Origin of the sequence: Streptomyces aurantiogriseus, assembly GCF_014649375.1 — a bacterium.
GTDB lineage: Bacteria > Actinomycetota > Actinomycetes > Streptomycetales > Streptomycetaceae > Streptomyces > Streptomyces aurantiogriseus.
Genome location: NZ_BMSX01000044.1, coordinates 1 through 47,861 on the forward strand (window position 1 = coordinate 1; position 47,861 = coordinate 47,861).

A 47,861-nucleotide genomic window follows, 5' to 3' on the forward strand; every position below is an offset into this window, starting at 1 on the left:
TCTCGACCTCGACAAGGCCGGCTTCGGGGTCGTGGCGGTGACCGGCGACGGTGCGTGCAGACCCAAGGAGGCGTTCCACGAGGTCGCGCGGCGCTACGGCGACACAGCCGTGGAGGAATGACCCAGTGAGATGAGCGGGGCCCGGTCGGGCAGTGGTGGCGCCGTCGTGCCGTACGGGTGCGGGCCGCGGGCGACGAGGACGGCGTCCGACTCCGGGCCGCAGCCGCAGCAGAACGGCGGCCGACGCCGAAGGGTTGGTGGTCGGGCCGGGTGTCGGCTCGGGCGCCGTCATGATCCGGTCCCCCTGGCGTCGGACCGACGCCCCACTGTGCCGACGGGATGCGGGACGGCCGGCGGGGTCAGATCACCTTCAGCCGCACCAGCGCGCCCAGGGTCAACGCCCCCGGCAGCAGCGGCAGCCACACCGTGATGATGCGGTAGGCGAGGACCACGGCCGTGGCGACCGCGGCCGGGCCGCCCGCCGCCACCAGCGCCACGATCAGCGCCGCCTCCACCGAGCCGATCCCGCCCGGGGTGGGCACGAGTGCGACCGCGACGGTGGCCGCCAGATACGCCACCGCCATGTGCGCCGGCGGCACCGGCAGCCCCAGGGCCTGCCCGACCGCGGCGAGCCCGGCCGCCTGCAGCGCCGGGAACGCGAGGGAGCCGCCCCACAGGGCCAGTGCCCGGGCCGGACGGGTGTGCACCGAGCGTGCCTCGCCGAGCGCGGTGCGCAGGAAGGAGCACACGGCCGACCGCAGCCGTCGTACGAGGAGGAGCGCGGCCGCCGCGAGCAGCGCGGCCCCGGCGAGCACGGCCGGCAGCGGGCCGAGGGCCCCCTCGGGCAGGAGGGCGCCGAGCCGCAGCGCGCCGGGGAAGGCGAGGAGCAGCGCGGCCAGCAGACCCACGCGGGCGATGCCCTCCGCCAGCAGGTACAGCGCGAGGGCCGCAGAGGAGCGGGCCAGGGGCACCCCGCACACGGCCATGAACCGCAGGTTGACCGCGCTGGCGCCGAGGCCCGTCGGCAGCAGGTGGTTGGCGGCGCCCGCCGCGAACTGGGTGGCCAGCAGCCGCAGCCGGGGCAGCCGTTCCACGACCGCGCCCTGCCGGGTGACGGCCGCCGCGACCCAGGTCAGACAGGTCGCCCCCGCCGCGGCCAGCAGCCAGGGCCACTGGGCCGTGCGCAGATGGCCGAAGCCCTCGGCGAGGACGGACCAGTGCCGCACCGCGACGATCCCGACGAGGACGAGCGGGAGCAGACACAGCACCTGGCGGACCGGGAGCCGCCGACGGGACCGGTCCTGCGGGAGAGGACCTTGGGGAAGAGGTCCTCGGGGAGGCCCTGGGGGAGGCCCTGGGGGGAGGTGAACCGCTCTCACATCGAGAGAGGTTTTCCGCGCCACGTCAACGCGGGATGGCCGCAGCGTGGACGGCGGCGGGGGAGGAGACATCGTCATGTTGACCTCGACAATGCTTGAGGTTTTACGGTCGTTCTCATGAGCATGGAGACCACCGCCTGGACGCAGCTGTACAGCGTCATGAACGCGCGGCACGAACGCCGTCCCTTCGACCGGGTGACCCTGCGCCGCATCGGCGCGTTCGCCCGCCCGCACCGCCGCCGTATCGCCCTGTTCGTGCTGCTCGGGGTGGTGACCGCGCTGCTCGCCGTCGCCACGCCCGTCCTCGCGGGCCGGGTCGTCGACGCGATCGTGTCGCACGGAGACTCCGGCACCGTCGTCCGGCTCGCGCTGCTGATCGCGCTCATCGCGGTGCTGGAGGCGGCGCTCGGCATCCTGGGCAGGAGGCTCTCGGCGACGCTGGGCGAGGGGCTCATCCTCGATCTGCGCACGGCTGTGTTCGATCATGTGCAGCGGATGCCGGTCGCGTTCTTCACACGTACCCGTACGGGAGCGTTGGTCTCCCGACTCAACAACGACGTGATCGGCGCCCAGCGCGCCTTCAGCAACACGCTCTCCGGAGTGGTCAGCAACGTGGTCACCCTGCTGCTCACCCTGGCCGTCATGCTCACCCTGTCCTGGCAGATCACCCTGCTCGCGCTGGCCCTGCTGCCGGTGTTCGTGGTGCCCGCCCGCCGGATGGGCCGGCGGATGGCCGGCATGCAGCGGGAGGCGGCCGCGCTCAACGCGGCGATGGGCACCCGTATGACCGAGCGCTTCTCCGCGCCCGGCGCCACCCTCGTCAAGCTCTTCGGCCGCCCCGAGCAGGAGTCGGCGGAGTTCGCGGCCCGCGCCGCGCTGGTCCGGGACATCGGTGTCCGCACGGCGACGGCCCAGTCCGTGTTCATCACCTCCCTCACCCTTGTCTCCGCCCTGGCCCTCGCCCTCGTCTACGGCCTCGGCGGCCGGCTCGCCCTGAACGGCACCCTGGACCCCGGCGCCGTCGTCGCCCTCGCCCTGCTCCTGACCCGCCTGTACGCCCCGCTCACCGCCCTCGCCGGGGCCCGGGTCGAGGTGATGAGCGCCCTGGTCAGCTTCGAGCGCGTCTTCGAGGTGCTCGACCTGAAGCCGCTCATCGAGGAGACGCCGGACGCCCGTGAGGTGCCCGAGGGCCCGGTCTCCGTCGAGTTCGAGGACGTCCGCTTCGGCTACCCGTCCGCCGACAAGGTCTCCCTCGCCTCCCTGGAGGAGGTCGCCACCCTCGACACCCGCGGCGGCGCCGAGGTCCTGCACGGCGTCTCCTTCCGTGCCGAACCCGGACAGACCGTCGCCCTCGTCGGCTCCTCCGGCGCCGGCAAGTCGACGATCGCCCAGCTCCTCCCGCGCCTGTACGACGTCGACGAGGGCGCCGTCCGCATCGGCGGGGTCGACGTCCGTGACCTGAGCGCGCGGTCCCTGCGGGAGACGCTCGGCATGGTCACCCAGGACGGCCACCTCTTCCACGACACCGTCCGCGCCAACCTGCTCCTCGCCCGCCCCGAGGCCGGCGAGCACGACCTGTGGGACGCCCTGCGCAGGGCCCGCCTCGACGACCTGGTCCATTCACTGCCCGACGGTCTCGACACGGTCGTCGGTGAGCGCGGCTACCGCCTCTCCGGCGGCGAACGCCAGCGGATGACCATCGCCCGGCTGCTGCTGGCCCGCCAGCGCGTCGTCATCCTCGACGAGGCCACCGCCCACCTCGACAACACCTCCGAGGCGGCTGTCCAGGAGGCCCTCACCGAGGCCCTCACGGGCCGCACCGCGATCGTCATCGCCCATCGCCTGTCCACCGTGCGCTCCGCCGACCAGATCCTGGTCGTCGAGTCCGGCCGCATCGTGGAACGCGGCACACACGAGGACCTGCTGACGGCGGACGGGCGGTACGCGGAGCTGTACCGGACGCAGTTCACGCAGCCGGAGGCGGTCGCGGAGGTGGCGGCGTGAGGGGTTGTCGCCGGGGCGGCGCGTGAGAGGAGGCCGCCCGGTGGCCACACCGGGCGCGGCGAGCGCGCCGCCTCCGGTGTGCCGTGGCGGCGCGGGGGTGGGCCGGGGAACGGCCGTGCACCGCGCAGCGGCTGACAGCCGGCGGCGGCCGTCGGTGGCCGCGGTCGGGGGTCCCCGCGGTGGCGGCGGCCGGTCCGTCGGTGGTCACGCCGGGCGGGGCGAGCGTGCCGCTTCTGGGGCGCGTCGTCCCCGCCGTGGCGGCGAGGAGCGGGCCGCCGACCGCGGCCGGGGGTACAGGCCACGTCAGATGTCCACGGTGGCCCTGTCGGCGGCGAAGAGCGGGCCGGGGCGAGGGCGGGCACGGCGGCCCCGGGCACCCCAGCCGGCGGCGCATGCCGCACGCCGGCTGTCGGCAGCCGTGGCGCGGGCGGCTGCGCGGCGCCCGGAACCGGCTCAGGGCGTCACGGTCGCCGTCTGCCCGGAACCGGCTCAGGGCGTCACGGTCGCCGTCTCGCCCCGCCGCTCCAGACCCCGTCCGAAGCGGCGCAGCAGGAGTACGGCCGTCGTGGCGAGGCCGGTGAGGAGGCCGAGCCAGATGCCCATGGTGTCCCAGCCGGCGGCGAAGCCGAGGAGGGCCGCGGCGGGCAGGCCGACGAGCCAGTAGCCGACGAGGGTGACGCGGAAGCCTCCCTTGGTGTCGTCCAGGCCACGCAGCAGGCCCACGCCGATGTTCTGGGCGCAGTCGAAGAACTGCAGGACGGCGGCGACGAGGAGCAGTTGCGTGGCGAGGTCCGTCGCCGCCCGGTCGCCGGTGTCGAAGAAGGGCGCCAGGACCAGGCGGGGGACGCTCGCGTAGACCAGGGCGACGACGGCCATGACCGCGGCCGCGCAGGCCAGGGCGGTGTTCCGCAGACGGGTAGCGGCGGCCGGGTTGCCCAGGGCGAGTTCGCGGCTGACGCCGAGGGACGCGGCGTGCGAGAGGCCCACGGCGATCTGGAAGACGATGTAGACGAGCTGGTTGACGGCGGTGTGCGCGGCCAGCGCGGCGGTTCCGAAGCTGCCGACGAGCAGCGCGACCACGGAGAAGAACCCGGCCTCGGACCCGTAGGTGGCCGCGATCTGCGTACCGAGGCCGGCCAGGCGCCGCAGGGTGGCCGGGCGGGTCTTCCAGATGCTCAGGGACAGCAGCGGTGCCAGGTCGGCGTCACGGCGGGCGGACGCGTACAGGGCCAGGAACGACAGGGCGTACACCAGGCTCGTGGAGAGGCCGACGCCGGGCAGGCCCAGCTCCGGGAAGACCCAGGTTCCGTGGATGAACGCCCAGTTGAGGGCCGCGTTGACGGCGATCGAGGCGAGGGTGATGCGCAGCAGGGCCTGCGGGCGGCGCATGCCGACGGTGAACTGCCGCAGGGCCTGGAACCACAGGCAGGGCACCAGGCCGGGCGCCATGAGGTGGAGCACGGGCCGCGCCGCCTCGACGACGTCCGCGTCCTGGCCCAGCCAGATCACGGCGTGCCCGATCAGGACCATGAGCACCGCTCCGGCGAGGCCCGCCAGAGTGGCCAGCAACAGACTTGCGCGGACCAGGTCCCGTACGTCCTCCTGCGCGCCCGCCGTCCCCGACTCGGCGCGGGCGTCGGCCGCGGCCACCTGGTTGCCGACGGCGGTGACCAGACCGACGCCCATCGTGCGGAGCTGGTTGAAGACGACCATCGCGAGTCCGCCGGCGGCCAGCGCCTCGGTGCCGAGCAGACCCATCATCACCGTGTCGGTGGTGGTCAGGGCGACCTGCGCGAGCTGGGTGAGGGCGAGCGGGACGGCGAGGGCGCCCAGGGCGTGGCTGTCGGCCAGGAGTCGGGCGAGGGCTGGCTGCATCCGGTCCGTTCCTGGGGGGCGTTCGGCAAGGCGGGTGTACAAACGGCCGAAGAAACATAGCCAGTTCACAGACGGTAGGCAAGGCTTACCTCAGTTTGATCAAGATCACGCTGTATGCCCCCTTGTGGGTTTGCTGGAATTCAGGATAGGCAAACCTAAGAAAACGAGCCATCGGTGAAATCGAGGACCGTGCGTGTATCTGACGAGACGTCAACTCATGGGAGCCGGCGCGGCCTTCGGTGCGACCGGTGTGCTGGCCGCCTGCGGCGGCAGCGACGACGAGCCCACCGCGTCCGCCTCCGATGCCTCGGCCAAGCCCCGCAAGGGCGGCACCCTGCGCGTCGGTGCCCTCGGCCGCCCCGGCGCCATCACCCGGGACCCGCACGGCACCCAGGCCAACGAGAGCGACTACCTGGTCCTCAGTCTCGTCTACGACACCCTGACCGTGCCCGGCGACAAGCCGAACACCGAACCCCGGCTCGCCGCGAGCTGGGAGCCGTCCGCCGACCTCAGGACCTGGAAGTTCAAGCTGGCCAAGGGGGCGACGTTCCACGACGGTTCGCCCGTGACCGCCGAGGACGTCGTCTTCTCGCTGAAGCGCCTGCGCGCCACCCCCTCCGGCGCCTCCCGGCTGCCCGGCATCCAGGCCGCGGGCATCAAGGCCGAGGGCACCGACACCGTCGTCCTCGTCTCCGACTACGCCAACGCCGAACTGCCCCTGCTCACCCGCCTCACCACCTTCGTCGTCCCCGCGGGCACCACCGACAAGGACATCGAGAAGGCCCCCGGCACCGGCCCCTTCAAGCTGGAGTGGTTCCGCTCCGGCAACGCCCGCCTCGTCCGCAACGAGGACTGGTACGGCGGCGAGGTCCACCTCGACGCCATCGAGGTGAAGATCTTCGAGAGCCCGCAGGCGATGGCCAACGCCCTGCTGGCCGGGCAGATCGACGTCGCCTCCAACGTCGGCGCCGTCGCCGCCCGCACCGCCAAGGGCCGCAGCGACATCCAGACCGTCCGCCGCTCCAACGACATGGCGATGCCCATCGTCATGCGCACCGCCGACGGCCCCTTCGCCGACCCCAAGGTCCGCGAGGCCCTGCGTCTGGCCGTGGACCGCGAGGCCATGGTCGCGCAGGTCCTCTCCGGCTACGGCTCCGTCGCCAACGACATCCTCGGCACCGGCGATCCCGCCTACGACAAGAGCATCCCGCAGCGTGCCCGCGACCTCGCCCAGGCCAAGAAGCTGCTCGCGGAGGCCGGCTTCGACACCTCCAAGACGTACGAGCTGCTCACCACCGAGGACATCTCCGGCCTCGCCGAGTCGGCCACCCTCTTCGCCAACCAGGTCCGCGAGGCCGGCGTTAAGATCAAGGTCGTCAAGCAGGAGTCGGCCGTCTTCTGGGAGAAGACCTGGCTCAAGGGCTCCCTCTACACCACCTACTGGGGAACCAACGACTCCGTGGTCTTCTTCGCCAGCAAGACCATGGTCTCCGACAGCGGCCAGAACGAGGCCGGCTTCAAGGACCCCGCGTTCGACGCGGCCTACGAGAAGGCCATCGGCACCGCCGACGCGGCTCGGCGCACCCAACTCCTCAAGGAACTCCAGCAGATCGAGTACGACCGCTCCGGCTACCTCCTGTGGGGCATGGCCGACGGCATCGACCTCGCCGGCTCCGCGGTCCGCGGCCTGCCCACCCTGCCGGGCTACGGCCGGGTCCAGCTCGAACAGGCATGGCTGGCCCGTTGACGTCCCCCACCACCGCGCCGACCGCTTCCCCGCTCAGCCCGGGCAAGCGGTCGGCCCGTGTGTTCGCCCGTGCGGGCGTGCTGCTGCTGAAGTGGGCGAGCCTGCTGGCACTGCTCCTCGCACTGGTCTTCCTCACTGTCGAACTGCTCCCCGGCGACGCCGCCACCGCCACCTCCGAGCGCGGCGAGAGCGCCGCCGACCTCGCGGCGCGCCGTGAACTCCTGGGTCTGGACCGCCCGGTCCTGGAACGCTTCCTCGACTGGATGACCGGCCTGCCCACCGGCGACCTCGGCACCTCCGCCCGCGGAGAGCAGGTCACCGACCTGCTCTCCAGTGCCTTCCCCAACACCCTGCTGCTCGGCGCGATCGCCCTGCTGCTCACCGCCGTGCTGTCCCTCGCCCTGGGCTGCTGGGCCGCCCTGCGCCCCGGCGGACGGCTGGACCGCACCGTCTCGGGCGCCGCGACCGCCGTCCTCGCCCTGCCCGAGTTCGTGGTCGCCGTGGCGCTGGTCCTCGTCCTGTCGCTCTGGACCGGCTGGCTGCCCGCGGTCACCCTCACCGACGCCGACGGCTCCCCGGCCTCCTGGGACATGCTCGTCCTGCCCGCCCTCGCCCTGACCGTCCCGCAGACCGGGTGGAACACCCGGATCGTGCGCGCCGCCCTCGCCGACGAGGCCCGCACCCCGCACGTGGAGAGCGCCGTCCTCGACGGACTTCCGCCACACCGTGTCCTCACCCACCACGTCCTGCCCGGTGCCCTGCCCGCCGTCGCCGCGGGCCTCGCCACCTCCACCGGCATGCTCCTCGGCGGCGCCGTCGTCGTCGAGACGATCTTCAACTACCCCGGGATCGGCTCGGTGCTGGCCTCCGCGGTCGCCGACCGGGACAGCCCCGTCATCGCCGGGGTCACGGCCCTGTCCGGCGCCGTCATCACGGTGGTCCTGCTCCTGGCCGACCTGGTCCGGGACGTCGTCACGGGAGGCCGACGATGAGCACCACCCGACGCCGTGCGGGTCTCGCCGTACGCCTCCTGCCCGCCCTGCTGCTGACCGGCCTCGCCCTCGTCGGCCCCTGGATCACCCCGCACGCCGTCGACGCCCCGGTGACCGCGCCCTACGGGGAGGCCGGCGCCGGCGGGACCCTGCTCGGCGGTGACCAGCTCGGCCGGGACGTCCTCAGCCGCCTGCTGGCCGGCGGACGTGACCTGGTCCTGTCCTCGCTGCTCGTCGCCCTCCTCGTCACCGGCACGGCCGCGGTCCTCGGCGCGATCGGCGCCGTACGGCCGCTCGTCGGACGGGTCGTGGAGCGGATCGCCGACGTGCTGATGCTGCTGCCGGCCGTGCTGGGCATCCTGCTCGTCACCCTGTCCTGGCCCGGCGGCGGCCGCCTCGCCGTCATCGCCGCCGCCGTCGTCCTGGGTGTGCCGTACGCCGTCCGGCTCGCGGCGGGCGCGGCGGCCCCGATCGCCGGAGCGGGCTACGTGGAGGCGGCGGCCGCCGGCGGGGAACGTCTCTGGTACCTGGTCGTCCGCGAGATCCTGCCCAACCTGCGCGCGGTGCTGCTCGCCCTGTTCGGCCTGCGGTTCGTCGCCGCCGTGTACCTCGTCGCCACGGCCGGCTTCCTCCAGGTCGGACCCCAACCCCCGGCCGCCGACTGGGCGTTGATGATCCGCGAGAACTCCTCCGGCATCCTGCTCAACCCCTGGTCCGTGGTCGCCCCCGGCATCGCCATCGGCCTCCTCGCCCTGAGCGTCAACCTCGCGGCCGCCACCCTGGCCCCCCAGACCGGCCGGAAGGCGGTGACCGTCCTGTGAGCCACACCTCGGACCGACGGGAGGACGAACCCGGCGTCGCGGGTGCCGCGAGCCGCACGGTCGCGCCGAACGACACCCCCGCCGTCCGGGTCACCGGCCTCACCGTCGCCGCCCCCGACGGCCGCCTCCTCCTGAACGACGCCTCCCTCACCCTGCGCCCCGGCCGCCTGGTCGCCCTGACCGGCCCCTCCGGCGCCGGCAAGACCACCCTCCTGCGGGCCGTCACCGGACTGCTGCCGCCCGGCACGACCCGCACCGCCGGTCACGTCGACGTCCTCGGACACGACGTCTTCTCACTCGGCGAGCGCGCGTTGCGCACCCTGCGCGGCACCCGCCTCGCCCACGTCGGTCAGGATCCCGGCTCCGGACTCAACCCGCGGATGCGGGTCCGGAGCCTCGTCCGCGAACTCGCCGCGGACAAGAGCGCGGATGCCGTCGCCGCGCTGCTCGCCGAGGTGCGTCTCCCGGACGACGGCCGTCTCGCCGCCCGCCGCCCCGGCGCCCTCTCCGGCGGACAGCAGCGCCGTGTCGCCCTCGCCCGGGCCCTGGCCCGCCGCCCCGACGTCCTGCTCCTCGACGAGCCCACCGCCGGCCTCCACCCCGAACTGCGCGACGAGATCGCCGAGTTGCTGCGCCACCTGGCCCGCACCCACCACCTGGCCGTCGCCTTCTCCTGCCACGACCCGGAGGTGGTCGAGCGGTTCGCGGACGAGATCGTGCACCTCGGTGCTCACATGCCCGCACCCCGCCCGGGGGCGCCGCGTACGAGAACCGTCGACTCGTCGGCCGGCAAAGGCGGTTCACCCCTCCTCGAAGTACGGGACCTGCACGTCTCCTTCCGCGGCACCCCCGCCCTCACCGGCGTCGGCCTCACCGTCGCCCCCGGTGCCGCAGCCGGCATCGTCGGTGTCTCCGGCTCCGGCAAGACCACCCTCGTGCGGACCGTCGTAGGCCTGCAGCGCAGCACCTCCGGCACAATCCACCTGGCCGGTACGGCCCTGAGTACCGGCCTGCGCGGCCGTACCCGCGAGCAGCGGCGCGGGATGCAACTCGTCACACAGAACCCGCTCGGCGCGCTGAACCCCAGCCGCACCGTCGGCGCAGCCGTCGGCCGCCCCCTGCGCCTGCACCGCCGCTGCGCCGCCCGCGACGTCCGCGACGGGGTCGTCGATCTCCTCCAACAGGTCGGCCTGCCGGCGGAGTTCGCCGACCGGTACCCGCACGAGCTGTCCGGCGGACAGCGCCAGCGGGTCGCGATCGCGCGGGCTCTCGCCCCCGACCCCGACGTGCTGATCTGCGACGAGATCACCTCGGCGCTGGACGCCGAGACCGGTCGGGCGATCATGGACCTGCTGGCCGGCCTGCGCGAGCGGCGTGGCACCACCCTCGTCCTCATCAGCCACGACCTCCCGCTCATCGCCGGCCGTACGGACACCGTCACCGTGCTGGAGGGGGGTCGCGTCGTGGAGGCGGGGCGGACCGCCGAGGTGTTCGCCGCCCCGGAACACAGGGCGACCCGGGCGCTGCTGGGCGCGGCGACGACGGCACCGTGATCCCGGCGGCGTGACACGCCGCCGGATGGTCCATGGACCATCCGATGAACATTCCGGTCATATGGTGCGGAATATGAAGAAATGCCATATCGCGTACCTCGCGTGCACCGCAGCGGTCGTCGGAGCAGGACTGGGAGCCGCCCCGCCGGTTCCCAGCCACAAGACCCATGTGGTCCACCCGGGGCAGTCGATCCAGAAGGCGGTGGACGCCGCCAAGCCGGGCGACACCGTTCTCGTGACCGCCGGCACCTACCGCGAGAGCGTCACGGTGACCACGCCCGGGCTGACCCTGCGCGGCGTGGGCCCCAGCACGGTGATCCAGCCGAGCGCCAAGAAGCCGGCGAGCACGAAGCCGTCGAACGCCAAGAAGCCGGCGAGCACGAAGCCGTCGAACGCCAAGAAACCGTCGAACGCCGAGAAGCCGTCGAACGCCGAGAAGCCGGCCGGCTCCGCGAAGGCCGCCGACAGTTGCGCCAAGGCCGGCAACGGCATCTGCGTGGAGGGCACGAAGAACCGCCGCCTCAAGGACGTCACCATCGCCTCCCTGAAGGTGACCGGCTTCGCCAAGGCGGGCGTGTCCGCCGTGTCGACCGACCGGCTGACCGTGCGGAACGTGATCGCGTCGAAGAACGGGGTGTGGGGCATCGCCCAGGAGCGCTCCCTCCGCGGCGTGTTCCGGTGGAACACCGCCCGGGCGAACGGCGACGCGGGCCTGTTCCTCGCCAACACGATCACGGCCGAGGAAGGCGCCACGGACACCAAGGGCGCGGTGGTCGACCACAACCGGCTCGAGGACAACCGCATCGGCATCACCGTCCGCCGTCTGCGCAACCTCACCGTCGAGCGCAACCACGTCACCGGCAACTGCGCGGGCCTGTTCGTCGTCGGCGACGAGAACAAGCCCAGGGCCGGCGCCCTGACCGTGCGCGACAACCGCATCGAGCGGAACAACAAGTACTGCCCGAAGACGGCGCGGCTGCCCTTCCTGCAGGGCTCCGGCATCGTGCTCACCGGCGCCGAGGACACCCTGGTCACGCGGAACACGATCAGGAACAACGTCGGCACCTCGCCGCTGTCGGGCGGCATCGTCCTGTTCAAGAGCATGGTCGGCGCCACCAGCGAGCGGAACCGCATCAGCGGCAACACGCTGCGGGGCAACTCCCCGGCGGACCTCGTCAACACGGACACCGGCAAGGGCAACACCTTCGAGGGCAACACCTGCCGCTCGTCCAAGCCCGCCGGACTGTGCTGACCGGCCGACGCCGGCCGGTCGGCGACGACCGTCGACCGTATCCCTGTTGATCCGAGAAGGAAGGAAGGCGGCGCATGACGACCGCACAGACCGCCCCACCACCGTCCATGCGGCTGAGGGAGCTCGTGTTCGGCGCGGCGTGCGCCGCCGCTCTCCGCGCGGCCGCCCGGCTGGGGGTCGCCGACGCCCTCGGTGACAGCCCCATGACCGTGCCGGACCTGGCCGCGGCGGTGAAGACCGAACCACAGCCGCTCAGACGGCTGTTGCGGGCCCTGGCCTGCTACGGCGTGTTCGCCGAGCAGCCGGACGGGACCTTCGCGCACACCGACATGTCCCGGCTGCTGCGCGAGGACGACCCGCACAGCCTGCGCTACATCACCCTGTGGTGCACCGAGCCGTGGACCTGGGCCGCGTGGCCGCACCTGGACGAGGCGGTGCGCACCCACCACAACGTCGTCGAGGACCTGTACGGCAAGGAGTTCTTCACCTACCTCAACGAGGACGCCCCCGAGTCGGCCGAGGTCTTCAACCGGGCCATGACGACCTCCAGCCGACAGTCCGCGCAGGACGTCGCGGACTTCCTCGACCTGTCCGGGAGTTCCTCGGTCGCCGACATCGGCGGCGGCCAGGGGCATGTGGTGGCGAGCCTGCTGGAGAAGTACCCGTCCCTCCACGGCACCCTGCTCGACCTGCCGCGCGTGGTCGAGAACGCCGACCCCCGCCTGCGTTCGGGAGGCGCGCTCGCCGAGCGGGTGCGCATCGTGCCCGGCGACTGCCGTGTGGCCATCCCGTTCCAGGCCGATGTGTACGTCATCAAGAACATCCTGGAGTGGGACGACGACAGCACCGCGCGGACCCTGCGCAACGTCATCGGAGCGGGCGGACCCGGCACGCGGGTCGTCGTCATCGAGAACCTCGTCGACGACACGCCCTCGATGCGCTTCAGCACCGCCATGGATCTGCTGCTGCTCCTCAACGTCGGCGGGGCGAAGCACACCACCGAGAGCATGGTCGGCCGGCTGACCGACGCCGGTCTGGTCGTCGACGACATCCGCCCGGTCAACCCCTACCTGCACGCGTTCGACTGCCACGTGCCCGGCTGACGACCTGCTCGGCCGCGCGCACACCACCGGTCGCCGGGCCCGCGACATGTGCGGGCCCGGCGACCGGTGGGCGAGCGGGCGGTTCAGGCGCCGGTGTCCCGCTCCCAGCGGTAGAAGCAGTGCGCCATCGCGTCCTTCGGCGAACGCCACGTCTCGGGGTCGTACGCGGAGACGTGCGCCTGCAGCCGCTCACTGACGTCCCGGAACGCGGGGTGACCGGCCACCTTGGCGATGGCGGGGCCCGGGTCCCGCTCGGACTCGATGAGGTGCAGGTACACATCACCGAACTGGAAGAGGCTGCGCCGGGAGACCCCCACGAGGTGCGGCAGCTCTCCCCGGTCGGACTCCTCGAAGATCCTGGCGATGTCCGGGGCGGACCCCGGGGCCATCCGGGCGACGATCAGGGCGTGGTGCATGGAATGTCCTCCGTCCGGTTCAGTCGGTGAGGCCCGGAGCGGACCCCCGCTCGGCGGCGGCCTTCTCGATGCGGTCCCGGATCAGGGCCAGCTGGACCTTGGAGTTCCGGTTGATGTTGTCCGTCATCCAGGCGTCGTCGACCGGTGCCTCCGGCTTCATCTCGAAGTCCTGGGTCCACACCATCCGCACGCCCTGGGGCACCTCCTCGTACTGCCACCGGATGTTCATGTAGGCGAAGGGCCCGGTCTCGACGCGGCGGGCCCGCACGCTGAGTGTGTCGCGGTCCGTCTCCCGCTCCGAGACCCAGCTCCAGACGGTGCCGTTCTCGTCGGGGTGCATGGTCAGCCGGAAGGTGGTCTTGTCGCCCTCCTGGGACAGGATCTCGGCCGAGGCGTACTCGCTGAACAGCCGCGGCCAGTTCGCCACGTCGTTGGTCATGTCCCAGACCAGATCCAGCGGCGCGGCGATGGTGATCTCGTTCTGCGTGTGTCCGGCCATGTCACGCTCCTGCCGGCAGCGCGCTGTTGACGAGGTCGAGGAACTGCCGCGGGGTCTTGCAGCGTTCCGCGTCGGTCGGCATCGGCGCGCCGTAACGGTTCTCCAGCTCGCCCACGATGCCCAGCAGCCCCAGCGAGTCGATGCCGAGGCTGTCGAAACCGGTGTCGTACTGCTGCTGGAGTTCCTCCGGGGCGACGGTGATTCCGGCGGCCTTCTTCATCAGCTCGGCCAGCTCTTCCACGGTGATGCGGTCGTTCATGCGGTACCTCTCCTTGCTCCCTGGCCTCGTCACGAGGCGTCGGCGGCGCCGTGCCGCAGCACCAGCGCCGAGTTCGAGCCCATGAGCCCCCGGCCGAGGACCAGCGCCGTGCGCGGCTCGGCGGCCCGGGCACGGACGGTCACCAGATCGAGGTCATGGCAGATGTCGAAAACATTGGGGGTGGGCGGGATCAGGCCGTGCTCCATGGCGAGCACCGCCGCCGCGGCGTCCAGCACGGGCGCCGCGCAGAAGCTGCGGCCGATCCCGGTCTTCGGCGCGGTGACCGGCACCCGCCTGCCGTGCGCGCCGAGCGCGTCGGTGATCGCCAGCGCCTCGGCACGGTCCGCCTCCGGCACGCCGAGGGCGTCGGCGAAGACCACGTCGATCTCCTCCGGCGCCAGGCCCGCCTCGTCCAGGGCGCCGCGGATGGCCTGGGCGAGCCCTTCCCGGGACTCCTTCCAGCGCGAGGCGCCGGTGAACGTCGCCGCGTGTCCCACGAGGGTGGCGCGCACCCGCGCGCCCCGCTCCCGGGCCGATGCCGCCTCCTCCACCACGAACATGGCACCGCCCTCGGCGGGCACGAACCCACAGGCCCCCTCGGTGAACGGGCGGTAGGCGCGCGCCGGGTCGTCGCCGGTGCTCAGCTCGGGGTAGCCGAGCTGGCACACCACCGAGTACGGGGCGAGCGGCGCCTCGGTCGCACCGGCCACGATCACATCCGTGCCGCGCCGCACGGCCCGCGCCGCGTGCGCGAGGGCGTCCAGGCCGCCGGCCTCGTCGGCGGCGACGACCGAACAGGGGCCCTTGAAGCCGCGGCGGATGGAGATCTGGCCGGTGCTGGCCGCGTAGAACCAGGCGATCGACTGGTACGGGCCGACGAAGCGACTGCCCTTGCCCCACAGCTGCTGCAGCTCCCGCTGGCCGAACTCGCCGCCGCCGGAACCGGCCGCGGTGACCACGCCCACGGAGAACGGCGCCTCGCCGGTGTCGGCCTGGCCGAGGCGGGCGTCGTCCAGCGCCAGGTCGGCCGCGGCCATCGCGAAGTGCGTGAACCGGTCGGTCTGGACCAGATAGCGCTCCTCGATCGCCGCCGTCGGCTCGAAGTCCCGGACCTCGCCGGCCACCCGCAGCGGCAGGTGCTCACAGCCCTCGCGGGTGACCCGGTCGAGGACGCTGATGCCTTCCTGGGTGGACTTCCAAAAGGACTCGGTGCTGGTTCCGTTGGGCGCCACCACACCGATCCCGGTGACGGCCGCGCGCCGCGGATGCGGTTCGCTCATCATGTCCTCCCTCTCGGCCGGTTCAGGATCACCGCGGACTGGAAGCCGCCGAACCCGCTGCCCACGGAGAGGACGGTGTTCAGTTTCCGCTCGCGGGCGACCCGCGGGACGTAGTCCAGATCGCACTCGGGGTCCGGGGTCTCGTAGTTCGCGGTGGGCGGTACCACTTGGTGAGCCAGGGCCAGCACACAGGCGACGACCTCGATCGCCCCGATCGCGCCGAGGGAGTGGCCCACCATGGACTTGATGGAGCTCATGGGCGTGCCGTAGGCGTGCTGCCCCAGGGCCCGCTTCACCGCCGCCGTCTCGTGACGGTCGTTCTGCTGGGTGCCCGAGCCATGGGCGTTGACGTAGTCGACCGCCGTGCCGTCGAGCCGGGCGTGGTCGAGGGCGACTCCGATGGCGCGGGCCATCTCCAGGCCCTCCCTGGTCAGACCGGTCATGTGGTAGGCGTTGCCGAAGGTGGCGTAACCGCTGAGCTCGCAGTACACGTGCGCGCCTCTGGCCTTGGCGTGCTCGAGCTCCTCCAGGACGAGCACCGCACCGCCCTCGCCCATGACGAACCCGTTGCGGTCGGCGTCGAAGGGACGCGAGGCGTGGGCGGGGTCGTCGTTGTTCGGCGACGTGGCCTTGATCGCGTCGAAGCAGGCCATGGTGATCGGGGATATCGGGGAGTCCGAGGCGCCGGCTATGCACACATCGGCCCGGCCCTCCTCGATCGTGTGGAAGGCGTAGCCGACCGCGTCGAGCCCGGAGGTGCAGCCGGTGGAGACGGTCTGCACCGGGCCGCGCGCCTCGAACCGTTCCGCCACCGTCGAGGCCAGCGTGCTGGGCGCGAAGGCGCGGTGCAGGTGCGGCTCCGCCTCCTGGTGGTCCACGTCCCAGCGCTGCCCCTTGTGGCTGACCAGGACGTAGTCGTGCTCGAGGCGGGTGGTGCCGCCGACCGCGGTGCCCAGGGAGACCCCGACCCGCCACGGGTTCTCCCGGGCCAGGTCGATGCCGGCGTCCCGTACCGCCTCCTGCCCGGCGACCAGCGCGAACTGGATGTACCGGTCGGATCGGGCGGTGTCCTGCGGGTCCAGCCCGTGGGCAGCCGGATCGAAGTCGCACTCGGCGGCGATCCGGGAACGCAGCCCGGCCGGGTCGAAGAAGGTGATGCCCCGTGTCGCCGTACGCCCGTTCGACAGAAGGTCCCAGAACGCGGGGACGCCGATGCCGCCCGGGGCGACGATGCCTATGCCGGTGACCGCCACGCGCCTGGTCATGAGCCGACCTTCCCTCGTGCCGTACCCGCGCCGGCCCCCTCCGGGACGGCGCTGGTCTCCTCGGTGTCGACGTGGCCGAGCGGCGGGCTCGGGGCCAGCGGGCCGAGGTGGAAGACGATGCGGGCCTCCACGTTGCCGACGTTGCGGAACCGGTGGCGCATGTTGATGGGGATCATCAGGCCCTGCTCCGGCCGCAGCGGGTGGGGCTCGCCGTCCAGGTCGACCTCCAACTGCCCGCAGACGACGTACACGAACTCCTCGGAGTACGGGTGGTAGTGCTCACCGATGCGGTCGCCGGGCCGCACGATGGCCACGCCCATGAAGCCGCTGGTCGAGCCGACCGTGGCGGGCGTGAGCATGGCGCGCAGATCGCCGCCGCGCCGGGTGTTGGGCTCGACCTCGCTGAGATCCACGATTCTGGGACGGGATGTGATCACGACGTTGCTCCGATCGTGTGCTGTGTCGACTTGGGGGGCCGGGTGGCCGCCCCGACCCGCGTGCTGGACGGGATCAGCCGCGGGGTGAGCGGCGGTCGGTGATGAGGTCCATGCGGGCGAGCTTGAGGAGGCGCGTGAGGTCGCCGTCCGCGAACGTCGTCAGCTCCGCCGCCTTCGCGGGATCCAGGAGGCCGAGGGAGAGCGCGGGGTCGCCGGCGTCGAGGCCGTCCCGCACGTCGATCAGCCGCACCACGACGTCGTCGCGTTGGAAGATGGTGCTGCACAGGACCGGATTGCGCGGATCGTCCGCCGCCGCCTCGTCCTGCTGGGCCAGCAGCCGCGCCAGTTCCATACCGCGCCCGGGCCGCGCCGGGTAGTACAACGCGTGCCGCTCCGCGTCCGGGTCCTCCCGCTCCGCCGTCACATGGTGTACGGCGGGCAGCGCCGCCCGGGTGAAGAAGACCCGGGCGGACTCCTGGTCGTCGAGGTCCCGCTCCTGCTCCAGATACGGGTTGATGGCCTCCTCGACGGCCCGCACCTCGGGCTGCCGGGCGACGTGACGCAGCGCCGCGAGCAGGTCGCCCCGCACCTCGATGGCCCGCACCACGCGGTTGCCGTGCATGAACAGGGAGGTGCGCATCAGCCGGGTGGTGTCGTCGACCCTCGGCTCGGGCGGGGCGTAGTCGGAGAGGATCTTCGCGACGGTCTGCTCGCTGCCCGGCTTGACGGTGAAGGTGAGGGCGTGACGGATCACCCCGTCACCGATCCGGGGCGACGCCTGGAGCCGGCGCTTGCCGGACGCGGGGTCCGCCGCCGGGCCGCCGGTCTCACGGACGACGTGGAAGCGCAGCGACCTGGTGTCCCGGACGCAGCTGTGCAGCGGCTCCACCATCTGGACGTGCTCCTCGCTGTTCACCCAGGCGAGGAACGGCGGGGCGCTCTCCCACTCACTGGTGATGAGCCACTGGGAGGGGTTCTCGATCGACTGGCACAGCTGGTCGCTGACGTGCCCGGGAACGGAGGCGACCTGGTTGCAGAGCTGCTCGTACGCCTCCAGGAACTGCTGCTGGGCTCCGTCGTTGACGTCCACCAGCAGGACGACCCGGAGCCGGGAGCCGTCGAACACGGACTGGGACACGCGGTGCGACACCTGTCGCGTCAGCGGTCGGGAGGAAGGGGCGGACGTAGTGGTCATGCTGGGCACATCTCCTTCGAGGGGGAGAGCAGAGAAGCGGGCTTCACTTGCGGTGGTGCGGTGCGACGTGCCTCGATCCTGAGCCGGTCCTCACCGGTGCGCGATTCGGATGGACTACGCGAGTGACCGGTGCCGCTGACACGGGTGGTGAGGTCACCTCAGATGGGCGAAGACCACCAGGTTGGCCGTGTAGTCCTTGACCGCGCGGTCGTAGTCACCCGCGCAGGTGATGAGCCGGACCTGGGCCTGGCGCGTGTCGGCGTACACGCGCGCGCTGGGGAAGTGGTCCTTGTCGAACGTCTCCGTGTCGTCGACGACGAAGGACGCCTTGCGCCCGTCGGCTCGTGTGACGTGGAAGACGTCCCCCTTCTTGAGTTCGCTGAGTTCGGCGAAGACGGCGGCGGAGGTGGCCGTGTCGACATGCCCGGCGATGATCGAGGTGCCGGTCTCGCCGGGTGAGGGGCCCGCGGCGTGCCAGCCGACGAGGTTGGTGTCGTTGGGCGGTGGGGCCTCGAGATGCCCGGTGGAGGCGAGGTCGAGGTCCGTGAAGGGGGCGTTCACCGAGATCTTCGGGATGATCAGCCGCACCGGTCTCGACCGCGGCAGATGTTTGCCCACCGGCCGCCCGGAGAGGGGGGAGGCCACCGGGGCGGCTTGCGGGGCGTGCGGCGGGCGGGAGGCGTCGGCCGGGCGGGACGAGGTGTCGTGGCCGCCGAGGAGGCTCAGCGCCAGGAGCAGAAGAGCCGCGGCGCACAGGATGGTCGTGGTTCCACGAGACCCCTGGCCGGGCGGCACCGGTTCGTCGTCGGTGGGGGCGGAGGGGGGGACTGCCATCGGGGAACACCTCACTAGCGCATGGCAGCGGGCGGGCGGGGCGGGTGGAGGGGAACGGCCGGGCGGACAGCGGGCCGGGCCGCCACGCGGTGTGCGTCGGTGGCGGCCCCGGCTGCTATCGCGTCCGGCATGGCTCAGGCCAGGCCGTGGGCCGACTTCTTGCGACGTGCGGCGTACAGGCCGGTGCCGGCGAGGGCCAGGACGGCAATACCACCCGCGGTCACGCCGGGCGAGGCGAGCCCGCCGCCACCGGTGTGCACGCCGCCGTGGGGCTTGTGGTAGCCGCCGTGGTCCTTGTCCTTGCCGTAGTCGTCCTTCTCCTTGCCGTAGTCGTCCTTCTCCTTGCCGTACCCGTTGTCCTTGTCCTTGCCGTAGTCGTCCTTGTCGTCCTTGGACCACGAGTCCTTGCCGTGGTCGTCCTTGTAGCCGCCGTCGTCGGCCTTCTGCAGGGTCAGCGCACCGCCGCCGGTGTGCACGCCGCCGTGGGGCTTGTCGTGCTTGCTGTCCTTGTGCTCGTCCTTCTCCTTGCCGTAGTCGTCCTTCTCCTTGCCGTACCCGTTGTCCTTGTCCTTGCCGTAGTCGTCCTTCTCCTTGCCGTAGTCGTCCTTGTCCTTGCCGTACCCGTTGTCCTTGTCCTTGCCGTAGTCGTCCTTCTCCTTGTCCTTGTCCTTGCCGTAGTCCTTGTCCTTGTCCTCGTCGTAGTCGTTCGTCTGCAGGGTCAGCGCGCCGCCGCCGGTGTGCACGCCGCCGTGGGGCTTGTCGTGCTTGCTGTCCTTGTGCTCGTCCTTCTCCTTGCCGTAGTCGTCCTTCTCCTTGCCGTAGTCGTCCTTGTCCTTGCCGTAGTCGTCCTTGTCCTTGCCGTAGTCCTTGTCCTCGTCCTTGCCGTAGTCCTTGTCCTTGTCTTCGTCCTTGCCGTAGTCCTTGTCCTTGTCCTTGTCGTGCTCCTTGCTGTAGGACGAGTCGTCGTGCTCCCAGTCGTTTCCGGCCGCGAAGGCGCCGGGTCCGGAGATGGCGAGGGCGGCGGTGGCCGCCGCGGTGGCCAGGAGCAAGCGAGCAGAGCGCATAGGACAGTTCCTTCCGTCAGGGCACGGGCAGCCGGCATCTCGTCAGCTGAGGTAACCCGGCCTCGACGTGATCCACCGTCAGTCAGCTCCGCGCATCGCACCACTCGGGGCGCTCACGCGAGTGAACGCGTCGCGCGAACGGGGGTGCGGTGCGGCCGTCCGGCAGCGGGTGTCCCGTTTGCAACAGCGTGCGTCCGCACGGCAGTTGAAGCCGCCTGGAAACGCCGACGCCCAGCAGCCGAATCGGCGACTGCTGAGCGTCGTTCTCGTGGTTCAGGCGCGGCTCGCACCGTCTCCCGGGGGGTCAGGTCAGGGCCAGCACGGACGTGAGGACCTGACGCAGTGTCGCCTCGGCGTCCCGGACCGGACCCGGCGACCGCCATGCGACGAACCCGTCGGGCCGGACGAGTACGGCGCCTCCGCGGGTCGTGCCGTGGCGTTCCGCCCAGTCCGCGTCGTCCTCGGGGGCCAGCTCGGAGTCCGCACCGGTCCCCACCCGGTACGAGGCGAGCGGGAGGGACATCTGCTCGGCGAGGAGGTTCGCGGCCTTGTGCCATCCGCTCGACTCGTCCGCGTCGCTGAGCAGGACCAGGGACCGCTCGTACAGGTCGAGGGTGGAGATCCGCCTGCCCTCGTGCCGTACCCACAGGTGGGGTGCCCTGCTGCCGGGCTCTCCGGTCAGCTCGAGCCGGTCCGGGACGACCGGGGTCGCGGGATCGGCGTCGACGACGGCACCTTGCGGGTAGCGGTAGCCGAGGGTCACGTTCAGGATGCCGCGCTGAGGCGCGCCGCCGGTGCCGGGCGGCGGGGCGTAGCCGGGGTGGCTGTGCTCGACCGACCGGGCGGCCGCGCGGGCGCTGGTGGCCTCCGCCACCGGCCGGCGTTCCAGGTCGTAGGTGTCCAGCAGTCCGTCCCCCGCCCAGCCGCCGAGCACCGCCGCCAGCTTCCAGGCGAGGTTGTGGGCGTCCTGGATGCCGGTGTTGGAGCCGAAGGCCCCGGTCGGGGACATCTCGTGGGCCGAGTCGCCGGCCAGGAAGACGCGTCCGGCCCGGTAGGTCCGGGCGACCCGCTGGGCGGCGTGCCAGGGAGCCCGGCCGGTGATCTGCACATCGAGGTCCGGGACCCCGACCGCCCGGCGGACGTGCTCGATGCAGCGCTCGTCGGTGAAGTCCTCCAGCGTTTCGCCGTGCTCGGGGTGCCAGGGGGCGTGGAAGACCCACTGCTCGAGGTTGTCCACGGGCAGCAGCGCTCCGTCGGCCTGCGGGTTGGTCAGATAGCAGACGATGAAGTGACGGTCGCCCACCACCTCGGCGAGGCCGCGGGAGCGGAAGGTCATGCTGATGTTGTGGAACAGGTCGCCCGGGCCGCTCTGACCGATGCCGAGCTGTTCCCGCACGGGGCTGCGCGGGCCGTCGGCGGCCACCAGATAGGCCGCCCGGACGGTGGTGTGCTCACCCGTCTCCCGGCTCTTGACCACCGCGGTGACGCCGGTGCGATCGGTGTCGAACGACATCAGTTCGGTGGAGAAGCGCAGGTCGCCGCCGAGCCCGACGGCGTGGTCGAGCAGGACCGGCTCCAGGTCGTTCTGGCTGCACAGGCACCAGGAACTCGGGCTGAAGCGGGCCAGTCCGCCACCCGGGTCGATGTCCCGGAACAGCCACTCGCCCGCGTCGCCCACCAGGGTGGGCGTCTGCAGGATGCCGTGGTTGTCGGCCAGCGTGGCCGCGGCCTCGTGGATCGCCGGCTCGGCGCCGGCCACCCGGAACAGCTCCATCGTGCGTACGTTGTTGCCGCGGCCCCGGGGGTGGATGGAGGTACCGGAGTGGCGCTCCACCAAGGTGTGCGGCACCCCCAGCCGCCCCAGGAACACCGAGGTCGAAAGCCCCACCAGGGATCCGCCGACGATGAGGACGGGCACCTCGTGGGTCTTGTGGTCGGCTTGATCGGATCGTTCGTTCATCACTCGCCTCCGCGCGTCGTTTTCGCCGACTCGGCCGGATACGGCCGGGGTCCTCATCCATGCCCCACACGGCGGACGGCGGCCCAGGCTTCACTCACTCAGAGCCTGTCCGGCGGACCGGCCCTGACCCGCCCGGTTGCCGCGATCGAATCCTTCAGCAGGATGGGGGAGTCCGGCTGGCCCGCGCGAAAGCCGGCGCTCAATACTCCTTGCAGGAGTCATCTCCCCGCTTCGGTTCTCGCCCCCTTTTTTTCGCTTTCCGAGGGTGCGTCAGGACGCAGCCCGGCAAGGGGCAGTACCTCTGAATCGGTCGCCGCGGCGGATTCCCCTTCGCATTCCAGCCGGTCGCACCCCACGACAGGAAAGGCAACAGAATGGCACGCTTGGCGCATTGGGCGCTGCACAGATTCCGTCCGGGCACGGCAGCGGTCACCGCTGCCGTCACCGCTGTCCTCGGCGCCTGCGTCCTGCAGCCGACGCCGTCGGCCGCGGCGGCGGAGAGCCTCTCGTCCCGGACGGAGGCGGGGGCGGGTGCCCGGGCCGACGGCGCGCCGTCGGGCGTCTCCGTCCTCTCCGGCCAGTGGACGCGGCCCTGGACCATCTCCTTCCTGCCCAGCGGGAAGAAGGCGCTGGTGACGGAGCGCTTCAACGCCAAGGTATGGGTCCAGGGGAGTGACGGATCCAAGAAGCAGGTGGGCACGGTGCCGCACACGGTCGCCCCGTCCCCCACTCCAGGAGTGGCCGGCGGCGGGCTGCTGGGCGTCGCCCCCTCGCCGACCTGGAACGGCACCACGGACAAGGACGTCTTCTTCGTCCACACGGCCGCCCGGGACATCCGGGTCGTGAAGATGCGCTTCGACGGCAGCTCCCTGCGCGACTACACCGTCCTGATCGGCGGAATTCCCCGGGGCGGGGACCACAACGGCGGAAAGATCGCCTTCGGTCCCGACGGCTATCTGTACGTCACCGTCGGCGATGCACTGAAACGGAATCTCGCGCAGGACAAGAACTCGCTCAACGGGAAGATCCTGCGCATCACCAAGAGCGGTGCCGCAGCGCCCGGCAACCCGTTCGGCAACCGCGTCTACAGCCTCGGCCATCGCAATCCCCAGGGCCTCGCCTGGGACGCCCGGGGCAGACTGTGGGAGACCGAGATCGGCGAGAACGCGTGGGACGAACTCAACCTGATCACCCCGGGTGCCAATTACGGCTGGCCCGCCTGCGAGGGATCCTGCTCCAAAGCGGGAATGACCAACCCCAAGATGGTCTGGAAGCCGTCCGAGGGAGGCGTGCCCGCCCAGATCGCGGTCAAGCGCAACGTCCTGTACATCTCGACACTGCTCGGCCAGCGGCTCTGGCGGCTGCCGATCGACAGCACCGGCAAGGGCGTCGGAACCGCGACGTCGTACTACAACGGCGCCTACGGCCGACTGCGGGCGCTGGCCAAGGTCCCCGGCGCCGACGAGCTCTGGCTCGGCACGTCCGACCGCGGCGACAACAGGGACCGCATCCTCAGGATCACCATCAGGTGACGCACATCCTCCGGACTCCCCTTCTCGTGAAGGGGTGAACCCACCTCCCCCGAAAGGCAGGTACCCACCATGACCGAATCCGTCGAGCAGACCCCGCACCCGGCCGGGACCACCGCGGAGCAGACCGACCGGAGCGCCTGGCAGACGCCCGGGTACACGGTCGTCGACACCGCGCTGGAGGTCACCGCCTACTCCCTCTCCACCCGCTAGTCCGCCGCCATGCTGCTGCAGGTGCTCGGCACCGCGGCCGGCGGCGGCATCCCGCAGTGGAACTGCGCGTGCCCCGGGTGTTCCGGGGCACGCGCGTGTCCCGAGCGGCGCCGCCGCCACGCCTCGCTCGCGGTCCGTACGGGCGAGGGCCGCTGGTACCTCGTCAACGCGACCCCCGACATCGGCGACCAGATCGAGGCCCACCCGGCGCTCCACCCGGGACCCGGGCCCCGGCAGACACCGATCGCCGGAGTGGTCCTCACCGACGCCGAACTCGACCACACCCTGGGCATCGCCCGGCTGCGCGAGGCGGACGGCCTGGAGATCCTCGCCACGGCCCCGGTCCGCCGGGCGCTCGAGGAACGCCTGCGCCTCGGCGAGGTGCTGGGCCCGTACACCACCCTGACCTGGCGGGAGTTGCCATTGTCCGGTGCGCTGCCGCTGAGCGGCGACACCGCGGGCCCGTCCGGCCACGGCGTACGGATCAGCGCCGTCCCCGTGTCGGCGAAGCGCCCCCGGTACGCCGCCGACGCCCCCGAGGACGACGCCTGGGTCGTCGCGTTGCGTCTGTACGACCCCGCCACCGGCAAGAGCGCCCTGTACGCGCCCGCCGTGGCCGTCTGGTCCGAGGCCCTGCACCGGGCCGCCGCCGAAGCCGACTGCGTCCTCGTCGACGGCACCTTCTGGGACGACGAGGAGCCCCGTCGCACCGGCATCTCCTCCCGCACCGCCACCGGCATGGGCCATCTGCCCATCGACGGACCGGGCGGCACCGCCGGCATCCTCGCCACGCTGTCCGCCCGCTGCCTCTACACGCACCTCAACAACACGAACCCCCTCGTCGACCCCGCGGCGGCACAGCACAAGCAGCTCGCCCGACTGGGTGTCGAGGTGGCCGACGACAAGATGGTGATCGAGCTGTGACCACGGCACTCGCCGCCCCGACGGCGCCATGGAGCCCCACCGAGTTCGAGGCCCGCCTGCGCGCGGTGGGCCAGGAGCGGTACCACGACCGCCACCCCTTCAACGTCCGGATGCACGAAGGCGACCTGAGCCCGGTGGAGGTGCGCCGCTGGATCGCCAACCGCTTCCACTACCAGCGCCACATCCCCGTCAAGGACGCCCTGATCACCGCGAAACTCGACTCCCCGCGACTGCGGCGCATGTGGCTGCGGCGCATCGAGGACCACGACGGACGCAGGGAGGGCGAGGGCGGCATCGAACGCTGGCTGCGGCTCGGCGAGGCGGCCGGCCTGGACCGCGGGAGCCTGCTGGCGGCCGACTCCGTCCTGCCGGGCGTCCGGCTGGCGGTGGAGGGTTACGTCAACTTCTGCCGACTGCGCCCGCCGCTGGAGGCCGTTGCGGCCTCGCTCACCGAGCTGACCGCGCCCGATCTGATGCGCCGGCGCATCGACGCCTTCGAGCGCCACTACTCCTGGATCGCGCCGTCCGGGCTCGCGTACTTCCGCACCCGCGTCGACCAGGGCCGACGCGACAGCGGCGAGGCGCTCGCCCTCGTCCTCGAGTGGGCGCGCACCCGCGAGGACCAGGAGCGGGCGGTGGCCGCGCTGACCTTCAAGTGCGACGTGCTGTGGACCTTGCTGGACGCGGTGCAGCAGGCCGCGGAAGAGGACGAGGCCGGGCGGGAGAACCGGGCCGGCCGACGGGACGGGGCCGACGGACCGGAGTTGGACAGCCGTCCGTGGCGGGAGGGACGGCCGGTGGCGGGCAGCCGTCCGGAGTTGGACGGTCGGCCGGAGTTGGGCGGTCGGTCGGAGTTGGACAGTCGGCCGTGGCGGGAGGGGCGGCCGGCGCCGGGCAGTCGGCCGGCCCAGGACGGGCGGCCGTGGCGGGGCAGCCGAGTGGGGCGGGTGTGACGCCGGTGTCCGGGAGCCAGTGGCGCCCCGCCCTCGCCCCCGCCCTGATGCTGCGGCACGACAGCGTCCGTGGCACGGATCTGCTCGTCCTGCCCGAACGCGTCGTCGTCCTCGAGGGACACGCCGGCCAGGTCGTCGGTCTCTGCGACGGGACGCGCACCGTGCGCGGGATCGTCGACGAGCTGGCCGGGCGCTTCCCGGGCGCCCCGGTGGCCACCGAGGTCCCCTCCTTCCTCGACCGCCTGCACCAGGAGGGCTGGCTCAAGTGACCACCCACCAGGCCCCGGTGAACGGAGCACGCCCGTGGGCCCTGCTCGCCGAACTCACCCACGCGTGCCCGCTCCACTGCCCGTACTGCTCCAACCCGCTGGAACTGGCACGCCGGTCCACCGAGTTGAGCACCGGCCAGTGGACGGACGTACTGCGCCAGGCCGCCGCGCTGGGCGTCGTGCACACCCACCTCTCCGGCGGCGAGCCGCTGCTGCGCCCCGACCTGGAGCGGATCGTCGCCGCCGCCGAGGCCGCCGGGATCTACACCCAGCTGGTCACCAGCGGAACCGGGCTGGACGAGGCCCGGCTGGGCGCGCTGTGCGCGGCGGGGCTGCGCAGCGTCCAGCTGTCCGTCCAGCACGCCGATGCCAAGGCCAACGACCGGATCGCCGGCCGCCCGTCCTCCTTCGCCGCCAAGGAGCGGGCCGCGGCCCTCGTCCGCCGGGCCGGGCTTCCCCTCGGCCTCAACGTGGTGCTGCACCGCGACAACCTCGACGCCGTCGACGACCTCATCGAGCTGGGCGAGGCCTGGGGAGTGGACCGCATCGAGCTGGCCAACACCCAGTTCTACGGCTGGGGCCTGCTCAACCGCGCCGCGCTGCTGCCCACGCGCGACCAGCTGGCCCGGGCCCGGGAGACCGTCGAACGCCGGCGGGAGCGGCTCGCCGGCCGTATCGACCTGGTCTGGGTCGTCCCCGACTACTTCGACGGCGTCGCCAAGCCCTGCATGGGCGGGTGGGGAGCGGTCTCCCTCACCGTCGCGCCCGACGGCACCGTACTGCCCTGCCCGGCCGCAGCCTCCCTGCCGGACCTCGACGCGCCCAACGTCCGTGACCGTCCGCTCGACTGGATCTGGGAGCACTCACCGGCCTTCAACCGCTTCCGCGGCACCGGCTGGATGTCCGGCCCCTGCGGCGGCTGCCCCCGCCGTGAGGAGGACTTCGGCGGCTGCCGCTGCCAGGCGTACGCCCTCACCGGCGACGCCGCCCGTACCGATCCGGCGTGCGCGCTGTCCCCCGACCACCACCTCATCCGCAGCCTCACCGACACCGGCCCCGTCCAGGAACCACCCCCGTACGTCTACCGCCGGCCCGGAGCGGTACCGGAACCCGGTCATGGCGGGTCCCCGGAGCCCGCGGGCCGGTGAACCGCCCCGCTGCTCAGGAACCGATCTCCTTCGCCACGTCCCCCACCAGGGCGCCGCCGTCGTACCCCGCGCCCTGCTCGGCCCGGTGACCGGCCGCGAGCCGGCCGAGCTGACCGCCGGCCTGGCGGTGGCGTCGTCGGCGACGCCGATCAGCCCAGGGGAACCGATGGCACCCGGCAGGCCCTGCGCACAGAGCAGTCCCGCACCCCACTTCAGGGTCGTCGGCATCCTGTCGGGCCTTCCGGCGCCCGCACCCGGTGTCGTCATGCCGATGGTGCAGCCAGGCCCGCGGGCGACGGGCGTCGGTGAGATCACGTCGCCGCACTCGTCGGACACCCCCGGCGGGCGGCCTGGCCTCCGCCCGTCGGCGCGTCCGCCGGGGGTGTCCGACCCCTGCCCGCCGCGTTCGGCGGGCGGCCTCGCCTGGGCCCACCACCGCCCCCGGTCGCCCGCTCGCTCCGCCCCCCCGCCGTCTCCGCCTCCTCCGATCCGCCGGGACAGCGACGGTTGTGCAAAACGTTTTGGATGCCTAGCTTGTGCGCCATGAGCGAGAGAGCGCCCCTGGTGTCGGGCGTCCTGGTGGTGGCCGGATGCGATGTGCTGCGCGTTCCGGTGGAGGGCGAGTGCGAGATCCTCCGGGCGCAGGACATCGTCGTGGCGGACGGCCGTATCCAGGAGGTACGGCCGACCGGCGCCGCGGGTCCGCGGAGCGCCGCCGAGGTGATCGACGGCCGGGGCCTGCTGGCCGTACCGGGGCTGGTCAACGCGCACACGCACAGCCCGATGACGCTGATGCGGGGCGCCGCCGAGGACGTGACGGTCGAGGGCTGGTTCAACGACCGTGTCTGGCCGATGGAGAGCAACCTCACCCCCGAGGACGTACGGGTCGGCGCCCTGCTGGCCTGCGCCGAGATGATCCGCTCCGGCGTGACCACCTTCGCCGACCACTACTTCTTCCCCGAGGAGATCGCCGAGGCGGTGGCCGAGACCGGGCTGCGCGCCGACATCGCGCCCACCTACTTCAGCAGCCGGGGCACGGCCGCCCTGGAGGAGACCGTCGCGTTCGCGGAAGAGTGGCACGGCGGGGCCGGCGGCCGGGTGACGGTCTCGCTCGGGCCGCACGCCCCCTACACCGTCGACGACACGGACCTGAGAACACTGGCCGGACATGCCCGGCGGCTCGGCCTGCGTCTGCACATCCACGCCGCCGAGCACCTGGAGCAGACCGAGGCCGGCCTCGAGCGGCGTGGCATCACGCCCATCCGGGTGCTGCACGACACCGGGGTACTGGACGCCGGCGCCCTCATCGCCCACGGCTGCGGGATCGTCGAGCAGGACCTGCCGTTGCTGGCCGAGTACGCCGACCGGACCGCCGTGGCCTGCTGCCCCAAGGTGTACCTCAAGCACGCGCTGTCCCCGCTCACCCCGGTCCGGGCGCTGCTCGACGCCGGAGTGACGGTCGCGGTCGGCACGGACGGCGCCGCCGGACACAACACGCTCGACGTGTGGGAGGCGCTGCGGCTGGTCGCCCTGACCCAGAAGCAGCAGGTGCGGGACGCCACCTGGATGACCGTCTCCGACACGCTGCGCCTGGCGACGCGCGGCGGGGCCCGTGCCCTGGGTCTTCAGGACCGGATCGGGGCCCTGGAGCCGGGCTTTCGCGCCGATCTGGCCCTGGTCGACCTGTCCGGACTCCACTGCCGGCCGCTGCACGACCCGCGCGCCGCCCTGGTCTACAGCGCCCGCGCGAGCGACGTGCGCACGGTCGTGGTCGACGGCCGTGTCCTGCTGCGCGACGGCCGGCTGCTGACCGTGGACGAGCCGGCGCTGCTGGCGGAGGCCGACGCCCGGGTGGCGCGGATCCTCGACACCTCCCATGGAAGGGCGGTGCAGCACTATGACCCCTGACCCGTACGGCGTCCGCCCGGACTCGGCCGTGCGCAGGCCCGCCTCCATCAAGGACGTGGCCGCCGCCGCGGGCGTCAGCCCCACGACCGTCTCGCACGTCCTCAGCGGCAACCGGCCGGTCAACGAGCAGACCGCCGCGCGCGTACGCAGCGTCGTCAACCGGCTCGGCTACGTCCCGGCGTCCCTGGCCCGCAGCCTCCAGGCCGGTGCCACCTCCGTCATCGGGCTGCTCATCCCCGACATCAGCAACACGTTCTTCGCCGAACTCGCCAAGGGTGCCGAGGACGCCGCCCACGACCTGGGCTACGGGATGATCCTGTGCAACACCGAGTTCGACGCCGACCGCGAGGACCGCTACCTCGGCATGATCCGCAGCCGGTTCATCGACGGCATGGTGTACGCCTCCGGGTCCCCGCCGTCCCGCAGACGGCTGGAAGCCCTGATGGGGAAGTTCCCCATCGCGCTCGCCGACGAGGAGGTCGAGGGGCTGGAGGGCGCCCTCATCGCCACCGCCGACCACGAGGCCGGCGGCCGGCTCGTCGGCGAGCACCTGCGGCAGCTCGGCCACCGCCGGGCGCTGATGCTGACCGGCCCGCGCGCCCTGAAGAGCAGCGTCGCGCGCGCCCAGGGCTTCGTACGGGCCTTCCGGGGTGAGGTCGTCGAACGGGTCGGCGACTTCAAGGAGGCCTCCGGCCACCGACTGGTGGCCAGGCTCCTGGAGGAGGGCGGCCTGCCCTGCACGGCCGTGTTCGCGGCCAACGACCTGATGGCCTTCGGCGCCCTGACCGCCCTCACGGAAGCCGGACTCTCGGTCCCCGGGGACGTCTCCGTGGTCGGCTTCGACGACATCCGGGCCGCGTCCCTGGCCCACCCGCCCCTGACCACCGTCCACCAGCCCGCCTACGACGTGGGCCGCACCGCCACCGCGCAACTCCTGCAGTACGTCTCCCGGGGCGAGGTCCCACCCGCCTCCCGGCACACCCTCCCCGTCGAGCTCAAGGTGCGCGGCAGCACGGCTCCGCCCGCCCGCTGAGCCGAGCCCCTCTCCCACCCGTCTCCTCCGGCCGCCGCGGCGCGGTGCCGCCGCCCCCTGCCCGAAACCCCCTCCAGGAAAGGCGATTCGTCATGCCCAGAGTCCTCGTCGTCGGCGAGTCCTGGTTCACGTACACGGTCCACCAGAAAGGCTTCGACGCCTTCCACACCGCGGAGTACACCGAGGGCGGCGGCGTCTTCCTCGACGCGCTGCGCTCGCGCGGCCACGAGGTGACGTACGTTCCCGCGCACGAGATCCCCACCCGCGTCCCCGACACCGACGACGGCTTCGACGCCTTCGACGTCGTCGTCATCAGCGACGTCGGCGCCAACAGCTTCCAACTGCCGCCGCAGACCTTCGGCGCCTCCGTCCCCGCCCCCGACCGCTCCGAGCTGGTGCGGGCCTTCGTCGAGCGGGGCGGCGGCGTGCTGATGATCGGCGGCTATCTGACGTTCAGCGGGATCGACGCCCGTGCGCGCTGGGGGCGTACACCGTTGGCCGAGGCACTTCCCGTGGTGATGGCCGACCGGGACGACCGGGTGGAGCTTCCCTCCGGGGCCGTGCCCGAGGTGGTGGGCGAGCACCCGCTCCTACGGGGGCTGGAGCGGTCCTGGCCGGCGCTGCTCGGCCTCAACGAGGTCGCCGTACGGGCGGAGGCGTCGCTGCTGGCCGAGTGCGCCGGGCATCCGCTGCTCGTCGTCGGCGGTCACGGCGCGGGCCGGTCGGCGGCGTTCACCTCGGATGTGGCCCCGCACTGGGCACCGCCGCCGTTCCTGGCCTGGGACGGCTACCCGGAGCTGTGGGACCGGCTGGTGCGCTGGCTCGCGGGGGCGGAGCTGTGATGCCCGGACCCGGCACACCGCCCATCGCGCACGGCACACCCCGCATCACGCACGGCACGCCCCATCTCGCGGCCGCGCCGGGCGACTTCGCCCCGCTGGTGCTGATGCCGGGTGACCCGCGCCGTGCGACCCGTATCGCCGAGACGTTCCTGGACGACGCCCGGCTGGTCACCGACGTGCGCGGCATCCTCGGCTACACCGGCACCCACCTCGGCGAGCCCATGTCGGTCCTCGCCTCCGGCATGGGCGTCCCCTCGGTGTCGATCTACGCGACCGAGCTGCTGCGCCACTACGGGGTCCGCAGGATCGTCCGGGTCGGTACGGCGGGGGCGATCCCGGCCTCGGTGGCGCTGCGGGACGTGGTGATCGCCTCCGCCGCGCACACCGACTCCCAGGTCGCCCGGCTGCCGGGTGTCGGCGTCACGCTCTCCCTCGCCCCGTCCCCCCGGCTGCTGAGCGCCGCCGTACGCGCCGCGCGACAGGAGCAGCCGGACAGCGGGGGAGCGGTGCACGTCGGGCCGGTCTTCAGCACCGACCACTTCTACCTGGACCGGCCCGCCGTCTTCGACGAGCTGGAGCGCAGGGGCACCCTCGCGGTCGAGATGGAGGCCGCGGGACTGTACGCCGTCGCCGCCGCGGAGGGCGGGGAGGCCCTCGCCGTGCTGACGGCCTCCGACCATCTCCGCACCGGTGCCGAGCTCTCCGCCGCCGAACGCGAGACCTGCTTCGCGCGGGCCGTGCACATCGCGGCCGCAGCCCTGCTCGCCGACTCCGGGAAATTCGCCCAGAAGACACCGAACAGAAACATGGTGCCGTAGCCAAAACGTTTTGCACTTCTTACTGTCAATGCAACCACCCACCCCCGGTTCGGATAATGCACATGATCAGGAGCCTGAAGATGAGACATGGGAAAGGCGCCGCGGCCGCTGCTGTGGCGGGGATGCTCGTACTCTCCGCATGCGGGGGATCGGGTGGTGACGATTCCGGGTCCACCGCTGCCTCCGGCAAGCCCCGGATCGAATTGGTGATCAACGGCGGACTGGGCGACAAGTCGTTCTTCGACTCCGCCTACGAGGGACTGAAGAAGGCCCAGAAGGACCTCGGCTACGACCTCAAGGTGGTGGAACTCGGCTCCGACCGCACCAAGTGGGAGCCCGGTTTCGAGGACGCTGCCGCGGCCGGTGACTACGACATCCTCGCCGCCGGCACCTTCGACGTCACCGACTACGTCGGCGACCTCGCCCCGCAGTACCCGGACAAGAAGTTCTGGGTCTTCGACTCGGCGGTCGACTACAGCGGAAAGAACGGCACCTGTTCCAACAAGTGCGAGAACGTCTACTCCGTGACGTTCAAGCAGAACGAGGGCGGATATCTCGCCGGATTCCTCGCCGAGAAACTCGTCGCCGGGAAAGCCCTCAAGGGGGCCGAATCCCTGGACAAGGTCGGTGTCATGGGCGGTGTGAAGATCCCCGTCATCGAGGACTTCGTGGTCGGCTTCAAGGCCGGATTCAAGGCCGCCGGCGGAAAGGACTCCGACGTCCTCGTGCAGTACGTCGGCGGCGACAAGCCCTTCGGCGACCCGGCCAAGGGCAAGGAGATCTCCACCGCCCTGTACGGCCAGGGCGCGGCGCTGGTGTGGCCGGTCGCCGGGCTTTCGGGGCTCGGCACCTTCGAGTCCGCGGTCACCGCGCAGCGCTACACCTTCGGCGTGGACTCCGACCAGTACCAGACCCTCACCGACCAGGCGCAGAAGAACACCGTCGTCACCTCCCTCCTCAAGAACGTCGGCAACGCGCTCTACAAGGCGGCGCAGGACGACCGGAAGGACTCCCTGAAGTACGGCGCCGTCGCCACCGTCGGCCTCGCCGAGGACGCCGTCGGCTACGTGAACGACGCCCACTTCGCACAACTGGTGCCGGAGAAGGTCCGTACCGAACTCCAGGCCGCCGCCGACCGGGTGAAGTCCGGCTCCGTCACGGTCCCCAGCGCCTTCTAGCCCGAACGGCCCTCGCGAGATGAACGAGTCATGGAACGCGGCCGGACCGGCCGTCGCCGCCCGCGCGGTGACCAAGACCTACGGCAACGGGGTGCGCGCGGTCCGCGGCGTGGACCTCGAGGTCCCGCCGGGCGAGATCCGGGCGGTCGTGGGTGAGAACGGCGCGGGCAAGTCCACGCTGATGAAGATGTTCTACGGCCTGGAACAGCCCACCTCGGGCGAGATCCTGGTCGGCGGACGCCCCCGCGTGCTGCGCGGCCCCTCCTCGGCGATCGCGCTCGGCGTGGGCATGGTGCACCAGAACCTCATGCTGGTGCCCTCCTTCACGGTCGCCCAGAACGTCGTCCTCGGCGTCGAACCCGGTCGCCGCGGCCTCGTCGACGCCAAGGCGGCCGTCGAGACCACGGCCCGGCTCGCCGAGGAGTCCGGACTCGCCGTCGACCCCGGGGCCCGCGTCGACGAGGTGTCGGTCGGCATGCGCCAGCGCACCGAGATCCTCAAGGCGCTCCACCGGCGGGCGAAGGTGCTGATCCTGGACGAGCCGACCGCCGTCCTGACCCCGCAGGAGACCGAGGACCTCTTCGCCGCCGTACGACGGCTGCGCGAGGGCGGGATGACCGTGCTGTTCATCTCGCACAAGCTGCGCGAGGTACGGGAGATCAGCGACACGGTCAGCGTGATGCGCGCCGGTTCCCTCGTCGGCACCGTGCCCACCGCCGACGCCACCGAACGCTCCCTCGCCGCCATGATGGTCGGCCGCGACCTCTCCCTCGACGTCCACCGGGTCCCCGCTCGCCGGGGTGAAGTCACCCTGCGGGTGAGGAGGTTGGGGTACGAGGCGCCCACCGGTCAGTCCCTGCACCGCCTCTCCTTCGACGTCGCCGCCGGGGAGATCGTCGGCGTGGCCGGCATCGAGGGCAACGGACAGAGCGAACTCGCCGAGATCCTCGCGGGGTTGCGCCGCCCCACCGCCGGCACGATCCACGTCGGCGACACCGACACCGCCGGACTCGACGTCGCCGGCCACCGCAGGGCGGGCGTCGGCTACGTCCCCGAGGACCGGCTGCACAACGGCGCCGCACTGGACGAGTCGATCGCCGACAACCTCGTCGTCGACCGCCACGACCGCCCCCCGCTCGCCCGCCGCGGCGTCCTGCACCCCGGGGCGGTGCGCGCCCACGCCGAGCGGCTGATCGGCCAGTACGCGATCCGCACCCCCGACCCGTCCGTCCCCGTGCGCGCGCTGTCCGGCGGCAACCTGCAGAAGGTGATCGTCGCCCGCGAACTCTCCGCGCGACCACGGCTGTTGATCGCCTCCCAGGTCACGCGCGGGGTGGACATCGGCGCCATGCGCTTCATGTACGAGCGTCTCGTCGCCGCGCGCGACAACGGCGCCGCCGTCCTGCTGATCTCCGCCGACCTGACCGAACTGCTCGCCCTCTCCGACCGGTTGCTGGTCCTCAAGGACGGCCTCCTGGCCGGCCGGTTCGACGACACCACCGGCCTCACCGAGAAGCACGTCGGCCTCTACATGCTCGGTGTCGAGCACCACGGCCCCGAGCACCTGACGGCAGGCCTCGACACCGGCGAGGAGCCCGCCGCATGACCAGCACCCTCGTCGAGACCGAGGACCGCCGGGAGTACCGGGAGACCCGCCGGCGCGGCCTCGCCGTCGACCTCGGCACGACCCTGGCCACCGTCCTGGCCGCCCTCGTCATCGGCTTCCTCGTCATCCTCGCCACCGGCAAGGACCCCGTCCGCGCATACGAAGCGCTGCTCACCGGCCCGCTGGAACGCTCCTTCCGCGTCGGCCGCTGGCTGGAGGACGCCACCACGCTCACCCTGCTCGGACTGTCGGTGGCCATCCCCTTCCGGGCCCGCCAGATCAGCCTGGGCGCCGAGAGCCAGCTGTACGCCGGGGCGCTGGCGGCCGCCACCGTGGCGATCTTCCTGCCGCTGCCGTCGGTCGCCGCGGTCGTGGTGCCCCTCGTGGCGGCGGCCGCGGCGGGGGCCGGCATGGGCTTCGTGCCCGGCGCCATGAAGGCACGCCTCGGCGCCAACGAGATCGTGGCGACGCTGATGCTCAACGCCATCGTCGTCCGCGTCTACGACTACCTGGTCAACGGCCCGCTGAAGCAGCCCGGCAGCACCGCCGTGCACTCCGAACGCATCCAGCCGGACTCCGCCCTCACCCCGCTGACCGACTGGCTCGGCATCCCCTTCGGCCGGGCCAACATCGGACTCGGCCTGATGCTGCTCACCGCCGTCGCGCTGTGGCTGCTCCTCACCCGCACCCCGCTCGGCTACCGCATCCGCATGACCGGCGCCAACCCCGACTTCGCCGAGTACGGCGGCATCCGGGTGCCCCGCGCCATCGAGTGGAGCTTCGTCATCGGCGGCGCCGTCGCGGGCCTCGCCGGAGCCCACCTCGTGCAGGGCGTGTACGGCCGCCTCGAACCCGGACTGGCCGGGAGCCTCGCCTTCGAGGGGATCGTGGTGGCCCTGCTGGCCAGGAACAACCCGCTGGTCGTCGTGATCGCCGGGCTCTTCTACTCCTACCTGCGCGCCGGGGGCGACATCATGGAACAGCAGACCGACGTCGGCACCGAGATCGTCGTCGTCATCCAGGCGGTCATCGTGCTCCTGGTCACCGCCCAGGCCCTGCCCGACCTGCTCAAGCGGCGCATCACCCGCAGGCAGGTGGCCCGCAAGCAGGGGGCGCGGAAGCAGGTGGGCGCCCGATGAGTTCCGTGCTCGACGTCGTCCTCAGCAGCGCCTTCCTGGCGGCCGTGCTGCGGGTCGCCACCCCGTACCTCCTCGCCGCGTTCGGTGGACTGGTCGCCGAACGCGCCGGCATCAGCAACATCGCCCTGGAGGGCCAGATGCTCGCCGCCGCCTGCACCGGAGCGCTGGTCGCCGGTTACAGCGGCTCCGTCGCCCTGGGCGCCCTCGGCGGCCTCACCGTCGCGACGCTCCTCGGACTGCTGCTCGCCGCGCTGCGCCTGGAACTCGGCGCGGACGCGATCATCGCGGGCATCGGCCTCAACCTCCTCGCCTCCGGCGCCACCGCCTACGCCGTCTACACCCTCCTCGACGACAAGGGCGGCACGTCCGGCCTCAGGAGCGGCACCCTGCCGACCGTCCCCCTGCCGGGCATCGAGAGCGTCCCGGTTCTGGGCGACGCCCTCAGCGGCCAGAACCTGGTCACCTGGCTCGCCTTCCTGGCCGCGCCGTTCGTCGCCTGGCTGTTCTACCGCACCCGGTTCGGCTTCCATCTGCGGGCCGTCGGCGAGAAGCCGGACGCCGCGGCGTCCGTCGGCATCCCCGTACGACGCGTCCAGTACGCCGGTCTCGCCCTGAGCGGCGCGCTCGCCGGTCTCGCCGGGGTCTTCCTCAGCATGGGTCACGTCTCCTTCTTCGTACGGGACATGACCGCCGGCCGCGGCTTCATCGCCCTCGCCGCGGTCTTCCTCGGCGGTCTGCGCCCCTGGGGCGTCTTCCTCGCCGCTCTCGGCTTCGGCGCGGCGGAGGCCCTGGCCGTCCAGCTCGGCACGCTCGACGTGCCGCCCCAACTCGTGTCGACGATTCCCTACGCGATGACGTTGCTGGCGCTCGCGCTGTACGCGTGGCGCCGCAAGCGCCGCGGCACGGGGGAGCCCGTCCCGGCCTCCCTCTGAGCCGCCCTCCTTCCTTCCGCCTCCCGACACCACCGACCCGAAGGACACGCATGCCTCGCCACAGACCCCGGGCCCACCGCGGACGCGCGGTACTCGGCACCCTGACCGCCGCCGCCCTCGTCGGCGCTCCCGCTCTCTCCCACGCATCCGCGGCCGAATCCGAACCGGAACCGACCCCGGCCCAGCAGACCCAGCACGGCGTGACGCTGCTCGACACCCTCACCGTCCCCGCGGGGACCACGGAGTTCGGCATGCCGTTCGGCGGCCTGTCCGGCATCGACTACGACCCGGAATCCGGCGAGTACGTCGCGATCAGCGACGACCGCTCGGAGAACGGCAAGGCCCGCTTCTACACCCTCCGGCTCCCCTTGACCGGGGCGACCGGGGCGACCGGGGCCACCGGGGCCACCGGGGCAACCGGGGCGACTGGGCCGACCGGGGCCGCCTTCGCCACCGACAAGCCCGAACTCGACGGCCTGACCGTGCTGGCCGACACCACGGGCGGCCCCTTCGCGGCCAAGGCCGTCGACCCCGAGGCGATCCGCTGGAACCCCGGAGGCAAGAGCCTGCTGTGGACCAGCGAGGGCGCCTCGAACGCCGGACAGCCCGCCTTCGTCCGGGAGGCGTCCGCCTCGGGCGCGTACCTGCGCGAACTGCCGCTGCCGCAGGCGTACGCCCCGGTGAGGTCCGCCACCGGCACACTCACCGCGGGAGTCCGCAACAACCAGGCCCTGGAAGGCCTCACCCTCTCCCCGGACGGCCGCAAGGCCGTCACCGTCACCGAGAACGCCCTGGTCCAGGACGGCCCGGCCGCTAACCTGACGACCAGGAGTCCGTCCCGGCTGCTGGTGACGGACCGTCGCACCGGCGAGCCGGAGGCCGAGTACGTCTACGAGGTCGACCCCGTCTCGGACGCGCCCACCGCACCGCTGCCCCCGCCCGTCAACACCTACTCCGCCGACCGGGGCGTCTCCGAGATCCTCGCCGTCAACGAGACCGACCACCTCACCGTCGAGCGGTCCTTCGCCTCCGGCGTCGGCTTCGCCATCCGCGTGTACTGGACCAGCACGCTCGGCGCCACCGACGTCAGCGGCAAGGACGCCCTGTCCGGCACCGAGACACCCATGCGGAAGAAGCTGCTCTACGACTTCACCCTCTCCGGAACCGACGCCGACAACGTCGAGGGCATCACCTGGGGACCGACCCTGCCCGACGGCTCCCGCACCCTCGTCCTCGTCTCCGACGACAACTTCGGCTTCAACGGCGGCGTCACCAAGTTCCATCTGCTGTCCGTCCGCCCCCGCCTGCTGGCGGCCAGAACCCCGGACGTCAACGGCGACGGCACCGTCGACGCCCGGGACCTGGCGGCCGTCCCGACCTCCGGCGACGCCGGTGACCTGGACGGCAACGGCCGTACGGACGCCCGGGACATACGCCTCTGGATCACCTACACCCACACCTTCCGCACCGCACCGTAGGTCTCGTCACGCCGCCGCCCGCCGCCCGTCCTCCTCCCCGGCGCCCGTCCTCCTCCCCGGCGCCGAAGCCGAGGGTGCGGCGGCGGTGGACGATGAACTCCTCCAGCGGAGCGGGCATCCCCCGCCGGCCGTGGAGCGCGGCAGGGCCGGCCACGGACCCGCACGCGGCGGGATCGCCGGTCCAGGTGACGACGACAAGGTCCCGGGCGAGCTCCCACAGCTCCCCGTCGGGGCCGGGAACGGCCGGCTCCACCACGCACACCCGCGCCCCCGTTCCAGCCGTGCCCAGCCTGTCGTCGACCCGGTCGACGGCCCACCGCAGCTCGTACCCGGGCGTGCCGTCGAGCGCGAACTCGTACACCGGCGGCGCACCGACGAGGGGCCTGTCGGGGCGGTGAGGGGGCCGGCGCGCGGCCGCATCCGGGCCCCGGCGATGCTCAGTTGCCGCCCGCGGCCATCGCCTCCCGCAGGCTCTTCGGGCGCAGGTCCGTCCAGTGCTGCTCGACGAAGTCGAGGCACTCCTGCCGTCCGGCCTCGCCGAAGACGATCCGCCAGCCGTCGGGAACCTCCACGAACGACGGCCACAGGGAGTGCTGTTCCTCCTCATTCACCAGGACGTAGAACCGGCCGTCCGCTTCGTCGAACGGGTTGCTGCTCACAGTCGCCTCCAATTCCCGTGCTGTTGCCGATCCGACCGGTGTCCTGTCCGACAGGACATAGCGGGTCCGGTGCGTCCGGCGAACTCGTCGGGAGCGTACGGGAGGTTGTCCCGGCGACGGGACGAAAACGCCACGCCCAGGGCCACCGGAATGCCGATGGATCGTGGTCCCTTGCTCGCGTCGGACGGGGGCTCCTACGATCGGCGCGAGCAAGGGGCTGGGTGGATCCGTTCCACCTGTCCCGCCGTCCGGGAACGCCGCGTGAACGCCCTCGACTCATGCGAGATGCCACGCGAAGGTCGTCCCTCCCTTCGGCACCGCGCTCCGGTTGCGATTTCGCAGGGAAATCATCGAAGAACCGCCTTTCGCAAAGAAGAACCACCTTTTTCAAAAGACGTCGGAAGACGTTCGGGAAAATCGTCCGGGAAATCGTCCGGGAAGGTCTGGGGGAGAGGCATGGGGACGCATCCGCGGGATGGGTCGCAGGACGCGGGGCTCGTGGTGGAGAGCCCCTTCGTCTGGCGGGCGCGGCGCAAGGACTGCCGGCACCGCCTGATCTGCTTCCCCCACGCCGGCGGCGGCGCCGGCGCCTTCTCCGGGTGGGCGCACCGGCTGCCGCCCGGGATCGAACTCGTCGCCGTCCAGCTGCCGGGTCGTCAGAACCGCGTCCTGGAGGAGCCGGCGACCGAGGTCGGCCCGCTGGTCCGGGACGTGATGCGAGCCCTGCGCCCACTGCTGGCAGGCCCGTTCTCCCTCTTCGGGCACTCGTGCGGGGCCCTGCTGGCCTTCGAGGTGGCCCAGGCGCTCGGTGTGCGGGGCGGCCCGCGGCCCGCCCACCTGTTCCTGTCCGGGGAGTCCTCGCCCCGCGCGGCCCTCGGCCGGCCGCAGCTGCACCGGCTGTCCCAGGAGGAGTTCCGCGCCCGGGTGCTGAGCCTGGGCGGCTTCGACGAGGAGGTCACCGAGGACGAGGACGCGCTGGAGATCCTGCTGCCGCTCGTGATGGCGGATTTCCGGCTCTGGGAACGCCACCGGATCGTGCCCGCCCCGCGACTCGACGTACCCGTCACGGTGCTGGTCGGCGATTCCGACGTCCGTGCGCCCCTCGACAGCCTCGACGCCTGGCGCGGCCACACGAATGCGGAGTTCGACATCCGGGTGTATCCGGGTGGTCACTTCTATCTCTTCGACGACCCCGTGCAGAGCGAACTCCTCGACTTCATCGCCCGCACCCTGCTGATTCCCGAGCGTGAATCGCGCGCCGTGTGAAAACGCGGGCAGGCGCGCGCAATCGAGTGAAGCGGCCCGCGCACGCCCGAGCGGTCGCCGTACCCATCCGCCCATCCGTCCATCCGCCCATCCTTACGAGTCCGTGACACATGGGGGACAACGCTTTGTGTTCTGCCGATCAGGCCTGGCCGGGAGACGGGTTCACTGACGCACCGGTTCCCGTGGCGACCATTCCCGAATTGTTCGCCCGGCGGGTCGCCGCGGCTCCCGACGCGCTCGCCCTCGTGAATGACGACGACTCGCTGACGTATCGTCAACTCGACGCGCGCTCGGACCGGCTGGCGTCGCTGCTGACCGCCCGCGGGATCGGCCCCGAGACCGTCGTGGGCGTCGCCGTTCGCCGCTCGCCCGCGCTGTGGGTGGCCGTGCTGGCCGTGCTGAAGGCCGGCGGCGCCTACCTGCCGGTGGACCCCGCCCACCCGGCCGAGCGGATCACGTACATGCTGGCGGACTCCGCGGCTCGGCTCCTGCTCACGGACGCCCCCACCGCCCGCCTGCTGCCGCCGGTCACCGTGCCCCTGCTGCACCTCGACGACCGCGCCGACGCCGCCGTCCCCGACGCCGAGCGGGACAGCACCGCCCCCACCGCACCGCTCCCCGCGAACACCGCCTACGTCATCTACACCTCCGGTTCCACCGGCCGCCCCAAGGGCGTCGAGGTCACCCACACCGGACTGGCGAGCCTGCTGGCCACCCACCTGGACCGGCTGAAGGTGACCGCGGAGAGCCGGGTGCTGCAGTTCGCCTCGCCGAGCTTCGACGCCTCGGTGTGGGAGATGTGCATGGGCCTGCTGACGGGCGCCACCCTCGTCGTGGCCGACCAGGACGCGCTCGCCCCGGGCCGCCCGCTGGCGGCGACCGTCGACCGGCACCGCGTCACCCATGTCACCCTGCCGCCGCCCGTCCTCGCCGCGCTGCCCGCCGACGCGCTGTCCACCGTGGAGACGTTGGTGGTGGCCGGTGACGCGACCGTGCCGGAGCTGGCGGACGCCTGGTCGGTGGGCCGGCGCATGATCAACGCGTACGGTCCGACGGAGACCACCGTGTGCGCCACCATGAGCGCGCCGCTGCCCGGCGACGGCCGGGTGCCGCCGATCGGCCGGGCCGTCACCGACACCCGCGTCCACGTGCTGGACGCGCAGCTGCGGCCGGTCGGTCCCGGCGAGATCGGCGAACTCCATGTCACCGGCGCCTCGTTGGCCCGCGGCTACCTCGGCCGGCCCGGCCTGACCGCCGGACGCTTCGTCGCCTGCCCGTTCGGCGGGCCCGGCGAGCGGATGTACCGCACGGGCGACCTGGCCGAGTGGACCGCCGACGGCGACCTGGTCTTCCACGGGCGCGCGGACACCCAGGTGAAGATCCGCGGCGTCCGTGTCGAACCGCACGAGGTGGAGGCCGCGCTGATGGCCCACCCGGGCGTGGCGCAGGCCGCGGTGATCGCCCACGAGGGGCGCACGGGACGGCGGTTGGTGGGCTATGTGGTGCCCGCGCGTACCGACGCCGCGTCCACCGCTGAGGACGGCGTGTACGGCCGGGTCGCCTTCGACTCCGGTTTCGCCAAGGGCGAGTTGCGCGCGTTCCTGACCCGGCGGCTGCCCGACGTGATGATCCCGTCCGTGTTCGTCACCCTGGACGCCCTGCCGCTGACGCCCAACGGCAAGCTCGACAAGGCCGCCCTGCCGGCGCCCGAGGCGGAGGCCGGTGCCTACCGCGCGCCGCGCACGCCCGTCGAGGAGATCCTGGCCCGCCTCTTCGCCGACACCCTCGGCCGGGACCGGGTCGGCGTCGACGACGACTTCTTCGCCCTCGGCGGCGACAGCATCCAGTCCATTCAACTGGTCTCCCGCGCCCGCGCCGAGGGCGTGGACGTCGGCGCGCGGGACGTCTTCGAGTGCCGGACCGTCGCCGCACTCGCCGAGACGGCGGCCCAGCGCGAAGGCTCCGGCGCCGAGCCCCGGCTGACGGAGCTGGACGGCGGCGGCACGGGCCGGCTGCCGCTCCTGCCGGTGGCCCGGTGGATCCGCGGCTGGGGGCCCGGCTTCGACCGCTTCCTCCAGGCCATGGTGGTCGACCTGCCCGCCGACATCGACGACGACGACCTCACGGCCACGCTCGCCGCGGTCGTCGACCGGCACGACCTGCTGCGCTGCCGTCTGGTCTCCGACCCCGACGACGGCCTTCTCGTCGCGCCGCCCGGCAGCGTCGACGTGGCCTCCCTGATCCGGCGGGTCCCGTGCGCGGGCGTGTGGGACCCGGAGGACTGGCACCGCTGTCTGCTCGACGAACTCGACGCCGCCGCCGACCGGTTGGACCCGGCGTCCGGCACGGTGGCGCAGTTCGTCCGGTTCGTGCCCGAGCGGGGTGCGGGCCGCCTGCTGCTGGTTCTGCACCACCTGGTCGTGGACGGTGTGTCCTGGCGCATCCTGCTGCCCGACCTGGCCGCCGCCTGGCGTGACATACGCGCCGGGAACCCTCCGAGCCCGCCGGCCGCCACGACGTCCGTACGGCGCTGGGCGCACGCCCTCGTGGCGGAGGCGGGCCGCGCCGCGAGGGTGGCCGAACTCGACCTGTGGGAGTCGATCGTCGCGGGCCCCGACCCGCTGCTCGGCGCCCGCAGGCTCGACCCCGCGACCGACGTGGTCGCCACCGTGCGCGAGACCCGCGTCGAGGTGTCCGCGGTGGTCACCCAGGCGCTGCTGACCGACCTGCCGGCCGCCTTCCGCACCGGCGTCAACGACGGCCTGCTGACCGCGCTCGCGCTGGCGGTGGCGCGGTGGCGGCGAGCCCGCGGCGAGACGGAGCCGTCCGCGCTGGTCCGGCTGGAGGGCCACGGCCGCGAGGAGGCGGCCGCCCCGGGCGCCGACCTGTCCCGCACGGTCGGCTGGTTCACCAGCGTCTTCCCCGTGCGCCTGGACCTGGCCGGCATCGACCTCGACGACGCCTTCGCGGGCGGCCCCGCCGCCGGCGCCGCGGTGAAGGCGGTCAAGGAGCAGTTGCGGCGCATCCCCGACAAGGGCATCGGCTACGGCCTGCTGCGCCACCTCAACCCCGCCACCGCGGCCGTGCTGGAGAGGCATCCGCTCGGCCAGGTCGGCTTCAACTACCTCGGCCGCTTCTCCGCCGCCGACCTGCCTCAGGAGCTGCGCGGCCTGGGCTTCACCCGCGTCGACGACGTGCGGGAACTCGCCGAACTGGACGCCGCCCAGGACCCGCGCATGCCGGCCCCCGCCGAACTCGACATCAACGCCACGGTCACCGACACCCCGGACGGCCCCCGGCTGGCCGCCCGCTTCGCCGCACCCGAGGGCGTCCTCACCCCCGAACAGACGAGCGAGCTGGCCGGGCTGTGGGTCGCGGCGCTCGAGGCACTGGCCCGGCACGTCACCGCGCCGCACGCGGGCGGCCTCACCCCCTCCGACGTCCCCCTGGTGCGCATCGGCCAGTGGGAGCTGGAGGAGTGGGAGCGGACCTACCCGGGCCTCACGGACGTATGGCCCACCACGCCCCTCCAAGCGGGACTGCTGTTCCACTCCCTGATGAACGACTCCGAGGTCGACGCCTACCAGGTGCAGTACGCCCTCCACCTGTCCGGGCGCGTGGACGCCGACCGGCTGCGCACCGCGGGCCAGGCCCTCCTCGACCGGCACCCGAGCCTGCGCACCGCCTTCCTGCCCGACGCCACCGGCGACCTGGTCCAGCTCGTCGTGGACGGCGTCACCCTGCCCTGGCGGGTGGTCGACCTGCGCCCGCTCGACGAGTCCGACCGCGCCGACGCCCTGGACCGCTGCCTGCGCGAGGACCTCAGGGAACACTTCGACCGGACGACCCCGCCGATGCTGCGGCTCACCCTGGTCCGCACCGGACCCGAACGTTCCGAACTCGTCCTCACCGCCCACCACGCCCTCTTCGACGGCTGGTCGGTCCCGCTGCTGGTGCAGGACCTGCTGCGCCTGTACGGCTCCGACGGCGACCCCGCCGCCCTGCCGCCGGTGCGCGACCACGGCGCCTTCCTGGCGTGGCGCGCCCGCCAGGACCCCGAGGAGTCGGCCCGCGTGTGGCGGCTGGAACTCGCCGGAGTCGACGCCCCCACCCGCCTCGTCCCGGACGCCGGCACCGACACGGACGGCGCCGGCACCGGACGGGCCGACGTACCGCTGGCCGCGGACGACGCCCGCACCCTGGTGCGCCGCGCGGCCGAGCTGGGCGTCACCCTGAACACGGTCGTGCAGGGCACCTGGGCGGTGCTCCTCAGCCGCCTCACCGGCCGCGAGGACGTCGTCTTCGCCTCCACCGTGTCCGGCCGCCCTCCGGCCGTCCCCGGCGTGGACCACATCGTCGGCACCTTCCTCAACACCCTGCCGGTCCGCGTCCGCTGCGCCCCGGCCACCGCCCTCGCCGACCTGCTGACCGGGCTCCAGACCCGGCAGGCCGCGCTGATGGACCACCACCACTACGGTCTCGGCGAGATCCACCAGGCCGCCGGCACCGACGAACTGTTCGACACGATCATCGGCTTCGAGTCCTTCCCGATGGACCGCGCCGGCATCGTCGAGGCCAACCGCGCCGCCGGGATCGCCATCACCGGCATCAAGTCCTTCACCACCAGCCACTACCCGGTCACCGTCCTGGTCTTCCTCGACGCCGACCGCCCCCACCTGCGCCTCCAGTACCAGCAGCGGCTTCTCGCCCCGGACCTCGCCGCCGACATCGCCGCCCGCTTCGCCCGCGTCCTGCGACAGCTCGCCGAGACACCGTCCCTGCGGGTCGGCGCGGTCGACGTCCTCGCGCCCGAGGAGCGGGAGCGGCTGCTCGACGCCCGCGACGCCACCGCTCCCGGTACGACGGTCCCGGAGTTGTTCGAGCGGCAGGTGAGGGCAACGCCCGACGCCGTGGCCCTGGTGTGCGGCAGCGAGCACCTGACCTACCGCGAGGTGAACGCCCGGGCCAACCATGTGGCCCACGCCCTGATCCGGCGCGGCATCGGACCGGAGGACGTGGTCGCCGTCGCCCTGCCCCCGTCCGCCGACCAGGTGGCCGCCCGGCTGGGCGTCCTGAAGGCGGGCGCCGGACACCTGCCCCTCGACCCCGAGGACCCCGCCTCCGCCCTCACCGGCACCACCCCGGCCCTGCTGCTCGCCCCGACCACCGACGAGGCCGCCCCGGACGTGCCGCACCACGCCCTCGACGCCCTCACGGACGTGCCCCGCCTCACCCTCGACGCCCTCACGACGGCCGGCGACCTGCCTCCCACCGACCCCGGCGACGCCGACCGGATCCGGCCGCTGCACCGGGACAACCTGGCCGTCCGGACGTACACCCTCGCCCACCCCGGACCGCCGCGCGGCGTGCTCCTCACCCACGGCGGCCTCGCCGACACCGTGTCAGGACTTGTTTCCCGACTGGCACTTGGGCCCGGCGCGCGCCTGCTGGCGGGCTGCCCCGCCGACTCCGACCCCGCCGCCCAGGACGTGCTCACCGCACTGTGCTCCGGCGCCACCGCCGAGCTGCTGCCCGCGCTGCGCGGCCTCGCCGACCGGGAGAACTGGACGGGCGCCGTCCTCAGCACCGTCCCGTCGTCCTTCGCCGAGCTGCTGGACGAGACGGCCGTCGACCTCGACGCCGCCACCGTCCTGTTCACCGGCGAGCACCCGAACGAGGCACTGCTGCGCCGGGTCCGGGACGCGGTGCCCGGGACGCGGATCCTGCACGCCCACCGGCAGACCGAGACCGGCCGCACCCTCGTGGCCGACCTCCCGGGCGACACCCCGCAGGGAACCGCGCCGGCCGGCGACCCCCTCCCGCCCGTACGCCGGTACGTGCTGGACGCCGGCCTGGCACCCGTACCGCCCGGCGCCACCGGGGAGCTGTACCTCGGGGGCGGCACCCTCGCCCGCGGCTACGAGGGACGACCCGGCCGGACCGCGGCCCACTTCGTCGCCGACCCCTACGGCCCGCCGGGTGCCCGTATGTTCCGCACCGGCGACCTGGTCCGCCGGATGCCCGACGGCCGCCTGATCCACACCGGACAGGCCGACGACCGGACCACCACCGTCCGCGGCCGGCGCATCGCCCCCGCCACGACGGAGGCCGAGCTGACCGCCCACGCCGGCGTCCGTCAGGCGGTGGTCGTCACCCGTGAGGACCACACCACCGGCGGACCGCGGCGCCTCGTCGGTTACGTCGTCCCCGACCCGCACCACCCGGCCGACTCCGACGAGCTGACCACGCTGCTCGCCGAGCGCCTGCCGCGCTGCCTGGTGCCGGACGCGTTCGTCCCGCTCGACGCGCTGCCCCTCAGGCCGGACGGCACGGTCGACCGCACCGCCCTGCCCGAACCGGACACCCCCCGCCGCGCCTACCGCGCTCCCCGCACCCCGCAGGAACAGGCCCTGTGCACCCTCATGGCCGAGGTGCTGAAGGTCGAACGAGTCGGCGTCAACGACGACTTCTTCGCCCGCGGCGGTGACTCCCTCGCCGCCACGCGGCTGGTCAGCCGCATCCGCAAGACGCTCGGAGCGAGCGTACAGATCCGGGACGTCTTCCAGTCCCGCAGCGTCGCCGAACTGTCGCGCGCAGTGAAGAACGCGACGAGGTCCGACCGGCCCCGTCTGCGCAGGATGAACAGGAGTGGACAGTCATGATCCCGTTGTCGTTCGCGCAGCTCCGGCTGTGGTTCATCGACCGCTTCGAGGGCCCCTCGGCGACCTACAACGTCCCCTTCGTCCTGCGCCTGACGGGTGACCTGGACACCGGCGCGCTCCGGCAGGCGGTGCGGGACGTGGTGCTCCGTCACGAGAGCCTGCGCACGCTGATCACCGTGGACGAGCACGGTGTCCCCGCCCAGCACGTCCTCCCGGCCGACGAGGTGACCCTCGACGTGCCCCTGGTGGAGGTCACCCCCGCGGACCTGGAACAGCGGATCGCCGAGGCCGCCGCCACCGTGCTCGACCTCGCCGCGGAGATACCCGTGCGCGCGACGCTGTTCCGCGCCGGGGAACGCGACCACGTCCTCGTCCTGCTCATCCACCACATCGCCAGCGACGGCGAGTCCATGGCACCGCTGGCGCGCGACGTGCGGACCGCGTACACGGTCCGCGTCACCGGCCGCGAGCCGGACTGGCCGGAACTGCCCGTGCAGTACGTGGACTACACGCTGTGGCAGCGCGAGCTGCTGGGCGAGGAGGACGACCCCGGCAGCGTCCAGGCCACGCAGGTCGACTACTGGCGCGAGGAGTTGGCGGGGGTGCCGCAGCCGCTGCGGCTGCCGGCCGACCGTCCCCGCCCGCCGGTCGCCTCCCACCGCGGCGACATGGTCGGCTTCCCCATCGAGCCCGCCCTGCTCACCCGTATCGAGGCGCTCGCCGACCGCCACGACGTCACCGCCCCCATGGTCCTGCAGACCGCCCTCGCCGTGACGCTCCAGCACCTCGGCGCCGGCCAGGACATCCCCATCGGCTCCACCATCGCCGGCCGCACCGACGACGATCTCACCGACCTCGTGGGTTTCTTCGTGAACACGTGGGTGCTGCGGGCGGATCTGTCGGGTGGTCCGACGTTCGCGGAGCTGCTGGAGCGGGTGCGGGGCAAGGCGCTGGCCGCCTACGACAACCAGGACGTTCCGTTCGAGCGGCTGGTGGAGGTGCTCAACCCCGAGCGGTCCACCGCCTACCACCCCCTCTTCCAGGTCATGTTCACCTGGGAGAACGACGCCTGGATCGACCTGGACCTGCCCGGCCTGGACACGGCCCGCTTCGAGGTCCTGTCCACGCCGACCGCCAAGTTCGACCTCGAGTTCAACTTCTTCTCCGACCCGAGCCGCCCCGGGATGCTCTGCTATCTGGAGTTCGCCACGGACCTCTTCGACCGCGAGACCGCCGAGGCCGTCGCGGCACGTTTCGTCCGGGTGGTGGAGCAGGCCGTGACGGACCCGGAGCTGCCCGTGGCAGCACTGGACGTGCTGCGCCCGGGGGAGCGGGAGCTGGTTGTCTCCGGTTTCAACGACACGGGTGC

General features: G+C 72.6%; 38 protein-coding genes and 1 pseudogene. 25 read left to right on the forward strand and 14 right to left on the reverse strand.

Translation table 11 applies throughout. The features are described 5' to 3' along the window. Positions 1–359 precede the first annotated feature (359 nt). Positions 360–1,457, reverse strand: coding sequence for a lysylphosphatidylglycerol synthase transmembrane domain-containing protein (locus IE263_RS46375; RefSeq protein ID WP_229911546.1), 1,098 nt, complete (start codon positions 1,455–1,457; stop codon positions 360–362). A gap of 45 nt (positions 1,458–1,502) precedes the next feature. Between IE263_RS46375 and IE263_RS46380 the strand changes: the two genes are divergently transcribed. Beyond that, positions 1,503–3,383: an ABC transporter ATP-binding protein gene (locus IE263_RS46380; RefSeq protein WP_189944221.1), complete on the forward strand. Its 1,881-nt coding sequence runs from the start codon at positions 1,503–1,505 to the stop codon at positions 3,381–3,383. A 489-nt stretch (positions 3,384–3,872) separates the two neighbouring features. On the opposite strand, the gene IE263_RS46385 is transcribed toward IE263_RS46380, so the two are convergent. Next, positions 3,873–5,258, reverse strand: a complete 1,386-nt coding sequence (locus tag IE263_RS46385; RefSeq protein WP_189944189.1) for an MATE family efflux transporter — start codon at positions 5,256–5,258, stop codon at positions 3,873–3,875. Between the two features lie 193 nt (positions 5,259–5,451). Here IE263_RS46385 and IE263_RS46390 point away from each other — a divergent pair, with 193 nt between their 5' ends. The 6 genes from IE263_RS46390 (at position 5,452) to IE263_RS46415 (ending at position 12,726) form a co-directional block, all read left to right on the forward strand. Next, positions 5,452–7,005, forward strand: a complete 1,554-nt coding sequence (locus tag IE263_RS46390) for an ABC transporter substrate-binding protein (RefSeq protein WP_229911547.1) — start codon at positions 5,452–5,454, stop codon at positions 7,003–7,005. Continuing rightward, entirely contained in the window at positions 7,002–7,997 is a 996-nt protein-coding gene (locus tag IE263_RS46395; RefSeq protein ID WP_373312297.1) for an ABC transporter permease, read from the forward strand. Before IE263_RS46390 ends, IE263_RS46395 begins: the two co-directional genes overlap by 4 nt. Continuing rightward, positions 7,994–8,818, forward strand: coding sequence for an ABC transporter permease (locus IE263_RS46400; protein ID WP_189944191.1), 825 nt, complete (start codon positions 7,994–7,996; stop codon positions 8,816–8,818). Before IE263_RS46395 ends, IE263_RS46400 begins: the two co-directional genes overlap by 4 nt. After that, positions 8,815–10,371: an ABC transporter ATP-binding protein gene (locus IE263_RS46405; protein ID WP_189944192.1), complete on the forward strand. Its 1,557-nt coding sequence runs from the start codon at positions 8,815–8,817 to the stop codon at positions 10,369–10,371. Before IE263_RS46400 ends, IE263_RS46405 begins: the two co-directional genes overlap by 4 nt. Before the next feature lie 73 nt (positions 10,372–10,444). After that, positions 10,445–11,623, forward strand: a complete 1,179-nt coding sequence (locus IE263_RS46410) for a right-handed parallel beta-helix repeat-containing protein (protein ID WP_189944193.1) — start codon at positions 10,445–10,447, stop codon at positions 11,621–11,623. A 74-nt stretch (positions 11,624–11,697) separates the two neighbouring features. Continuing rightward, a complete protein-coding gene (locus tag IE263_RS46415; RefSeq protein WP_189944194.1) occupies positions 11,698–12,726 on the forward strand; it encodes a methyltransferase in 1,029 nt (342 codons plus the stop codon). Positions 12,727–12,809: 83 nt separating this feature from the next. On the opposite strand, the gene IE263_RS46420 is transcribed toward IE263_RS46415, so the two are convergent. The 10 genes from IE263_RS46420 to IE263_RS46465 all read right to left on the reverse strand — a co-directional run bounded on the left by IE263_RS46420 (position 12,810) and on the right by IE263_RS46465 (position 21,935). Beyond that, positions 12,810–13,142 (reverse strand): TcmI family type II polyketide cyclase, encoded by a 333-nt coding sequence (locus IE263_RS46420; protein WP_189944195.1) that lies wholly within the window; start codon positions 13,140–13,142, stop codon positions 12,810–12,812. Between the two features lie 19 nt (positions 13,143–13,161). After that, complete coding sequence (locus IE263_RS46425; RefSeq protein WP_189944196.1) at positions 13,162–13,641, reverse strand: SRPBCC family protein; 480 nt, start codon at positions 13,639–13,641, stop codon at positions 13,162–13,164. Between the two features lies 1 nt (position 13,642). Beyond that, positions 13,643–13,900: an acyl carrier protein gene (locus tag IE263_RS46430; protein WP_189944197.1), complete on the reverse strand. Its 258-nt coding sequence runs from the start codon at positions 13,898–13,900 to the stop codon at positions 13,643–13,645. Between the two features lie 29 nt (positions 13,901–13,929). Beyond that, positions 13,930–15,180 carry a beta-ketoacyl synthase N-terminal-like domain-containing protein gene (locus IE263_RS46435; RefSeq protein WP_189944198.1) on the reverse strand — a complete coding sequence of 417 codons (1,251 nt, stop codon included), beginning with the start codon at positions 15,178–15,180 and terminating at the stop codon, positions 13,930–13,932. Next, entirely contained in the window at positions 15,180–16,445 is a 1,266-nt protein-coding gene (locus tag IE263_RS46440; RefSeq protein ID WP_189944199.1) for a beta-ketoacyl-[acyl-carrier-protein] synthase family protein, read from the reverse strand. Before IE263_RS46440 ends, IE263_RS46435 begins: the two co-directional genes overlap by 1 nt. Beyond that, positions 16,442–16,882 (reverse strand): cupin domain-containing protein, encoded by a 441-nt coding sequence (locus IE263_RS46445; RefSeq protein WP_229911548.1) that lies wholly within the window; start codon positions 16,880–16,882, stop codon positions 16,442–16,444. Before IE263_RS46445 ends, IE263_RS46440 begins: the two co-directional genes overlap by 4 nt. Positions 16,883–16,955: 73 nt before the next feature. After that, the gene (locus tag IE263_RS46450; protein ID WP_189944200.1) at positions 16,956–18,077 is read right to left on the reverse strand and encodes a SchA/CurD-like domain-containing protein; all 1,122 of its coding nucleotides are present in this window, start codon (positions 18,075–18,077) and stop codon (positions 16,956–16,958) included. Between the two features lie 153 nt (positions 18,078–18,230). After that, positions 18,231–18,911: a class F sortase gene (locus IE263_RS46455; RefSeq protein WP_189944201.1), complete on the reverse strand. Its 681-nt coding sequence runs from the start codon at positions 18,909–18,911 to the stop codon at positions 18,231–18,233. Positions 18,912–19,045: 134 nt separating this feature from the next. Further along, a complete protein-coding gene (locus IE263_RS46460) occupies positions 19,046–19,975 on the reverse strand; it encodes a hypothetical protein (RefSeq protein WP_189944202.1) in 930 nt (309 codons plus the stop codon). Positions 19,976–20,279: 304 nt separating this feature from the next. Further along, positions 20,280–21,935 (reverse strand): FAD-dependent oxidoreductase, encoded by a 1,656-nt coding sequence (locus IE263_RS46465; protein WP_189944203.1) that lies wholly within the window; start codon positions 21,933–21,935, stop codon positions 20,280–20,282. A gap of 383 nt (positions 21,936–22,318) precedes the next feature. Between IE263_RS46465 and IE263_RS46470 the strand changes: the two genes are divergently transcribed. The 15 genes and pseudogenes from IE263_RS46470 (at position 22,319) to IE263_RS46540 (ending at position 37,905) form a co-directional block, all read left to right on the forward strand. Continuing rightward, positions 22,319–23,467 carry a PQQ-dependent sugar dehydrogenase gene (locus IE263_RS46470; protein WP_229911549.1) on the forward strand — a complete coding sequence of 383 codons (1,149 nt, stop codon included), beginning with the start codon at positions 22,319–22,321 and terminating at the stop codon, positions 23,465–23,467. Positions 23,468–23,536: 69 nt separating this feature from the next. After that, positions 23,537–23,677, forward strand: a complete 141-nt coding sequence (gene pqqA, locus IE263_RS46475) for a pyrroloquinoline quinone precursor peptide PqqA (protein WP_189944205.1) — start codon at positions 23,537–23,539, stop codon at positions 23,675–23,677. Between the two features lie 9 nt (positions 23,678–23,686). Next, positions 23,687–24,601, forward strand: coding sequence for a pyrroloquinoline quinone biosynthesis protein PqqB (gene pqqB, locus IE263_RS46480; RefSeq protein WP_189944206.1), 915 nt, complete (start codon positions 23,687–23,689; stop codon positions 24,599–24,601). Continuing rightward, positions 24,598–25,320 (forward strand): annotated as a pseudogene (gene pqqC / locus IE263_RS46485) (pyrroloquinoline-quinone synthase PqqC); the annotation flags it as partial. The gene pqqB and the pseudogene pqqC, both read left to right, overlap by 4 nt. Positions 25,321–25,559: 239 nt before the next feature. Further along, positions 25,560–25,823: a pyrroloquinoline quinone biosynthesis peptide chaperone PqqD gene (gene pqqD, locus IE263_RS46490; protein WP_373312298.1), complete on the forward strand. Its 264-nt coding sequence runs from the start codon at positions 25,560–25,562 to the stop codon at positions 25,821–25,823. Beyond that, on the forward strand, positions 25,820–26,971 hold the full coding sequence (pqqE, locus tag IE263_RS46495; protein WP_229911550.1) for a pyrroloquinoline quinone biosynthesis protein PqqE: 1,152 nt from the start codon (positions 25,820–25,822) through the stop codon (positions 26,969–26,971). The genes pqqD and pqqE overlap by 4 nt, the downstream gene beginning before the upstream one ends. Positions 26,972–27,514: 543 nt before the next feature. Continuing rightward, positions 27,515–28,879, forward strand: coding sequence for an amidohydrolase (locus IE263_RS46500; protein WP_229911551.1), 1,365 nt, complete (start codon positions 27,515–27,517; stop codon positions 28,877–28,879). Continuing rightward, positions 28,869–29,912 carry a LacI family DNA-binding transcriptional regulator gene (locus IE263_RS46505; RefSeq protein WP_189944208.1) on the forward strand — a complete coding sequence of 348 codons (1,044 nt, stop codon included), beginning with the start codon at positions 28,869–28,871 and terminating at the stop codon, positions 29,910–29,912. The genes IE263_RS46500 and IE263_RS46505 overlap by 11 nt, the downstream gene beginning before the upstream one ends. 92 nt (positions 29,913–30,004) lie before the next feature. Beyond that, the gene (locus tag IE263_RS46510) at positions 30,005–30,754 is read left to right on the forward strand and encodes a glutamine amidotransferase (protein ID WP_189944209.1); all 750 of its coding nucleotides are present in this window, start codon (positions 30,005–30,007) and stop codon (positions 30,752–30,754) included. After that, positions 30,754–31,572 carry a purine-nucleoside phosphorylase gene (gene deoD / locus IE263_RS46515; RefSeq protein ID WP_189944210.1) on the forward strand — a complete coding sequence of 273 codons (819 nt, stop codon included), beginning with the start codon at positions 30,754–30,756 and terminating at the stop codon, positions 31,570–31,572. The genes IE263_RS46510 and deoD overlap by 1 nt, the downstream gene beginning before the upstream one ends. 80 nt (positions 31,573–31,652) lie before the next feature. Beyond that, a complete protein-coding gene (locus tag IE263_RS46520) occupies positions 31,653–32,750 on the forward strand; it encodes a BMP family lipoprotein (RefSeq protein ID WP_189944211.1) in 1,098 nt (365 codons plus the stop codon). A 19-nt stretch (positions 32,751–32,769) separates the two neighbouring features. Continuing rightward, entirely contained in the window at positions 32,770–34,356 is a 1,587-nt protein-coding gene (locus IE263_RS46525) for an ABC transporter ATP-binding protein (RefSeq protein WP_189944212.1), read from the forward strand. Continuing rightward, positions 34,353–35,495, forward strand: a complete 1,143-nt coding sequence (locus tag IE263_RS46530) for an ABC transporter permease (RefSeq protein WP_189944213.1) — start codon at positions 34,353–34,355, stop codon at positions 35,493–35,495. The genes IE263_RS46525 and IE263_RS46530 overlap by 4 nt, the downstream gene beginning before the upstream one ends. Further along, a complete protein-coding gene (locus IE263_RS46535) occupies positions 35,492–36,427 on the forward strand; it encodes an ABC transporter permease (protein WP_189944214.1) in 936 nt (311 codons plus the stop codon). Before IE263_RS46530 ends, IE263_RS46535 begins: the two co-directional genes overlap by 4 nt. A 50-nt stretch (positions 36,428–36,477) precedes the next feature. Next, complete coding sequence (locus tag IE263_RS46540; protein ID WP_189944215.1) at positions 36,478–37,905, forward strand: esterase-like activity of phytase family protein; 1,428 nt, start codon at positions 36,478–36,480, stop codon at positions 37,903–37,905. On the opposite strand, the gene IE263_RS46545 is transcribed toward IE263_RS46540, so the two are convergent. Both IE263_RS46545 and IE263_RS46550 read right to left on the reverse strand, forming a co-directional pair. Further along, positions 37,871–38,266 (reverse strand): hypothetical protein, encoded by a 396-nt coding sequence (locus IE263_RS46545; RefSeq protein WP_189944216.1) that lies wholly within the window; start codon positions 38,264–38,266, stop codon positions 37,871–37,873. The genes IE263_RS46540 and IE263_RS46545 overlap by 35 nt on opposite strands. 76 nt (positions 38,267–38,342) lie before the next feature. Further along, entirely contained in the window at positions 38,343–38,564 is a 222-nt protein-coding gene (locus IE263_RS46550) for an MbtH family protein (protein ID WP_189944217.1), read from the reverse strand. 456 nt (positions 38,565–39,020) lie between these two features. On the opposite strand from IE263_RS46550, the gene IE263_RS46555 reads away from it, so the two are divergent. The 3 genes from IE263_RS46555 to IE263_RS46565 all read left to right on the forward strand — a co-directional run. Continuing rightward, on the forward strand, positions 39,021–39,830 hold the full coding sequence (locus IE263_RS46555; protein ID WP_189944218.1) for a thioesterase II family protein: 810 nt from the start codon (positions 39,021–39,023) through the stop codon (positions 39,828–39,830). Positions 39,831–40,012: 182 nt separating this feature from the next. After that, complete coding sequence (locus tag IE263_RS46560; protein ID WP_189944219.1) at positions 40,013–46,492, forward strand: non-ribosomal peptide synthetase; 6,480 nt, start codon at positions 40,013–40,015, stop codon at positions 46,490–46,492. Beyond that, positions 46,489–47,861, forward strand: a 1,373-nt coding sequence (locus IE263_RS46565) for a condensation domain-containing protein (RefSeq protein WP_229911552.1), incomplete at its 3' end; no start/stop codon positions are given. The genes IE263_RS46560 and IE263_RS46565, both read left to right, overlap by 4 nt.

Excerpts from the sequence above, each read along its gene's own strand:
- IE263_RS46410 (WP_189944193.1), top strand. The coding sequence starts at position 10,445 with ATGAAGAAATGCCATATCGCGTACCTCGCGTGCACCGCAGCGGTCGTC.
- IE263_RS46435 (WP_189944198.1), bottom strand. The coding sequence starts at position 15,180 with ATGAGCGAACCGCATCCGCGGCGCGCGGCCGTCACCGGGATCGGTGTG.
- IE263_RS46510 (WP_189944209.1), top strand. The coding sequence starts at position 30,005 with ATGCCCAGAGTCCTCGTCGTCGGCGAGTCCTGGTTCACGTACACGGTC.
- IE263_RS46540 (WP_189944215.1), top strand. The coding sequence starts at position 36,478 with ATGCCTCGCCACAGACCCCGGGCCCACCGCGGACGCGCGGTACTCGGC.
- IE263_RS46415 (WP_189944194.1), top strand. The coding sequence starts at position 11,698 with ATGACGACCGCACAGACCGCCCCACCACCGTCCATGCGGCTGAGGGAG.
- IE263_RS46380 (WP_189944221.1), top strand. The coding sequence starts at position 1,503 with ATGGAGACCACCGCCTGGACGCAGCTGTACAGCGTCATGAACGCGCGG.
- IE263_RS46505 (WP_189944208.1), top strand. The coding sequence starts at position 28,869 with ATGACCCCTGACCCGTACGGCGTCCGCCCGGACTCGGCCGTGCGCAGG.
- IE263_RS46500 (WP_229911551.1), top strand. The coding sequence starts at position 27,515 with ATGAGCGAGAGAGCGCCCCTGGTGTCGGGCGTCCTGGTGGTGGCCGGA.
- IE263_RS46555 (WP_189944218.1), top strand. The coding sequence starts at position 39,021 with ATGGGGACGCATCCGCGGGATGGGTCGCAGGACGCGGGGCTCGTGGTG.
- IE263_RS46385 (WP_189944189.1), bottom strand. The coding sequence starts at position 5,258 with ATGCAGCCAGCCCTCGCCCGACTCCTGGCCGACAGCCACGCCCTGGGC.
- pqqB (WP_189944206.1), top strand. The coding sequence starts at position 23,687 with ATGCTGCTGCAGGTGCTCGGCACCGCGGCCGGCGGCGGCATCCCGCAG.
- IE263_RS46440 (WP_189944199.1), bottom strand. The coding sequence starts at position 16,445 with ATGACCAGGCGCGTGGCGGTCACCGGCATAGGCATCGTCGCCCCGGGC.
- IE263_RS46530 (WP_189944213.1), top strand. The coding sequence starts at position 34,353 with ATGACCAGCACCCTCGTCGAGACCGAGGACCGCCGGGAGTACCGGGAG.
- IE263_RS46460 (WP_189944202.1), bottom strand. The coding sequence starts at position 19,975 with ATGCGCTCTGCTCGCTTGCTCCTGGCCACCGCGGCGGCCACCGCCGCC.
- IE263_RS46520 (WP_189944211.1), top strand. The coding sequence starts at position 31,653 with ATGAGACATGGGAAAGGCGCCGCGGCCGCTGCTGTGGCGGGGATGCTC.
- IE263_RS46465 (WP_189944203.1), bottom strand. The coding sequence starts at position 21,935 with ATGAACGAACGATCCGATCAAGCCGACCACAAGACCCACGAGGTGCCC.
- IE263_RS46430 (WP_189944197.1), bottom strand. The coding sequence starts at position 13,900 with ATGAACGACCGCATCACCGTGGAAGAGCTGGCCGAGCTGATGAAGAAG.
- IE263_RS46450 (WP_189944200.1), bottom strand. The coding sequence starts at position 18,077 with ATGACCACTACGTCCGCCCCTTCCTCCCGACCGCTGACGCGACAGGTG.
- IE263_RS46420 (WP_189944195.1), bottom strand. The coding sequence starts at position 13,142 with ATGCACCACGCCCTGATCGTCGCCCGGATGGCCCCGGGGTCCGCCCCG.
- IE263_RS46375 (WP_229911546.1), bottom strand. The coding sequence starts at position 1,457 with ATGACGATGTCTCCTCCCCCGCCGCCGTCCACGCTGCGGCCATCCCGC.
- IE263_RS46535 (WP_189944214.1), top strand. The coding sequence starts at position 35,492 with ATGAGTTCCGTGCTCGACGTCGTCCTCAGCAGCGCCTTCCTGGCGGCC.
- IE263_RS46525 (WP_189944212.1), top strand. The coding sequence starts at position 32,770 with ATGAACGAGTCATGGAACGCGGCCGGACCGGCCGTCGCCGCCCGCGCG.
- IE263_RS46400 (WP_189944191.1), top strand. The coding sequence starts at position 7,994 with ATGAGCACCACCCGACGCCGTGCGGGTCTCGCCGTACGCCTCCTGCCC.
- IE263_RS46425 (WP_189944196.1), bottom strand. The coding sequence starts at position 13,641 with ATGGCCGGACACACGCAGAACGAGATCACCATCGCCGCGCCGCTGGAT.
- pqqA (WP_189944205.1), top strand. The coding sequence starts at position 23,537 with ATGACCGAATCCGTCGAGCAGACCCCGCACCCGGCCGGGACCACCGCG.
- deoD (WP_189944210.1), top strand. The coding sequence starts at position 30,754 with ATGCCCGGACCCGGCACACCGCCCATCGCGCACGGCACACCCCGCATC.
- IE263_RS46455 (WP_189944201.1), bottom strand. The coding sequence starts at position 18,911 with ATGGCAGTCCCCCCCTCCGCCCCCACCGACGACGAACCGGTGCCGCCC.